This window comes from Aerococcus mictus (assembly GCF_003286595.3).
Taxonomy (GTDB): Bacteria; Bacillota; Bacilli; order Lactobacillales; family Aerococcaceae; genus Aerococcus; species Aerococcus mictus.
In genome coordinates this window covers 747,994-805,664 of sequence record NZ_CP132985.1, presented here as the reverse complement: position 1 = coordinate 805,664, position 57,671 = coordinate 747,994, and the positions used below count along the sequence as shown (strand labels likewise).

General features: G+C 35.0%; 60 protein-coding genes and 1 pseudogene (2 of these 61 only partly in view). 8 read left to right on the top strand and 53 right to left on the bottom strand.

Annotated elements, in window-relative coordinates; genetic code table 11:
• From DBT49_RS03805 to DBT49_RS09755, 3 genes are all read right to left on the bottom strand, one after another.
• On the bottom strand, window positions 1-942 hold the 5' portion of the coding sequence (locus tag DBT49_RS03805) for a G5 domain-containing protein (protein ID WP_070559126.1). It extends 435 nt beyond the left edge of the window; only the first 942 of its 1,377 coding nucleotides appear in the window; its start codon is at window positions 940-942; its stop codon lies off the left edge, out of view.
• A 9-nt stretch (window positions 943-951) separates the two neighbouring features.
• A complete protein-coding gene (locus tag DBT49_RS03800) occupies window positions 952-1,467 on the bottom strand; it encodes a G5 domain-containing protein (RefSeq protein WP_070559128.1) in 516 nt (171 codons plus the stop codon).
• Window positions 1,468-1,751: 284 nt separating this feature from the next.
• Window positions 1,752-2,156, bottom strand: coding sequence for a LysM peptidoglycan-binding domain-containing protein (locus DBT49_RS09755; protein WP_070559130.1), 405 nt, complete (start codon window positions 2,154-2,156; stop codon window positions 1,752-1,754).
• 452 nt (window positions 2,157-2,608) lie between these two features.
• Here DBT49_RS09755 and DBT49_RS03790 point away from each other — a divergent pair, with 452 nt between their 5' ends.
• Window positions 2,609-3,055 carry a helix-turn-helix domain-containing protein gene (locus DBT49_RS03790; RefSeq protein WP_070559132.1) on the top strand — a complete coding sequence of 149 codons (447 nt, stop codon included), beginning with the start codon at window positions 2,609-2,611 and terminating at the stop codon, window positions 3,053-3,055.
• Here DBT49_RS03790 and DBT49_RS03785 read toward each other — a convergent pair.
• The 8 genes from DBT49_RS03785 to DBT49_RS03750 all read right to left on the bottom strand — a co-directional run bounded on the left by DBT49_RS03785 (window position 3,049) and on the right by DBT49_RS03750 (window position 10,800).
• On the bottom strand, window positions 3,049-3,873 hold the full coding sequence (locus DBT49_RS03785; RefSeq protein WP_070559134.1) for a sortase family protein: 825 nt from the start codon (window positions 3,871-3,873) through the stop codon (window positions 3,049-3,051). The two genes, DBT49_RS03790 and DBT49_RS03785, sit on opposite strands and share 7 nt — an antisense overlap.
• A 29-nt stretch (window positions 3,874-3,902) precedes the next feature.
• On the bottom strand, window positions 3,903-4,496 hold the full coding sequence (locus DBT49_RS03780; protein WP_070559136.1) for a JAB domain-containing protein: 594 nt from the start codon (window positions 4,494-4,496) through the stop codon (window positions 3,903-3,905).
• Window positions 4,486-4,656 carry a hypothetical protein gene (locus DBT49_RS03775; protein ID WP_168163190.1) on the bottom strand — a complete coding sequence of 57 codons (171 nt, stop codon included), beginning with the start codon at window positions 4,654-4,656 and terminating at the stop codon, window positions 4,486-4,488. The genes DBT49_RS03780 and DBT49_RS03775 overlap by 11 nt, the downstream gene beginning before the upstream one ends.
• Window positions 4,657-4,670: 14 nt before the next feature.
• On the bottom strand, window positions 4,671-5,861 hold the full coding sequence (locus DBT49_RS03770) for a JAB domain-containing protein (protein ID WP_070559138.1): 1,191 nt from the start codon (window positions 5,859-5,861) through the stop codon (window positions 4,671-4,673).
• A 13-nt stretch (window positions 5,862-5,874) separates the two neighbouring features.
• Window positions 5,875-6,894 carry a DUF3991 domain-containing protein gene (locus DBT49_RS03765; RefSeq protein ID WP_070559140.1) on the bottom strand — a complete coding sequence of 340 codons (1,020 nt, stop codon included), beginning with the start codon at window positions 6,892-6,894 and terminating at the stop codon, window positions 5,875-5,877.
• A 218-nt stretch (window positions 6,895-7,112) separates the two neighbouring features.
• Window positions 7,113-8,642: a MobP2 family relaxase gene (mobP2, locus tag DBT49_RS03760; protein WP_111872452.1), complete on the bottom strand. Its 1,530-nt coding sequence runs from the start codon at window positions 8,640-8,642 to the stop codon at window positions 7,113-7,115.
• A gap of 37 nt (window positions 8,643-8,679) precedes the next feature.
• Window positions 8,680-9,771 carry a hypothetical protein gene (locus DBT49_RS03755; protein ID WP_070559143.1) on the bottom strand — a complete coding sequence of 364 codons (1,092 nt, stop codon included), beginning with the start codon at window positions 9,769-9,771 and terminating at the stop codon, window positions 8,680-8,682.
• 279 nt (window positions 9,772-10,050) lie between these two features.
• Window positions 10,051-10,800, bottom strand: coding sequence for a Fic family protein (locus tag DBT49_RS03750; protein ID WP_070559145.1), 750 nt, complete (start codon window positions 10,798-10,800; stop codon window positions 10,051-10,053).
• Window positions 10,801-10,924: 124 nt separating this feature from the next.
• On the opposite strand from DBT49_RS03750, the gene DBT49_RS03745 reads away from it, so the two are divergent.
• Window positions 10,925-11,026, top strand: a complete 102-nt coding sequence (locus DBT49_RS03745) for a type I toxin-antitoxin system Fst family toxin (protein WP_256374773.1) — start codon at window positions 10,925-10,927, stop codon at window positions 11,024-11,026.
• Window positions 11,027-11,200: 174 nt separating this feature from the next.
• On the opposite strand, the gene DBT49_RS03740 is transcribed toward DBT49_RS03745, so the two are convergent.
• From DBT49_RS03740 to DBT49_RS03680, 13 genes are all read right to left on the bottom strand, one after another.
• On the bottom strand, window positions 11,201-11,749 hold the full coding sequence (locus tag DBT49_RS03740) for a 3'-5' exonuclease (RefSeq protein ID WP_070559147.1): 549 nt from the start codon (window positions 11,747-11,749) through the stop codon (window positions 11,201-11,203).
• Between the two features lie 18 nt (window positions 11,750-11,767).
• On the bottom strand, window positions 11,768-13,198 hold the full coding sequence (locus tag DBT49_RS03735) for an ArdC-like ssDNA-binding domain-containing protein (RefSeq protein WP_070559149.1): 1,431 nt from the start codon (window positions 13,196-13,198) through the stop codon (window positions 11,768-11,770).
• The gene (locus DBT49_RS03730) at window positions 13,188-13,373 is read right to left on the bottom strand and encodes a hypothetical protein (protein ID WP_070559151.1); all 186 of its coding nucleotides are present in this window, start codon (window positions 13,371-13,373) and stop codon (window positions 13,188-13,190) included. The genes DBT49_RS03735 and DBT49_RS03730 overlap by 11 nt, the downstream gene beginning before the upstream one ends.
• 70 nt (window positions 13,374-13,443) lie before the next feature.
• Entirely contained in the window at window positions 13,444-13,812 is a 369-nt protein-coding gene (locus tag DBT49_RS03725) for a hypothetical protein (RefSeq protein ID WP_070559153.1), read from the bottom strand.
• A gap of 684 nt (window positions 13,813-14,496) precedes the next feature.
• Window positions 14,497-14,841 (bottom strand): hypothetical protein, encoded by a 345-nt coding sequence (locus DBT49_RS03720; RefSeq protein WP_070559155.1) that lies wholly within the window; start codon window positions 14,839-14,841, stop codon window positions 14,497-14,499.
• Entirely contained in the window at window positions 14,819-15,091 is a 273-nt protein-coding gene (locus DBT49_RS03715; RefSeq protein WP_070559158.1) for a hypothetical protein, read from the bottom strand. Before DBT49_RS03715 ends, DBT49_RS03720 begins: the two co-directional genes overlap by 23 nt.
• A 23-nt stretch (window positions 15,092-15,114) precedes the next feature.
• Window positions 15,115-15,378: a hypothetical protein gene (locus DBT49_RS03710; RefSeq protein WP_070559159.1), complete on the bottom strand. Its 264-nt coding sequence runs from the start codon at window positions 15,376-15,378 to the stop codon at window positions 15,115-15,117.
• Window positions 15,379-15,392: 14 nt separating this feature from the next.
• On the bottom strand, window positions 15,393-15,602 hold the full coding sequence (locus tag DBT49_RS03705) for a hypothetical protein (RefSeq protein ID WP_070559161.1): 210 nt from the start codon (window positions 15,600-15,602) through the stop codon (window positions 15,393-15,395).
• Window positions 15,603-15,631: 29 nt separating this feature from the next.
• Window positions 15,632-15,931 carry a hypothetical protein gene (locus DBT49_RS03700; protein ID WP_070559163.1) on the bottom strand — a complete coding sequence of 100 codons (300 nt, stop codon included), beginning with the start codon at window positions 15,929-15,931 and terminating at the stop codon, window positions 15,632-15,634.
• 7 nt (window positions 15,932-15,938) lie between these two features.
• Window positions 15,939-16,826 carry a coiled-coil domain-containing protein gene (locus tag DBT49_RS03695; RefSeq protein ID WP_070559165.1) on the bottom strand — a complete coding sequence of 296 codons (888 nt, stop codon included), beginning with the start codon at window positions 16,824-16,826 and terminating at the stop codon, window positions 15,939-15,941.
• 15 nt (window positions 16,827-16,841) lie between these two features.
• On the bottom strand, window positions 16,842-17,528 hold the full coding sequence (locus DBT49_RS03690) for a hypothetical protein (protein WP_070559167.1): 687 nt from the start codon (window positions 17,526-17,528) through the stop codon (window positions 16,842-16,844).
• Between the two features lie 15 nt (window positions 17,529-17,543).
• Window positions 17,544-18,788, bottom strand: a complete 1,245-nt coding sequence (locus DBT49_RS03685) for a lysozyme family protein (RefSeq protein WP_083300453.1) — start codon at window positions 18,786-18,788, stop codon at window positions 17,544-17,546.
• An 18-nt stretch (window positions 18,789-18,806) separates the two neighbouring features.
• Entirely contained in the window at window positions 18,807-20,069 is a 1,263-nt protein-coding gene (locus tag DBT49_RS03680; RefSeq protein WP_146742937.1) for a zonular occludens toxin domain-containing protein, read from the bottom strand.
• A 38-nt stretch (window positions 20,070-20,107) separates the two neighbouring features.
• Here DBT49_RS03680 and DBT49_RS03675 point away from each other — a divergent pair.
• A protein-coding gene (locus tag DBT49_RS03675) for an IS3 family transposase (protein WP_101560582.1) occupies window positions 20,108-21,534 on the top strand; the annotation gives its coding sequence in 2 pieces (ribosomal slippage) (window positions 20,108-20,618 and window positions 20,618-21,534; 1,428 coding nt in all).
• Window positions 21,535-21,537: 3 nt separating this feature from the next.
• Here the strand turns inward: DBT49_RS03675 and DBT49_RS03670 are convergent.
• The 19 genes and pseudogenes from DBT49_RS03670 to DBT49_RS03585 form a co-directional block, all read right to left on the bottom strand.
• A complete protein-coding gene (locus DBT49_RS03670; RefSeq protein ID WP_286048965.1) occupies window positions 21,538-22,386 on the bottom strand; it encodes a hypothetical protein in 849 nt (282 codons plus the stop codon).
• A gap of 14 nt (window positions 22,387-22,400) precedes the next feature.
• Entirely contained in the window at window positions 22,401-23,009 is a 609-nt protein-coding gene (locus tag DBT49_RS03665; RefSeq protein ID WP_070559170.1) for a hypothetical protein, read from the bottom strand.
• Window positions 23,002-23,331 carry a DUF5592 family protein gene (locus DBT49_RS03660; RefSeq protein WP_070559172.1) on the bottom strand — a complete coding sequence of 110 codons (330 nt, stop codon included), beginning with the start codon at window positions 23,329-23,331 and terminating at the stop codon, window positions 23,002-23,004. Before DBT49_RS03660 ends, DBT49_RS03665 begins: the two co-directional genes overlap by 8 nt.
• Window positions 23,332-23,386: 55 nt before the next feature.
• On the bottom strand, window positions 23,387-27,295 hold the full coding sequence (locus DBT49_RS03655) for a pLS20_p028 family conjugation system transmembrane protein (protein WP_146742934.1): 3,909 nt from the start codon (window positions 27,293-27,295) through the stop codon (window positions 23,387-23,389).
• Window positions 27,296-27,360: 65 nt separating this feature from the next.
• Window positions 27,361-30,114, bottom strand: a complete 2,754-nt coding sequence (locus DBT49_RS03650) for a VirD4-like conjugal transfer protein, CD1115 family (RefSeq protein ID WP_210386517.1) — start codon at window positions 30,112-30,114, stop codon at window positions 27,361-27,363.
• A 72-nt stretch (window positions 30,115-30,186) separates the two neighbouring features.
• A complete protein-coding gene (locus DBT49_RS03645) occupies window positions 30,187-30,534 on the bottom strand; it encodes a hypothetical protein (RefSeq protein ID WP_070559178.1) in 348 nt (115 codons plus the stop codon).
• Window positions 30,500-32,329, bottom strand: a complete 1,830-nt coding sequence (locus DBT49_RS03640; protein ID WP_070559179.1) for a hypothetical protein — start codon at window positions 32,327-32,329, stop codon at window positions 30,500-30,502. The genes DBT49_RS03645 and DBT49_RS03640 overlap by 35 nt, the downstream gene beginning before the upstream one ends.
• Before the next feature lie 78 nt (window positions 32,330-32,407).
• On the bottom strand, window positions 32,408-32,665 hold the full coding sequence (locus tag DBT49_RS03635) for a TrbC/VirB2 family protein (RefSeq protein WP_070559181.1): 258 nt from the start codon (window positions 32,663-32,665) through the stop codon (window positions 32,408-32,410).
• 112 nt (window positions 32,666-32,777) lie between these two features.
• On the bottom strand, window positions 32,778-33,098 hold the full coding sequence (locus DBT49_RS03630; RefSeq protein ID WP_070559183.1) for a hypothetical protein: 321 nt from the start codon (window positions 33,096-33,098) through the stop codon (window positions 32,778-32,780).
• A 271-nt stretch (window positions 33,099-33,369) separates the two neighbouring features.
• Window positions 33,370-33,600, bottom strand: coding sequence for a hypothetical protein (locus DBT49_RS03625; RefSeq protein WP_070559185.1), 231 nt, complete (start codon window positions 33,598-33,600; stop codon window positions 33,370-33,372).
• 652 nt (window positions 33,601-34,252) lie between these two features.
• A complete protein-coding gene (locus DBT49_RS03620) occupies window positions 34,253-34,390 on the bottom strand; it encodes a hypothetical protein (protein ID WP_168163191.1) in 138 nt (45 codons plus the stop codon).
• Window positions 34,351-34,770: pseudogene (locus DBT49_RS09750) on the bottom strand (single-stranded DNA-binding protein); the annotation flags it as partial. The pseudogene DBT49_RS09750 and the gene DBT49_RS03620, both read right to left, overlap by 40 nt.
• 81 nt (window positions 34,771-34,851) lie before the next feature.
• Entirely contained in the window at window positions 34,852-35,112 is a 261-nt protein-coding gene (locus DBT49_RS03615) for a hypothetical protein (protein WP_070559188.1), read from the bottom strand.
• 306 nt (window positions 35,113-35,418) lie between these two features.
• Window positions 35,419-36,117 carry a DNA/RNA non-specific endonuclease gene (locus DBT49_RS03610; RefSeq protein WP_070559192.1) on the bottom strand — a complete coding sequence of 233 codons (699 nt, stop codon included), beginning with the start codon at window positions 36,115-36,117 and terminating at the stop codon, window positions 35,419-35,421.
• Window positions 36,118-36,126: 9 nt separating this feature from the next.
• Window positions 36,127-36,735: a hypothetical protein gene (locus DBT49_RS03605; RefSeq protein WP_070559194.1), complete on the bottom strand. Its 609-nt coding sequence runs from the start codon at window positions 36,733-36,735 to the stop codon at window positions 36,127-36,129.
• A 32-nt stretch (window positions 36,736-36,767) separates the two neighbouring features.
• A complete protein-coding gene (locus DBT49_RS03600; RefSeq protein ID WP_070559196.1) occupies window positions 36,768-38,186 on the bottom strand; it encodes a helix-turn-helix domain-containing protein in 1,419 nt (472 codons plus the stop codon).
• 41 nt (window positions 38,187-38,227) lie between these two features.
• Entirely contained in the window at window positions 38,228-38,476 is a 249-nt protein-coding gene (locus tag DBT49_RS03595) for a hypothetical protein (protein WP_070559198.1), read from the bottom strand.
• Window positions 38,477-38,758: 282 nt separating this feature from the next.
• Window positions 38,759-38,992: a MerR family transcriptional regulator gene (locus DBT49_RS03590; protein WP_070559200.1), complete on the bottom strand. Its 234-nt coding sequence runs from the start codon at window positions 38,990-38,992 to the stop codon at window positions 38,759-38,761.
• Window positions 38,993-39,589: 597 nt separating this feature from the next.
• Window positions 39,590-39,811, bottom strand: coding sequence for a DUF739 family protein (locus DBT49_RS03585; protein ID WP_070559202.1), 222 nt, complete (start codon window positions 39,809-39,811; stop codon window positions 39,590-39,592).
• Window positions 39,812-39,992: 181 nt separating this feature from the next.
• On the opposite strand from DBT49_RS03585, the gene DBT49_RS03580 reads away from it, so the two are divergent.
• Window positions 39,993-40,742, top strand: coding sequence for a LexA family protein (locus DBT49_RS03580; RefSeq protein WP_070559204.1), 750 nt, complete (start codon window positions 39,993-39,995; stop codon window positions 40,740-40,742).
• A gap of 312 nt (window positions 40,743-41,054) precedes the next feature.
• A complete protein-coding gene (locus DBT49_RS03575; protein ID WP_070559206.1) occupies window positions 41,055-42,200 on the top strand; it encodes a tyrosine-type recombinase/integrase in 1,146 nt (381 codons plus the stop codon).
• Window positions 42,201-42,797: 597 nt separating this feature from the next.
• Here DBT49_RS03575 and DBT49_RS03570 read toward each other — a convergent pair.
• From DBT49_RS03570 to DBT49_RS03545, 6 genes are all read right to left on the bottom strand, one after another.
• Window positions 42,798-44,432, bottom strand: coding sequence for a G5 domain-containing protein (locus tag DBT49_RS03570; RefSeq protein WP_111872398.1), 1,635 nt, complete (start codon window positions 44,430-44,432; stop codon window positions 42,798-42,800).
• Window positions 44,433-44,716: 284 nt separating this feature from the next.
• The gene (rny, locus tag DBT49_RS03565; protein WP_064292335.1) at window positions 44,717-46,288 is read right to left on the bottom strand and encodes a ribonuclease Y; all 1,572 of its coding nucleotides are present in this window, start codon (window positions 46,286-46,288) and stop codon (window positions 44,717-44,719) included.
• 283 nt (window positions 46,289-46,571) lie between these two features.
• Window positions 46,572-47,687: a recombinase RecA gene (gene recA, locus DBT49_RS03560; protein ID WP_070559210.1), complete on the bottom strand. Its 1,116-nt coding sequence runs from the start codon at window positions 47,685-47,687 to the stop codon at window positions 46,572-46,574.
• A gap of 81 nt (window positions 47,688-47,768) precedes the next feature.
• Entirely contained in the window at window positions 47,769-49,007 is a 1,239-nt protein-coding gene (locus DBT49_RS03555) for a competence/damage-inducible protein A (protein WP_070559212.1), read from the bottom strand.
• 51 nt (window positions 49,008-49,058) lie between these two features.
• Window positions 49,059-49,637, bottom strand: a complete 579-nt coding sequence (gene pgsA / locus DBT49_RS03550; protein WP_070559214.1) for a CDP-diacylglycerol--glycerol-3-phosphate 3-phosphatidyltransferase — start codon at window positions 49,635-49,637, stop codon at window positions 49,059-49,061.
• Window positions 49,638-49,883: 246 nt separating this feature from the next.
• Entirely contained in the window at window positions 49,884-52,238 is a 2,355-nt protein-coding gene (locus tag DBT49_RS03545; RefSeq protein WP_070559216.1) for a DNA translocase FtsK, read from the bottom strand.
• A 153-nt stretch (window positions 52,239-52,391) separates the two neighbouring features.
• On the opposite strand from DBT49_RS03545, the gene DBT49_RS03540 reads away from it, so the two are divergent.
• Complete coding sequence (locus DBT49_RS03540; protein WP_070559218.1) at window positions 52,392-52,670, top strand: acylphosphatase; 279 nt, start codon at window positions 52,392-52,394, stop codon at window positions 52,668-52,670.
• 64 nt (window positions 52,671-52,734) lie between these two features.
• Entirely contained in the window at window positions 52,735-53,661 is a 927-nt protein-coding gene (gene yidC, locus DBT49_RS03535) for a membrane protein insertase YidC (RefSeq protein ID WP_070559220.1), read from the top strand.
• Between the two features lie 89 nt (window positions 53,662-53,750).
• Here yidC and DBT49_RS03530 read toward each other — a convergent pair whose 3' ends face one another.
• Together DBT49_RS03530 and gndA are read right to left on the bottom strand one after the other, a co-directional pair.
• Complete coding sequence (locus tag DBT49_RS03530; protein ID WP_013668854.1) at window positions 53,751-54,458, bottom strand: response regulator transcription factor; 708 nt, start codon at window positions 54,456-54,458, stop codon at window positions 53,751-53,753.
• A 26-nt stretch (window positions 54,459-54,484) separates the two neighbouring features.
• Window positions 54,485-55,918, bottom strand: coding sequence for an NADP-dependent phosphogluconate dehydrogenase (gene gndA / locus DBT49_RS03525; RefSeq protein WP_070559222.1), 1,434 nt, complete (start codon window positions 55,916-55,918; stop codon window positions 54,485-54,487).
• Between the two features lie 230 nt (window positions 55,919-56,148).
• On the opposite strand from gndA, the gene DBT49_RS03520 reads away from it, so the two are divergent.
• Entirely contained in the window at window positions 56,149-56,322 is a 174-nt protein-coding gene (locus DBT49_RS03520; protein ID WP_060778013.1) for a hypothetical protein, read from the top strand.
• A gap of 85 nt (window positions 56,323-56,407) precedes the next feature.
• On the opposite strand, the gene thiI is transcribed toward DBT49_RS03520, so the two are convergent.
• Both thiI and DBT49_RS03510 read right to left on the bottom strand, forming a co-directional pair.
• Window positions 56,408-57,631 carry a tRNA uracil 4-sulfurtransferase ThiI gene (thiI, locus tag DBT49_RS03515; RefSeq protein ID WP_070559224.1) on the bottom strand — a complete coding sequence of 408 codons (1,224 nt, stop codon included), beginning with the start codon at window positions 57,629-57,631 and terminating at the stop codon, window positions 56,408-56,410.
• A gap of 8 nt (window positions 57,632-57,639) precedes the next feature.
• Window positions 57,640-57,671, bottom strand: partial view of a cysteine desulfurase family protein gene (locus tag DBT49_RS03510; protein ID WP_070559418.1) — the 3' portion only. 1,114 nt of this gene lie beyond the right edge of the window; 32 of the gene's 1,146 nt are visible here — the last part of the coding sequence; its start codon lies beyond the right edge, outside the window; it ends in the stop codon at window positions 57,640-57,642.

Below are 57,671 nucleotides of genomic sequence, written 5' to 3'. Positions count from 1 at the left end.
GAGATAATCAGCATAATTTAGTGGTAATAATCCTTTAGATTGACGTTCAGCATTTAAAAGTTTTGCAAATTCTTGGTTGAGTTTTACTGTATTAACTAGTGTATCTGTAGTATTAAAGAGATTAACGACTTCGTTATTATATGGAATAGGTTGATATAAAAATACGTCATTCTGCTTTGTGATAACAGAGTTATAGGTGTGATTGTTTGCTTTTTCGTAATATTCCTGTTCATTACTATTATTCTTTTCCTTGGCAAGATCATTGATGTTTTCTGGAATATTAATGATAAATCCTTCAACTACCCCACCATTAAAGGTATCTCCTACTTGTAAACCTTGAATTGGAGATAAAGGATCAGATAAAGATTCTTCTTTTGTTCCGTACTCTACCACTTCATTAATAGGTTGTTTAGTGACTTCTTCTCGAATGACTTCACGATTGGTTTCTTTACCATCTGTAAGAGTTACTTTTTCAATGATCGTTTTCTCACCATTGATTCCCTCTTGCACAACTTGTTCTACTCCCTTTTGTAAGTCTTTATTTTCTTTTCTAACAGTTTCAAAAAGAATTTTTTCAGTATGACTTTCTTCCTTAGTGATAATAACTGGATCAGCTTTTTCATTTTCAATTGTTACTGCTGGGGTTAATGGAGTCAATGGAACACTTTCTGGTTCTTCTCTAGTTCCTCGAACAATGATTTCCTCAACTGCTTCTTTGATAACTTTATCTGAAATCTGTTTGCGATTGGTTTCTTTCCCATTAGTATAAGTCACTTCTTCGACAATTTCTCGTTGACCTTCTTCTCCTTTTTGAATAAGAGCTTCTTTTCCTTTTTCAAGATTAGGATTCTCTTTAATCACTTGCTTATAAGGAATAGTTTCAGTTGTGGTTACTTTCTTAATTTCGATGGTATCTTCTGGAGCAGATTCTTTCGTTCCCACATGAATGATTTAGGGTGTTGCTTCAACAATATCAGTAGCAATGACAGTTTCAGAAATCAGTTGGTCATTCTCATAGATCCGTTCAATAGTCTCTGTTTTAAGACCATCTTTTCCCTCTTGAACGACTTTTTCTGCGCCTTTTTCAAGATTAGGATCAGCTACTTTTTGAACACCAAAATGAATTGGAGTGGTTCTTACAGAGTGATCGGTACGTTTAACTATAGTAGGTTGCACCTCTTCAACTGGTGCAGCTGGAGTTAATGGAGTCAATGGAACACTTTCTGGTTCTTCTTCACTCACTTCATTGCCTTCTTCTGATTGAGAAGGTGTTTCTGGAACTTGAGGTTCTGGAGTTGGTTTAACTGTTAGTTGAGGCGTTTCAGTAACAGTACTAGAATCTGTTTGATACTCGGTTGAAGCTCCCTCGCTGGCTAGTTGTTCCTCGATAACACCACTTGGAGCCGTTTGACTATTTGTTTGTTCGCTTTCAGTAACCTTAATCGTTTCTTCTGTTTTATCAATCACTTGTGGTTCGGATTGATTTTCTACTATTTCTACTGGATCAGCTTTTTGATTATTTGGTTGACTAACTTCTGTTTAAGTATGAGCTTGACTTGGTTTGGCTGGTTGGCTAACCGTTGTTTGACTCTCATTTACAGAATGAGTTGTTGGAACTTTTGTTTCAGCTACTTCTGTATGTAAAACAGATACTGGTTCTGTAGTTAGAGCTTGTAAAGGGCTTGCACTTTGGTGTGGTGCAACAACTGTTGTTTGAGCTTCTTTTTGTTTAGCATAAGCTTGGATACGATTTAAAACCCTTTTAAGGTATCTCCTGCATAGATTAGATCAGCATTTTGAATGCCGTTAATCGCTACTAATTCATCAATAGGAATACCTGAAGCTTGACTGATTGCCCATAAGGTATCACCCCATTGAATAATATATTCATCAAGATTTTGCCCTTTTTGCTTTTCAATAGTTGCTTGAATTTCCTCAACTGTATTAGCTACCCATTCGTTATAACAATCCTGTCCGTTTACCATAGCGAGTAATTCAGTCATTTTTTCTTGGGTTAAAGATTGATCATTAGAATCTTGAGCAAAAACAACTGGACTTGCTAATGCAACTACCGCTATCGAAGAAGCAATCACCCAATGCTTTTTAACTTTTTTCATTGATACACGATTCTTAACTTCACTTATACATTTCTTCATGAAAGACACCTCTTTTTTATTTTATTTATAAAGTTACTCCTAATAATTCTAATAAAAATAAGATTACTAATGTTATTGAAGATAAAATAAATCCAAATGCTCCAATAATTAACTGAAATAACAAGGGGAATTTAGAAAAGTCCACTTTTATTCTCTCCTCTCATTAACACCAGGTAATTAAAAATATAAAAGCTTGGAGTAAAAATGTTACAGACATAATAAATGCCATCCATACAATTCTAACGATAAAACGAATAATACTAAAAATTCCGTTTATCATGATGATTCACTCCTTTTCTTTCTAGTTATACTATAATACTAACTATAACAATTGTAAAGTGTAATATATACTTTTGTTATACTTTGTTTTAACTTTCACTATTTATAACTTCACCAACGATCAACTATTGTTATATCTATGATATAATAAGAGTGAAAGAAGGTGCGCTAATATGAGCAATAACAATAATGAACAAGTTAAAAGTTTTATAGCTAAAAAAATTAAAGAAAAGCGTGAGGAAAGAGGATTATCTCAAAAAGAATTAGCAGAAACGGTTAATATAGTACCAACCACCATTTCATATTACGAAACAGGTAGACGAACCCCTTCTGCTGATAGTATTTTTTTAATTGCAAATGCTTTAGATAGTGATATATCTGAATTCTATCCCCCATCTACAAACAAGAAATATTATTCAGACTTTACAACAGAGATAAAAAATAATGTATATAAAGAAGCGGTTGCTCCTTATGAGCTATATGATAGGGAGATGACTAATACTAATGAATCATCTGAAGAAAACATCAATGAATTTTTCAATCTACTGAATACAGAAAACAAATTAAACGTTTTCTATTTTATTCAATCCTTATATAAGGATCAAAATAAACATTATTGATAACTATTTTTGATCCAAACTGGTGCAGTATCGAAATCCATCGTATCAATCAATTTACCAATACCTACACATCGTTCTGAAATGTCGTCAAATGAGGCGCACGTTACTAGCGTAAGTGTAGGTGTTTCTTTATGTAAATCAATTAAGTCGGAACGATTAGGTTTATATAAGGCAATGCTTTCCATTTGATAAACATAGATTTTGTTAAAATCAGTTAAATAAGCTTTCATTCCAGGTTGGGTTCTAAAAAGTGGGCCCATCAATAGATCGCCATTATTAACATTATGTGAAGCTAATGGATAATTATTCACTCCCATTTGTTGTTCTGCCCAAAATGTTCCTGCCCCGGAAACAAGATTAGTTTCAGATAAACCATTTAAAATTGTTATTGATAAACCTGAATCTGGTATAGATAAAGCGCCTAAAGCATTTTCTTTTACCACTTCTCGATACCAAGGATTTTGCATTTTCTCATTAACTTCCCGAATTGCTTGTGGCGTAATTTGAGTCACTTGGTGGGGATCATAGGTCACTTCAGGAGCTTCAATATTTTGGTTATCAGAATGATTCTCTTCATTAGCCTCCTGATTTTTGTCTCCATGTTGCCCATCTTCCTTATTTGAATCGCTATCAATCTGTTTAGAGTCTTTTGAATTAGAACGTACGGAACTAGCTATATTCTTTGGGCTAACCGCTTCTGTATTCGCTTGAACGCTATCTTCTGTCGATTTTACCTCATAAAAATAAAATCCCATGCAGCCTAAACCGATAAATAGTAAGAATATGGCTAAATACTTCATAACCTTATCTTTAGACATGGCCTCACCTTTCTTTGTTTCTCAAGTTTTTAATATTTCTGCATTAATTTTTTCCTACTAGTAAACCATGTAATAATTGAAGGGGAAATAAGATTGCTAAAGATCTCATAGATCATGTTATTACTATATTTTTCTTCAAAGTATTCTTGATTCACTTTTAATTTCAAGAAACTTACATGATCTTTATAGGATTCATCAGCAAATGAGTAAACTTCTTGTTGGCTTACAATATAAACATCATAAAGTTCTTTATCATGCAATTTATAAAAATCAACAAATGATAAAGCTTTTACTTCATCTGCTTCTGACGGTATAGAATCTTCTGTTGAGTGATTCATAACTAGGATGCTACCGCCTTCTTCTTTATTAAAAGATTGTTTAACAATTGATTGGTATGAATCCGTTGAATATTTGCTGTTAAAGATTTTTAGATTTTGAATATTATATTCTTTATCGTAATTAATAATAGTTAAAAATTCATTATTGAAATTCTTATAAGCGATTTGCAAGTAGTAGCAAATTTCTTCATGATCATAAATAACATTTTTTTCTATTAGATTTTCATAGGCATAAATTAAATATAAATCTAAATTTTTGAGTGGATGCCCTTTGTTAGATGCCATTGCTTTCAACTACTTTCATATATTTCATCATTTCTCTAAGTTGCACAATTAAAGGATGATTAATATGAGGATTATTAATTAAAAGAAATAATTCTTGATCGGTTTGTACTCCAAGATCTCTTTTTATTTGGTCTAAACCATTATTAAATGCTTCTTCCATAGTAATCTCCTTTCCTAGATTTCGTATTCATCGTCATAATAATATTGCATTTGCTTCTCAAACAACGCCATTTGTTCATAATTTTCTGTTGAATCAGAAAATTCAAATTCATTAGTATTAACAGTAAATTCTTGCATAAATTCTTCATTGAGCTGTTCTTCAACTTCATATTGATTAATCTTCATTTGTTTAAACGCCTTATTTAAAGAATAGCCGTCATTGGCAAAGGAATAGACTTTATCTTTTCCAACAACGTAAACGTCAAACAGTTCTTTATCTAGCATTTTAAAGCCAACATAATTTCTCGCAGAATTCTCTATATCCTCCCCACTGGGTTTGCTATGTCCCGATGGGTGATTATGAAATAAAATAGCCCCACCTTTATCTTTTTGAGGAACATTTTTAACGTTAACAGCGGGACTTGAAAGAGAGATATTGACAAGCCCTATACTTAATACTTCTACTTCTTGAATATTGTAATCTTGGTCATATTTAATAGCACAGTTATGTTCTTTTGGTAAATCACTATACCCTACTTGTAGCAAGTGTTCTACTTCACTCTTATCATAAATAACGTTTTTCCCTTCCAACTCTTTGTTAGCATAGTATTTAGAAAACTCAGGAAGATTTTCGATTTCTTGTTGTAAAGTAACTGGTTGAGTATAAACTTCGCTATTTTCTTTAGCAAAATCACTCGCTTTAGCTCTTTCAGTATTTACAAATTGTTGCTGCCACTTTGAATAAAATTGGCCATCTTTATTAACTTGAATATAATCCAAACTTCTTATACCATAAAATTTTTCAAAAGCTTCTTCAGCTAAAGCAATATTTCGGTCGATTAAACTTTGCTCGCGCGGTCGATTATTTCCACTAAAATATAGAAAACGTGCGGTTGATCCAATATAACTCTTCTCAAAGACCTCTTTAAAATCGGCAGCCATACTATAATTGGTATATTTAATAGGCTGATTTTTTGAATTTACACTTACAACAGTAAAAGTATTTTCGGGAGGAATCAGCTTTTGTTTCAACATATCATTGGCATAATCTGCAGCTCGTCCAAATTTTCCTGTTTGGATCTCAGTTTGGTAATCATTATAAAATTCATATAATTTATTAACTGCTGGATCTTTTGCTTTGATCTTTGAATACAGTTCTTCTTGACTGTCACAATTGAAATAGTCATAGATATTTTTACTTTCCATAGCTACTCCTTTACTATTCTATTTCCAGTTCTTCTTCATGAATATATATGGGTAAGTCAAACTCTTTATCTTCTCCTACAAAAAAAGCCTGATGACTTTCATCAGACCGTTCATATTCTTCTGTTTTAGCAACTAATTCGTCATTCCAGTCCTTCCCAACGGAAGGAGGATCATAATGCATATAAGGGAACATTTCAAAATGTCTATCATAAAATTCTCTACCTGCTTGATCGGTATCAGTACAGATATGAACTTTAGGAGCCTTTATTGGTAGATTGCGTTCTTTTTTATAGGCTTCATAATCAAAGATAGTTTGAGCAACCACATTCTTCAAGCCTTCCATCGATACAAACCATTTATTATCTAGGTTACCCTTATTCATTGTACAATAACTGAGTAAATCGATACTGCTCTCAAAAAAGTAGATCTCTTCTGGGTCGCCATTTAACAAATTAAATCCATAACCTTGGGTTGAATTTCTTTGTATACGTTTAAAACTACGTCCTTTGGTTTGATAGGTACCTTGAATATTAGCGCCACAAAGTTCATTAGTCAGCTGATTACGCCATTTAAAAACAATATTATTCCGTTGATCCTGAGCGATATACCCTTTGTTTTGTAAGGTATCTACAATTTCAGGATCAATCTTTCTTTTATTAACGAGATAATCTTTTGCTTTATCAAAAGCTTTAACTTCATAATTTTTATAGGAAAACGGTTCTTTTTTTATAGGTTTTTTAGTCACTTTGTTTTCATGTTCAAAAGAAGGGTCTAGTAATACTTCCATCGCTTCTGAAAAGCTTTTATCTTCCATATATTGTACAAAAGCAATAGCATCTCCTCCCTCTTGGGTAGAATAGCGGTGCCATTGCCTTTCTGTATTATCAGGAAAAAGAACCAAACTATCCATTTCTATTAAATGAGGATTATTTTCAGATCCTGATATATCGATACCACGATAGTTACAATAATCGATTAATGATATACTTTTTGCTTGATCAATTTGATCTTGGGTGTAGATAGTTTTTGTCATGGTCTTCCTCCTTTTTGTCTTAAAATAAAAAAGATCAGTCAGCGACTGATCTTAGGAGATTATAATTTATAGGTTGGAAAGTGTAGAAATAGTATCCCCCTGCTATTTCCCACAATACCATAATAACAGGTGGCTACTTTTCTCTCTAGTTCTTTCTAGCTTTCACTTCAACTTTCACTTCAACTTTCACTTGAGCTTTCATTTCAACTTTTGAGGAGTTAGGCTCTTTCTACGTCCGCCATCATTTCTTGATAACTTTGCATCGCACGTTGTTTTTCTTGATACATTGTTCTTTTTAAAGCATTAGAAAGTTCTCTTTCCGACTTTTTACCAGCTACCCATAAATTCTTCTCAACTCCAGTATATGATCGATACCTTGATTTCTTATAAGAATAGGAAGTTCCATTTTTATCATCTTTAACTCCTTGATTTTTCTCTTTCTTATTATCATAAGAAGATTTTATCTTTTTAAGCTGTTTTGAAGAGACATTAGGTTCTGAACTTTTATATTTATTAATAATTTCTTCTTGTGGCAATCGATTTTCCTTTATATCTTTCCATATATCTTTCTTGACTTCTTTTTGTTTATTATTACTATTCTGTAAGCGCTCTTCTTTCATTTTTCCAAGCTCTTTAAGCGTTCGGTTGCCCAAACGCTCTTTCAATTCAGCAGTTCTTGTTGACAGATATTCTTCTTTTTTATCATATTTTTGGCCATACATCTTTTTAAAAATATCGTTATTTAGCTGAATCATTTGTTCGTACTCTTCCAAGTCATTTCTAAAAGTTTCGTCTTCATTAGCAACTTTCTTTACAACTTGATCAATACGGTATTTCCCTTCTCCATCTAACTTTTTATAGGATACATGGTTCCGTTTTACTTTTTTATGCCAATCGTTACCTTCGATATGATCTAAATAATCAATCGTTTGAGTATAAATATCTTTTTCATAACGTTTTTCTAGATATTTCCGTATATCATCAACCGCTTTTTGTCTTTGATCTGTCACTTGATAAAATAATTCAGACATTTGTAATAACTCTGTGCCAAATTCAGTTTTCATTTTATCTAAAGAACTCTGTTTTCTTTTACCACGAGGTTGCTTTTTATTGTCAACGACTACCTGCTTTCTAGAAGGTTCTAATTCGACTGTGGCCAAGTGAATATGAATATTATCAGTATTGCGATGAATACTAGCCATCCATCTTGGTTCATGAAGATCTTCTAACTTAGCAAATTTTTTCATCATTTTTCGAGTGGCTTTTTGTAAGCGATCTTCATCTAATTCTCCAGTTGTCGAATTATATAGGCCATTTTCTTCTAAATAGGTATTATCAAAAGAAATAACATCTTCCCACATAACTGACCCTTTTTCTTGAGCTTCGGTTAACACTTTAGAAAATTCACGTTTATCTTTCATGGTCATTTGATCTAACTTATCAGAAAACACTCCAGATAAGATCTTTTCGCCTTTTTCATTCTTTTTATTTTTTTGATCTAAGGCATACTTTCGTGTGGTGTAGTACACATAACGGCCAAAGTCTTTATCTTTTTTATCAATATCAGGATCTCTTAACATACGGTGATAATCGATAATTTGCTTCGCTTCGGATTTTCTACGTTCTTCACTATTTTTATCTCGCTCTAATGCTTCCGTTCTAGTTAGATAATCAGCATAGCCTCCATAACTCTCACCTGAATTGGGCAATGAAAACTTTCCCGAAAGGATAATACCAGGACTACCCATCATAACACCTCTCTAAATAAAAAATGAGCAGGAGCGTTTATAGTTCCAACTCATCGTCATAATTTTGATATTGATCAATTCCTTGTTGCTTAGCAATCTCTCCATTGCAAAATTGAATCGCCTCGTCACTTAAATCATAATAATCAACAGTTATGTTCCCTTTAGGATCTTGATAAAAGGGATACGGAACTTCTAAGAAGCCAATTTTTTCTAAAGCTGCTTTATATTCAGGCTTATCACTACGCAAGGCAAGGTGAGTGACTCCTTCCCCTTCGTTATTACGAAATTGTGCCCCATAAGTCGTTAATTCCGTGTACAATTCACCTGTATCTTTTTCATTAGCGTAAAGCGCTAAGGTTTCGTTTGCAGCATATTGGTGGACTTCAAGTACTACTGGTACTTCCTCACCTTTATAATTTTCAATTGTTGTCTCCATTATATTTTTATCTTCCTTTCTATTTGTAACGTTTTGGTCTGTTTTTCCATAATCTATGGGTTGAATACCGCATTCTTGAAGTGTTTTATTGATTTCATCTAAAGGTGTTTCTTTAGTTAGACCAACATCATCCATGAAATGTTCTAACGTTTCGCCTTGATAGCTAATACCACCTTCGGAAATTGTAGGATCATCATATAGCTCTTGATTAAAATCAATGGTTAAATCTTTTAAATGCTTTTCTTTAATGCGTTCAACACCTTCTGGAAACAAGGGAACGGTAGAGAACAGAAATTCGGTTGATTTTCGATCTAATTCTTCAGTAGATAATACATATTCTTCAAACTTGTCTTGGATATCTTCTTGGTGCTCTAAAATAAATTGATTCTGTTCATAGGGCAAAGTATTCCTAATTTCTACAATTTTATCTTTAGGAACATATAACGCTTTTTGAAAATCTAATCCTGGACGTATAAAATGAGGATTTGTTGTATTAAAAGGCGTTGCATAATGTGAACCTTTCGGACTTTTTATACTTAATTTTGAGCGTAAAGGAATATACCAGTTCTCCTTTTCGTTATATAATCCCACATAGCTTCTCGAATCTTTCTCTAATAATTGTTCGCTACCTGTCCTCATAACTGTCTCAGCTATAAATTCAGGTTTAATAAGAACTGTCTTATAGGTTGACATTTTTTGAGTCCTCCCTTAATATATTATTAGAGGATGTACAGGCAGAACAGGCCTTGACTGTTCCATAAGGTAAGGCATCCTCTTTTTTTATTAATAAGATATACAAGCAGAGTACACTTCGAGTTACTCCACTAGAGAAGGTATCTTATTAATGAGCAAAGGAATTGTACAGGTAGCACATATCTTGAATGTGTCATAAGTGTAGGCAATTCCTTTTTTTAATGCATAAAGAAAAGGCTTTCTTTTAACGGAAAGCCTTTTTATTAATACTTATTTAGTTTATCTTTCAAGGTCATATTGCTGGTCAGGGTCAATGATTCTTAAATCGATACATTTATTTAAATAAATATTTTGCTCTGATTCAACTATATTAAGCAAGCGACCTTTGTCACCATTGCGATAATCATCTAAAGATTCTCTATAGTCAAGTCCAACTTCAACCCTTATTACAAAAGGAATTATATCGTTAGCTAGACATTCTTTAAACATAATCAATCTTCCTACACGCCCATTTCCATCAGCAAAAGGATGAATTGTTTCAAATTGGACATGAAAATCGACAATATCTTCTAAAGATTTATGACTTTTATAGTTATAACCTAACAATAAACTAGTCATATCATCCTCAGTCCGTTCAGCAGGTGATGTTTGAACATAACCAACTTCATTATCAAAGGTTTTATAATTTCCAACAGGCATTAAGTAGCTCTGATCGGATGAGATGCCTGATTTAAGTAGGCTATGTAACTTTTTAATATATTCATGACTTAACTCTTCTTCATAGTTTTCTAAAATAAAATCAAAACATTTAAAATGATTCTGAACCTCTATTAAATCATCAATTTCTATAGCAGTTTCATTAGAAAATTTAATTTTCTTGGTTTCATACATTAACCGTGTTTGATACTCACTTAAAAGTGTTCCTTCAATCTTAGATGAGTTATACGCAAATTTATATTGAGTCCAATCATAAAGTCCACCAGAAAATTTAGTTTTCTTTTCTTCAAGTAGTCTGTTAGTAATTATCATTCTCTCACCTGCATATTATAACTTCAGCAACTTTTATTTTATACTTTATAGCTATAATACATGCTTAATAGTCCTTTATCCACTATGATATAATTTCTATTAGGGCTAACTCCCGAGAAGGGAGGTGTTATTTTTGATTAACACGATCCTAACGTTGATTATTGCACCACTAATTGTGGGAATACTCATTGAGTTATTTTCTTGGTGGTTAAACAAGAAGCAATAATCTTATTAGCCCATTAACCACACACGCTCATACCCACCTCTGAGTGACAAAAACACCCCTTGAAGCAACCTCTTCAAGGGGTGTTGTGTTATAAATGGACACGATCCTAACGTTCCACAACTCAATTATACCATGATCAATTGTATTTTTCATTAAGTTTATAACTTCATATTCCTAATATTCACTTGCTCTAAATTTTTCTAATACTAATGCAGTTGCTCTAGAATCATTTAGACTATCATGCGCTTTATTTTGAATGCCATAATAAGCTTTAATCGTTGTTAATTTATAATTATATAGATAAATTGGACTCATTCTTGCTAGTTCTAATACATCTAATTGTGGATGTTTAGATAAATCGATATCTGTATTCGCCTTTAACATTTGTATATCAAATTTTTTACTATTATATCCAGCAATAGTTAAGTCACCAATAAATGTTACAAAATCATCAATAACATCATCAATTGTTGGTTCATTAATGACATCTGATTCGGTAATTCCTGTTATTTCAGTAATAATATCTGGTATTTTAGTTTTCGGATTTATCAAATGATCAAAATGATCAATTTCTGATCCATTTCTAAAATGAACTGCTGATAATTGAATGATTTTACTACTAAAATCTAATCCAGTTGTTTCTAAATCAAAAACAACATATTCGTTTGGAATTAGATAAGAAATATCGTTATAAGCAATTTTTTGCGATTTATATTTATTCATTGTTTTACCCCATTTTAACTAAATTTCTAATTCGTATTGTGCTAATGCCTGAGCATCTTCCCATGATATGGGAGGATTTTCTTCACGTTCTATTTCTAGTTCATCCCTAATCGATTCGATTTTTTCTTGTGACAAAGGTTGATATTTTTCACCTATTGCCTCATATAAAGAAGTAAACATCCCCTCATTAACAAGGCACCCATCTCCCATATCTACTCTAACTTCTTCAATAGTTTGTCCGTCTTCAATATGTTCTAGCTTAAACTTATGATACCCTTCATATTCTGTTGTCATATTCCTTTCATTAACAGGATCAACAAAACCTAAAATTTTATTGTGTAATTGTAGGCGTGTATCCAATTCAACTAGCTCATCTAATACTTCCTTGTCAACAATTTGTCCTTCATAGTCTTTTGAATAGCGTTGACTCGATTCATTCCATTTAATTTTCCAGTAATCATCAAGTTGATTCTCCATTTGTTGATCTTGAGTTTGCTCTAGACTATTCATTTGTTTTTCAATCTGAGGTACAGCTTCTTCAATGCATTGAATGAGTGGTTCTAGTAATTCTTCTCGATTTGCCATATCAGGTTCGTTTTGTAAATATGCTTCTAAGTATTTTGCATTGGCTTGACTACTTTCAATGCCAAGATACTCACTCACAACACCTGCAAACATTTCTGCTTGATATTCATTTTGGACTTTAGGTTGTTTTTCAGCAAACGATTCAAATTGTGCGTGGCCAAGTTCATGTAGATAAACATTAATTTTTTGAGAAATATTATTATTTTCTTCAAGCCATATCGCATGTTTTTCTTCACCGGATCCTAGTTTATAGTTAAAATAGCATCCCTTAACACCTGCATTGACACCTTGAGGACGTTCCTTTAATTTTTCAATACCTAATGCTTCTCGATACTTATCGATTGCTTCATAAATTTCATCTTCATTCTTTTGATTACCTTCAATGATCCCATCCTGAAGATATTTAGGCAATTGATCCACTTCTGCGTTTGTTTGTTGAATATCAAAAATAGAAACAGATCGAAACCCTACTAATTCATCCTTAGTACGTAACTCACCTTTTTTTAATCTCGCTTTATCTTCTTTAGATAGATCTCGATATCCACCTAGCGATTGCTTACCATCGAATATTTCTTTTCGGATAGCAGGAGCTAAGATTCGAATTCCCTTTTGACCTTTCTGAACTTGATAGCCATCATCTAACCATTTTTTATAAGATTGTACCTTAGACGCGGTTGGATATTGTTGGTGAATCAGCATTTGATTTCGTGTCGAATAATTTTGTGAAAACTCTTTTCTAAACTTGATAAAATCTGCAAGATCCTTGGGATCGCTTGAATAATTCTCAACAGCATCGTGAACTTTGGTAAAAACATCATCTAATTTTTGTTGACGATCTTGTTTTGTTGTTTTTCTATTTTTCATTTAGATCCACCCTTTCTAATTCTTTAACATCAATAGAAAAAGCAAGATCATTGTTATAACAAATTAATGCTTGAGAATATCGAGGGTTACCATGTGTAATTTCAAATTGTTTTCCATCAATGTTGGTAACTTGTAAATTTCCTTTATCATCTTTTGACTGACAATAAACAATCATTTCTATAATCCTTTCTTATAAAAATTAAAATAAAAAAAGAGGAAGTTACTCCTCTTAAATTTAAAACTTACTATCTAATTATTTTTCTATACCGTTCTATTAGGAACGTATTTAAAATTTTTGACCATTCTTTTTTATTGAGATGTATGTCTAAGTCTTTAAATACATTTTCATATTCAGTAAATTGAGAATAGAGAATCGGCTCTTGAATTATTTGTCGATATAATTTATGTCGTTCTTCTTTTCTCAATATTTGATATTGAGCATAACTATTTAAATGACTATCATTATATTTTTCTTTTTGAATACATTTTTCTTTTGTATAAATTCCTATTGAGCTATTCTTATATTTTTTAACTATTGATTCCAGATTTTTGTTTCCAGTTAAAATTCCAACGTAAGTAAAATATTTTTGATAGGTTTCAATTTGATTTTTCAAACACTCTCGCTTTTTTTAGTGGAAATTCTTCCTTAACAATAGGATAATTTTTTAAATAATCTCTTAGTATTTTTTCATTCATATCTTTCTCATTTATTTTTTCAACTCAAAACTTTTTACGAATGAATTAAATTTTTTAAACGTACTTTCAAATTCATTTTCTCTATTTCAAAAAATTATAAATCAATTATTAGAAATTTGCTTTCGCAAATTGTGGGATTTTCTCTCCCACACCCTCGACCAACCGCCCTGCCCTGTTGGATTTCGCACGGGGACACTTTATCCCTCGACCCAAGTCCAAATCCATTTCATGAATTTGCGGTGGCTGTCCGACCCCTGACCCTCTGATTTCAAAAAATTGTCCCAATTATTTGAAAGAGCATAAGGAATCCCTGATAGCAAAAGCTGGTACTAAAGCACCTAGATTTTGCTTACTTTGGCTGAGCCAAAGGAGGGAGCTGGATGCGGGGGGTGGACAGAAAATGTACATAAAAGTGATATCAAATCGATTTTTTTGTACATATAATAAACATACATGAAAACGTTGATATAACAACATCATACATAAATATGGTGTACTTAGAACAGAAAAATTATGTATTCATTATGTACAAATGCTGTACTAAGTACAAACATGTGATTCAGTATACATTTATTAAAGTTTAGTCAGAAATTTTTTCAAAATTAATATGTTCTATAATTTTTTTTAACTAATTTTGCTTTCATATCTTCATCAAATTTATTTTCAACTTCTTTCTTTATGATATCAAAATCATTTTTTCGTGCTTCTGATAAAATTTTCATATATTCATTCATAACCAAATAAGTTAATTGTGTATCTCGACTAATATCTTGAAGTATTTTTTTATTATATTCATTTTCATATTTAGTTTTTGAAAAATAATTTAATGAGTAACGAATGAATTCCGTAAAATTTTCTACAGGCAACTTTTTAATTAATTCATTCAAAGTTTCTACTTCATCTTCAGACATTCGAATATTTTTTCTAATATATTTCTTCTTCGTCATATTTATCCTCACTTTTTATATAGTGCTGATTGATATAATTAAAAAGTCGATCATTAAAATCCTTAATAACCCTTAATTCATTACGAACAACTTTCTCTCTTTTTAATTGTTCATCTAGCTGTTTTTTTAATTTAACGTTTTCTTCAATTAATTCAATGTCTCGAGTTAAAATTTTATATAGTTTAGTTACTTCTTCATTCTCTTTTCTAAATTCTTTTTCGTAATTTTTATTAGTATGTTTTGAATCCATTAGATCACTCCTATATTTTTAAATTAATTCATTTTAATTTTTCGTTCTTTAATAATGGTTTCAATAACTTTTAAAATACCAGGTTCATCACATAACGTTACAAACCATCGACTAAAATTATTTTCCATTGCATACTCAATAAATTTTCCTAAGGTAAGATCTTCACCAAAAAAATTTGAATTGATTAATTCAATCATCTGTTTCGCATTTAAATAAATATTATTAACTTCGTATTTGTCATTATATTCTTGATAATCATTCATTCTTTTCAATGACTGTTCACTCATTGTTATCATTCCTTTTATCTTTCGAGTTCTTCATTGGAATGTTGATAATTATATTGAATACTCTCTTTTTTATTTTCTAATTCTGTTAGGTAATTAATTTTTCTTTCATACTCTTGAATTTCTAACTCAGTTTGAGTTAACTCCACAAAAAGACGTTGGCGAATATTTTTTTTACGAGCAACAATTCTTTTCATATTTAAAATTTGATCTTTTGAAGTTTCCATTTTCTATCTTCCTTTATTAATAAAATATTTTAAATAGACAACAAAACCTCGACCAACATGTCGAGGTTTGCCGTTAATTTTTCAATAGCTAATTTCAAACTTTCAATTTCATCTCTTGTTTTTTCTGAATCTTCATAGAAATAATTAAATTGATTTTTAAACAGATCTTCTTTAAATCCATGATCAATAATCTCTAAAAGAATATCTTGTTGTGAAATTGTTAGTCCTGTTTTTTCTTTATAAATTTTTTGATACTCTTTTATCTTTGATAAGTATTCAATGGGAATATTTCTTACAAGAATATCTTTCGTAGTAATTTTATTGGACAAAATAAAATCACCTCATCTTATTTTCTAATTCTTGAATTTGTTTATTGTAATTCTCTTTTCTTTCTTCTAATTTCTTAATAGCTTCTTCTTTCTTTTCAATGAGACCTTCTTCCTGAAGAATATTTGTTTCAAGCGTTCGGCGACCACGTTCGTATTCTTCAACTTCTTCTTTAGTCATTAAGCTAGTATCTGCTTTATTTTCTTCCATGGTCTTCTTATTATTCTCAATCTTAATTCTTGATAATCGAATATCTTCTTGGTGTTCTTCAATTTCTTGTTGAACTTCATCCACCTTCGCACGAATCCAATCAGCTTCGTATTGATTTGCAGTTGTTATGGAAATGTTTGTATCTTCTGGTACATCTTCTTGCAGGAAGTTAACAAACACCTTACGTTTTTCCATATTAGGGTCATTTGTTATTGCCTCTTCAATATAAGATGGCTTTAAAGTAACTCCTATCGCTTTATAGTTATCAGGAACTTTTTTAAAGAAAGCAACTAAATATTTTGGGTTAACTTGTACGATTTCGCCTGGTATTTCTTCATCTGTATCTTTCAAAATTTTTGCGAAAGCATAATATTCTAAGTTCACTAATGCTGGGTTACTTGCATCTGTTTGAATTTCAAAATCAACACGGAATAATTCTGCTCGAGGATTATAGGCTGCTTTAACCATTTTAATTTGTATTTTATCAGTAATTGGACTTAGTTCCCCAACTGGAGTACTTTCAATTTTATACTCCGTTCCAGTAACAATAGGACTTAGAAATAAAAGCGCACTTCCTAAACCAAAAAAGATAAAAGCTTTTTTATAAAACTTACTCATAGTGTTTTCTTTGGTTTTCTTTTTGACTGGTTCATTTCTTTTATTCTTTTTCTTAAAAAGACTAGCCATTATTTATTCTCCTTTCTAAAGGAAATTGGTTGCAAAAGAATCGACTTTTAATTGGCCGTCAACTTTCTTTAAATGAATTTCCATTATTTTACTCGAGGTATTATTTCGGTCTTCAGCATTCTCGATATGTGTAGTTATTGTTACTTTAGCCATAGCTACTGGCTCTTCCTTTTCTAATTCTTCTTCATTTAGAAAGACTGAAATATTGTCGACTGTTCGATTATAGATATTATGATCATTTATTTCATCCTCGGTCTTTGCCATTTGATCTTGAGGAACTTCAGGGAAGAGTTGTTTTAAAAGATTATCGGTAACCAATGGCTTGAATTTTGGAATTTGATTATCATAGTCAGGACGTTGAGTAGATAATTCCTCATAGTTTTTAATAAAGTCCTCCACTAAAGTTTTTGTCGAGGTAACGTTTGAGGTGGCTTTATTTTTATCATCTGGATTCCGGTTCTGTTGACTATTTTTATCATTTTTTAATTTTGCGTTTTCTTCTTCTAATGATTTTATCAATTTATCCTTATCAGAAGATTCATCTCCATTATTTCTATTAATAGATACTGCTTGGCGTGTTTTTTCTAACTCATTGGTTAGATTGTTATTAATATAAGCAAGGACACCATTAAAACATACAGAGGCCACTAACAAAGCAATGACCCCTGCAATAAAACTTGGCTTTTTTATTAAATTTTTCATACTTTCCCTCCATCTTTACATATAAATATAGGAAGCTTGGCTTGCTTCTGCCGCACCAATCGTTCGATAGTTAACAATCCCTGCACCAACCATATTACTTTCTGAAATTAATATTGATCCGTCACTAAATGTAGCTTCAACAAAGGCTACGTGGCCAACAGAACCAGCACCAGATAGACCCGGTGGAAAACTGACTGCTGTGCCAGCAGCCGGACGACCTTTTTCAACACGATAGCCATATTGTAAGGCAGTATACATCCACTGACCACCGTTTCCTGCATTCCCTGGAAACCATGCAATCGGTTTACCGATTTGATGCATTCGTCCATAGGCATACCAAGTACATTGCCCATAAGGATATGGATTAGGCCCCGGTGTCCTTGCGGGACCGTAAGCTAATTTAACACCAGCAGGTGGCGACATCATACCTCCTGAGTTTCCAACTGCTCCTGGTAAAGCATCAGGATTCCCTGATAAGAAAGTAGGAATACTGCTCTGATAGATTGCTTGTTCGCCCCCAATTGCATAAAATACAGCGTTTGCATAGTGGAAATTACCGCCGTTTCGGTAGTAGTAGGGCTTTCCTACTGCCTGAGAGTAAGGCGTGTTATAAGGCGATTTCACCGCTTGTGAGGGCGATAAACCTGTGACTGCTGGAAATACTTTATCTCTTGAATAGCGTTCTGCGATCTCAATTGTCCATTTGCTTTCTCCAATACCACTTAGGTAACTGATAAAACCAGCGCCTGTGTTATAGGAAAAGATAATTGCTTTAGGATCAGTAATCCCATAGCGCTCAGCATATTCCAAAGAATTTTTAAAAGCCTTGACGCCTACTTCAATACTCTTGTATGGATCAGAGATTGAGTTAGGGGCAAGGCCTAAACTTTCACTAGCTTGCATAATATCTGGAACCCTATCAGAATGGCCACCACTTTCAACTTGCATAATTCCTAACAGAACAAATAACCATTTTTGATCAATTCCTTGTTTGGACATTTCCTTTGACATGGCATCTTGCCATTTTAAAACTTGAGGAGTTAGGTTAGATCCGCTTAAATCCCACAAGGAAATTTCTCTTCGCTGAGATTGAGCGATTGAGTCTGCAATGGTAGAAACGACACTAACTGAAAAAACGCCCACTACAATTATAGAAGCAGCGATTATAGCAAATAAGCCAGCCTGACGTTTGACTCTATTCTTAATAACCTGTATAAACCTTCTGGTTCTTGTGATTTTTTGTGACGATGTATTTTCCATGAAATCACTCCTATTAGATTATTGCCCTCCTGCAAAGCGATCCAATTGATCAGCAGTAGGAATAAAGGACACATTATAATTTTCTGTTGAGGAGAGCTGAACCACGGCTTCTCCTTGTTTTAATCGAGGTAATTTTGCAAAGTCTGTTTCTGTTATCGTATCTCCTAAAACGGATTTCATCCGACTTACCATACTGTTATCGAGATTCAATAGAATTTTATACTGACAAAGCTCGAAAACTTTCTTCACTTCGTCAATAGCTTCGTTAGATGATGATTCTGGTAACACTTCGGCTGGTGTTTGGGTAGCAAAAATTACCCCTGCACCAAATTTACGCATTTCACGCATGAAGTTAGTCACGTATTGTACAGCGCCTAAGTTTTGCGCATTAATGACATTATGGGCTTCATCAATAAACACCATAAAATTACGGTATTCATCGAGAGTAATCTGTTTGGACTCGAGCTTCGCCTTCATCTTACGTCCATTAATCAAACCGTGAGACCAGATAATCGTTAAGGCCTGGAAAAGTTGTGCTTGGAAAACTTCTCTATCCAAGTTAGACAAGTTGTCAATATCAAAGAACAAGACACTTTCTTGCGCTAAGTCAGAAATCGTAGTATGCCCATTAAATAGTGGGCCATATTGCGATACGATTTCTTGAACATAGGTCTTTAATGTTTCGAGCGTTGCTCTTTTTCCACTAGTCACATTACCTGATAAGGAATAGCTGTTTAGAAAGGCTAAGAAATCAGAGAAGATCGGATAGGCTTTTGGATCTAATCCTGTCACCTTAACTTGTGATTGGTTTGAGTTATAGTCAGGTCTTAATAATCCCCATTGAATATAAAATTCTCTTAAATAAGTACGGAATTCAGTAATTTGCATATCAGTTAAAGATGGATACATAAACCGCATAATGTTAGTTACTTTAGCGATATGGTGCATAAACGACCCGAATTCATTGACTTTTTGACCAGTTAAATCAGTAGCCGTCGCAAAGATCTCTAAAGGATTAATAATTTCACCATTATCTCCTGCTAAGTCAATAATCATCCCTTTTTGAGACTTTATGAGCTTATGAAAGTCACGTGCTTTATCAAAACCACGAATAAAGCAGTTTTTAGCAACAAGTCCTTCTTCGATCATCTTTAAAACGGTTGATTTACCATAACCCATCTTTCCTAAGACAAAGCCATTGAATGATTTACGTGTGGCGGTTGATAGGAATGGGTCAAAAATAAAGGCCCCATTAGTCGAGGTGACTGTAGTGACCCCCAAAAGTTGGACTAAGAATTCAACTTTTGGGGGTTATTTTTATGTCTAAATATTCATTAGAATTTAAACTGAATTTAGTAGGAGACTATATTGCGAAAAAAGGAAGTTATCGAACCTTAGCTAATAAAGCAGGAATAGATCCTTCTATTTTACGAAGGTGGGTTAATAACTATTATGAATTTGGTGTAGATGGTTTAAAGAAAAGGCGGACTCAACAGGTTTATACTGTTGAATTCAAATTAAATGCGATAGAATTGTATGAAAGTACGGAAATGAGTTATCGCGAATTGGCCAATTCATTAAACATGAATAATCCAAGTCTAATCGCTAATTGGCGAAGAGCTTATCATGAAAGAGGACTTGATGGCCTTTCCGCGAGGAAAGGAAGGCCACCTAAAGTGTCTAAAAAGAAATCACAAATCAATCAAATAAAGGATAGCAGCGAAACCAATCAGTTAAGTGAAGCAAAAATAAAGGAACTTGAACAACGGATTACGGATTTAGAAATTGAGAACAAATTTTTAAAAGGATTGAGGAGACGTGTGGCTCAAAGAGTCAAGCGAGAAAAGAAGAAATAGTGACCGAAATCACACGTCTCCATGATGAAAAATATGCTTTAAAAGATATTCTTAGCGTTTTAAAGTTTCCTAAATCGACCTACTTTTATTGGAAAAATAAAGATGAGGAAATTGATAAGGATGCCGATTTAAAAGAGGAAATGAAAGACATCAGAGAAACCCATAAGGATTATGGTTATCGAAGAATGCGAGCTGAACTGCTTTCCCGTGGTTATAAGGTCAGTAAAAACAAAGTTCAACGCCTAATGAAAATTATGGGGATACAGGTCACTAGCTATACTAGAAAGACAAGAAAATATAATTCCTACAAAGGAACGATTGGAGAGATAGCGCCAAATCGTATCAACCGGCGGTTTGATTCGACCATTCCTTATCAAAAAATAACAACAGACACAACAGAATTTAAATACTACTATGCCGATGATTCTGGGAATTATCAAACTGGAAAACTCTATTTAGATCCTTACATGGATCTATTTAATCGAGAAATTATTTCTTTTAAGATAACACATCAGCCTAATGGACAAAGCATGTTGGAGGGGCTACAAGCTGCCATTGAAGCAAGTAAATTATGTCCATACAGAAGAACCTTTCATTCTGATCAGGGCTGGGCCTATCAAATGAAAAGTTACACCCGGCTCTTGAAGGATCACCGAATTTTTCAAAGTATGTCTCGTAAAGGAAATTGCTTAGATAATTCGCCAATGGAGAATTTCTTTAGTCTACTAAAACAAGAAGTCTACTATGGTCGGACTTATCATTCCTTTGAAGAATTAGCACAAGCGATTGAAGATTTTATAATCTATTACAATGGTGAAAGAATCAAAGAAAAATTAGATTTTAGGAGTCCTATAGAATTTCGTCTTCATCACGCTTCTTTCGCCGCTTAATGATTACACATAAACTTTAAACTTATCAAGAGCCGCTACGCTCTTCCTCTTGACAAGTTTAAATTTCTGAGTAAATGTGTCGGCAAGAAATAAGCAAGAACTGTAAGCAACAAAAAAGAGCTGGCCAAAGGCCAACTCACTATATATAAAGTCCAACTTATTGGGGTCACCATAGACCCCTAAGTAAATCCCTCTAGGGTCTTTTAGGCTTTGGTGGTGAAATGGTAATCCTGCCCCTAAAGTAACAGAGGGTGAGACTTCTCCAGAACGGAAACTCGACCATTCCATTTGTTGGTCATAGTTTTGAAAGAGGGAATCCCACTCTTGAGAGCTTCTAAATTCAAAGACTGTAAATTTATGCCCCCTATTGGTTAAATCTTTCTTAGCATCCCCCATCCGCTTTTCTAGTTCCTCTTGAGAATGATCATAGAAATAAATTCGTACATGAACTAATTTAGCAATTTCTCCTTGTTGACTTAAAGACTGAGCAAATTGCTGCAATTGAATGTAATTTGAAGCGGCATCAGAAACAGCAGTTTCATGCTTTTCTTCGTTTCCACGCATTCTCAATTCTTTACTAGTTTTGTTAATTCGATCAATCACTTCATATTTATCAGCTGTGGCCACGTCAATGGTAGCAATGGTCCGTTCAATACTCATAATCCCTGCCAACCACAATTGATTGACTTTATCAGCTAAAGCATAGAGATGAAGACATCCAACAAAACCATTTCCCGATTCAATCAAACGATCTTTAAAAGAAATTCCACCTTCTGGTTGAATTTGTTCGATCATTCTAAGGTCATAGCCTGCATCCTCATATTTTTTTATTTCTTTTTTTGATAGCTTCAAAAAGATAACCCCCTTTATAATTCATTCGTCATGTTATGCATCTTTTTCATTAAATTAATCAAAGTTGTTTGATCACTAATATGTTCAATATTAAAAGTCGTAGAATTCAACCGTTTCATTGATCTTAGGTTTTCTTCTAAAGCTTCTTTAGATTCTCCATAAATCGCAATAAAGAAAATCAGATCTTTTAAGTTGTCTTCAACCCACGATTGCGTTCTAAATTGCTCCAAGGCTCGATCACGCTTGTTAGCAATTTCCTCATATCGCCTTTGATTAGGCTTCGTTTCCTTGTAATATTCCATTTCTCGTGTATACCGCTTGATGAGCTTTGCATAATAGTTTTGTTGTTTTTTCGTTTCTGTTGGGTAAGTCATGGAATAGATTTTTAATGGTTCCGTGTAAATTCGTAGTAAATTGGTGAATTGTAAGATGTATCTTTCTAAATCGTTATCATCCATTGAATAGAGATCAGCTGTTCGCACCTTAAAATAGGCTTGATAACGATCATTCTTATCGACAATATAGCCTTCAGGCGTAATGCGCTTATACCAGATTTTATCGATTATCGATAAGGAATCTTTATCGAATAGACTTTTTAACCGTTCTACTGCTCGATTAGCCATCATTTTCCTCCTTTAATTGAGTTGCTGTGATACTTGGGGAATAATCCAATTGAAAATCATAATATTGATTGTTATCCCTTTTAAACATATGTATAATCAGACTAAGATTTCTTTCTACAGGGTGTCTTGGTGTCCTTAAAGCTAGGAAGATACCAAGAATGCCAAAGAAAATATATCCGATAATACTCAATACTGAGTTCACATTAAAACGATTTAAAAGAGCAACTCCCAAAGCTAAAGTAACGAAGAAAATGACACCATCCATGACATAGAAAAAGAACATTTTGACTTCTGTTTTAATTTCTTTTGGGTTCCTATACATTGACTCTTCTTCCTTTCAATAAAACAAAAAAGCGACCGCTAGGATCGCTTTTCTGTTATTCGTCTTCATTATAGAATTGTTCTTCAAGCTTCCCTAATTTTCTTAGGTTGGCTTGAACTTGTGGTTTAGTGGCTTGTAAGCTTTCATCAACCACATTCAAGATACGTTGTTGAGATTCAACAGCTGCACTATTTGCACCATAATCTTTTTGTTGAATTTTATTTCTAATATATTTTTGTGTTTCAGTTTGACTTAGGTTTTGAGAATGCGCTTGTTTAGCGAAGTTCTCAATATCTTTTTGAACCACTTCAGAGACCTTGCCACCTGCGTTTTTAACCGCATTTCGTCTAAATTGACCAGGGTTTGCAATGGATGAACGATGAACTGAATCTGCAAAATGTTCAGTACCTTTAGTATGTCCAACAGAAGCATTGGCCACATGTTGTGACAGGTTCTGTACTTGGCTATTAGACAAACCGCCTGAAGATAACATGGGGTTAACTTCTTGCTGTACTCGTTGTTTGACGACTGCATCTGAAGTGTTATTTGCAGTAGCTTCTTCTCGTATCGTTCTAACTTTCTGAGTAATTTCTTGTTGTAAATCACCTGATAAGTTAGTACCTGATTGCGATAAGATTTTACCCGTATTCTTGGCCACCATATCTGGTGAACTTGCTGAGCGGTAAACGCCTTGAGCCAAGGAAGATGTCTTATCAGCCATAGTATCCCCTTGAACACGATAAAGCTGTCTAGAGGCTTGGCTAACCGATTGACCAATGGAAGAATCGACACTTCTTAAAGGAGCCACGTCTGATTTAATTTGTCCAAGTGATTGTTTCATCGCTTGTTGAGTCATGTTTCCTTGACTAGCTCTTGTTAAGACGTCTTGAGTATAACTTTGGGCTTGTTTGGGATACATCTGACTAGCTTTTTGTAACTCTTGTACAACATTTTGGCGTGCATCCCCTATTTGAGATAGCTCGCCATTTTGAACCTGACGGATCACTTGTTGAGTGGCTTTTTCTGGTTGGCTAAAGTCTGCTTGTTTTAATACTTGTCTAATCTCAGCTTGTCCTTGAGCATTTGTTCTAATGCTTTGTTGAGGTTGAGACTGACTGAGATTTTGCCGTAAGACTTGTTCAACCTCTTGACGTTGTCTTTGAAGATCGCTTTGATTCATACGATTTAAGCGTTGGTCAATCATTTGAACGCCATGAGGGGAAACCCCTTCGTTAACTAACCGTTGACGAATATTTTGATTAATATCACTCATTTGACCAAGATCTGCATGTTCAAATTGTTGACGGACTCGTTCAATCGCTTCTCTATCTTCTTTAGTGATATTTGCCGATTCATTGGCAATTTGATTGATTCTTTGACGAAGATCTTCTGGATTACTAATTTGAGAGCGGTCAACTTCTTGACGAATTCTTTGTACCGTATCGTTCGATAGATTGCTTTGTTCTAATGCACGATCTAGATTTTGTCTGAATTCTCCTGCTGATTGTTGGTTAGTGTCCATAGTCGATAGCATTTGATTGATTGCTTGTCTATCTGGATTATCAGCACTTAGAATTTGATTAATACGTTGACGTAAGTCCTCTGGATCGGTGATATTAGCTCGATCAACTTCTTGACGAATTCTTTGTACCGTATCATTAGACATATTGCTTTGATCTAAAGCGTGGTTTAAAGACTGTCTAAATTCATCAGCGTTAGGACGTTGACTAGTTTGCATAGTTGAAAGCAGTTGATTTAGTTCTTGTCTTTCTGGATTCTCTCCACCTAGAATTTGATTAATGCGTTGGCGTAAGTCTTCTGGATTATTAATATCAGCCTTATCAACCTCTTGGCGAATTCGTTGAATTTTATCATCAGAAAGATTGCTATTTTCAAGCGCTCGATCAAGATTCTGTCTCAATTCCTGAGTGGTATTGGCTGGGGTATCATTCAGATTTGACATAATTTGGTTCAATTCTTGTTGACCATACTGATCAATATCTGTTGGTTTCATAATATCGTCAGAAGCCTTATTCAATGTTTGACGAATATGATCATCTGCTTCTTGTTTAGGCATTTGACGTGCTGGTTGTAAATCCTGCATGAGTGAATCCATTTGTGATTGAGTGAGAGGTCTGCCTTGATATTTATTTAACCCATCTTGAATATTTCTTAAATTATCATCGGTAGATCTTTCTGCTAGATGATCGCCCATTGAACGAATGTCTTGACTAGCTTTTTCTCTTCGTTGATTATCCATGGATTCTCTATTTTGTTCGGCCGTGGTTTTTCCATCGGTATAATTATCTTTTACTCCTTGGGATATATCACTTGCCTTTTCCTTAACATCGCTAACTTTACCTTGAAGTTGTTCCCCAACATCATCAATGAAATCTTTTCCACCTTGAGTAACAAAATTCATGCCGTCAGAAACCATTCCGGATAGGCCACGATTTTTCATATAACCAAAATTCCTAGAAGCAGAATTGAGGTAATCGCCCAGATCTTCACGGTAGTCTTCTTTTGCTTCCTCATTATTACTTTCAGTTAAGCTTTCGCTGTCTTTATTATTTTCTGAGGCACTTTCTGAATCAAATTCATTATTTTTATCACTATTTCTAGAAAATAGTGCTCGTCCTGCACTACTTGCCATTTTAAGACCAAGTAATTTGGACATCGAGAACCCTTCTTGCATTCCAAGATCGACACCATACCAAGAAAGAATAGTTTTTGAACCTTGAGCAAGCAACATGACCGCAGCCACTAAGCCAATCAGTTTAATCATCGGATTTTCAAGGTTTTCTGACATCCATACCATACTTAGATTAAACAGTTGGAAGGACAGACTTGTAAAAGCAATTGTTAAAAAGCCATTGATGATCGTTTGCATCATATGTTTCACTTTTTGACCTGTCTCTAGGTCAGTTGCCATTAAGGGAACACCTGCAATTAACTGCATCCCCATTTCTAGATAAGTCCTTGCTAGGGTTAAGAGACAAGTAAAGAAACCAATAATAAGACCTAGTAATGTTGCAATAATATATATCGAATTAAAGGAATAGCGGTAATAACCTGTCTGAAGCGTGTCTCCTATGAAGAAGTTAGTAAACCAATTTCCTGACTTCTCAATTTTTTGAATAACTGGTTTATTACCAAAACCACCACCATCTTCTACAGGTTCGTTAACGATACTATATTGTAGAACTTCCCAGTTATCACTTTCGCTATCCGTAAAAGCTTCTGGAATATCTCCTTCTTCAACACCATAGTATTCATTGATATTTACTAAATTAATCGCTTCTTTAGAATTTAAGCCACTTGGTGGATCTGCATGTTGTAAGGAATCAAAAGACATTTTGCCACTCAAAGGAATATAAAGATCATAGGTATTCTCCTGAATAACAGAGGTCGATAAACTTTCAACCTTTTGATCTTCTCCCTGCATCATAGCATCCCATATGTATCCTGCCCCTTCATTCATCCATGCCATTAAAGAAGGCATTCCAACAATTAGAACAACAACAATCACCATGTTTTTAACGACACTATCATATTTTATTTCAACGCCTAAAACATTTTTTATCCCAATATAAGAAAGTGTTGCCACTAATAAAGCTACCGATACACCACTAATCAATTGAGTATAAATATTACTTTGCGCTACATATTCAACAAAGCCAAAGAAGGTCTGCATTTGCTTCAATAAACCTTCTAAGGCATTGGACATCCAATACGCCATCTCAATAATCCACCATAGTGTAGACCTTAAAGCATCTTGAATTATCGTTCTTAATTGAAATAGCTCTGCGTTCTGAACTAAAGGAGTACTATTAACGGCCCCTTGGTCTGCATCTGCTCCCTGTTCCGCTAAGTCTTGTAAAGCAGTACCTAATCCTCCTTCTTCAGCAAAAACTGTTGCCGAGGTCAAACTAACAATCGCAATGATTGCTACTATTATTAACATGATAATATATGGATTTTTTAATCGTTGTAACCATCGATCTTTAAAACCAATCGTTTTTTCTTTCATTAAATGACTTTCTCCTTTCTCTCATCCTTTAAATATGGACGTAATATATTCAGGTGTCCTTCTATACCATTGATAGGCTCATATAAATTCTCTAAATTTAAATCTAAAATTTTAGAATAATTTTTTTCCTTGATAATTTCATCGATCTTTTCACTTAGACCACGTACTAACCAATCATTCGTTTCATCATCATATGCTTTAATCAAATTTTTTATATTATTTATATTTCTAATAATCGTTTTCTCTTTTTCTTTTTCTGGATCATGATGTGGATTGATCGGTTTCTTATCTGCATTTTGATATTTCTTCCTAATTTTTTCTTCTACAATAAAGTCAGTTGCATCAATGGTAATCTCCTCTAAAGTTAAATGAGTATGGTCCGAATGAATGTCCATATCATTTAGAGATTTAGAAGTATCAATCCATTCATACAAAAATTGATAACGATAAGGCATCGTGGTTTCTTTCGTATTAAAAATTGGGAAAGGTCTCACTTTCTGTCGTTTGAGATCTTGGCGGTGTAACGATCGTATAACAAGCGTTTCACCTTCGATCAATTGAGTTAAACGACTTAAAGTAATTAAGTCATCTTCATCGTTATTTTTCCCTAGATTTTTATCTAAACTCATTGGTGATTCACCATTGGTATTAATTGAAATACTAGTTTTCTTTCCAGCAGCATCCACAAACTCCTGAATGGTATCTTTGTTTTTGGACATAATGTAGATCCAGTTTTGACAGTTATCTTTAATGGTGTTTGTTATATTATCACCATACTTATTAGACAATTGAGAAAAAGACTGAACAAAGAGGTTAAATAAAATATTACGTCCTAATGACACAGTCATGACTTGATCCATATCATCAATAGGTGGCATATTACCAAATTCATCTAAAATGAATTGGACTCGTTTAAAAGTCTTATTCCCCTCCGTTTCTACACATGTTTGTGCTAATGTGGTATATAATTGTTTAACAAAAATAGAAGATAAAGCGTGGTTTGATGAATCATAATCAGGAATGATCATAAAGACGGCTGTTGGCTTATTCGAATAATAAAGTTCTGGTAATTGCCTTAAACCATTGATTGGGTTTTGTACCTCTATATTTCTTAATTGAACTTTTCTTTTATAGACAATTTCTTCTTTGCCATTAATCCTTTCAGTTATTGTTCTACCATCCTGATCTCTTTCTTCAACAAAATGGATTTTATAAAGTAATTCACCATCTTTATCACCATTCGCATGAGGTAAGCGAATATGAAGAAAATCTCCATCCTGAATCCCTTTTTCTTTATTTACAGGACCTCGAACAAACTCGTCAAAGTTAAGATTAAAATGCCCACCAGCTTTAATTTTTTGTCGATATTGTTTAATGACAGTCAAAGGCTTGGTGGGCTTAATAAATGTTATGATCAGACGTTGATTTACATATTTATCAGATAATTGACCTCTTAAATATTTAGGAAAACCAATTTGCTTCAATTCAATCGATGAACGACTGGTCATTTTCACAAATTGGGGATCGACAAAGGGCTGTAGCCCATTATTGGCCGTTGCTAGAATAGAACCTCTTGTTTTTGAACCCGCAAAACTTGTTGCACCATAGCGTTTTTTAGCAACATGTCCCTGGGGTAAAGCTTTAAACCATTCGTCAAGCGCATTTTTCTCAGGTTGACCAGGGCCAGCACTCCAGTTAATTGTTCCTAACTCATTAAGTAAGTGACTGACATTTCCCATAGTAATCTTCTCCGGACAACCATTATCTACACAATATTCAACTAATGATAAGATAATCGCTGTAACTGCTGATTGAGCTGTTTCATTAAAGAAAGCATTATCCCCTGCTTGCGGATCATTATATAGAGTAAATGCGATAGAATTGGCTCGCTTAGAAGCTTCTTCAGGATTACCTTCTAACCAAGCTTCTTTAACGAGTTGTAAAGGATTATATGACATTGACTGCATAGGATCTTGAATATTTAATACCTGTACATCATATCCCCTAGCCTCTAGGGTATCTTTGGAAGAAGCATACAATTCACCTTTCGGGTCATTATTTACCATAGAACATTGAATCTCTGCTCGAGAAAGAATATCGATAAAAGGAGTAACCAAAAGTTCCCCTTTACCTGATCTTGATGCTCCATTAATTAATGTATTTGTTGTATCTGTATCGATAAAGTAGGATCTCTTATAGTGAGAAATTGGAATCCCACCAATTCCTTTAAAGGAATTACCACCTGGATAATCTTTTGCCGTATCTGGAATCTCTTTATATTGCTCTTTAATTTCTTTTATCGTAGTAAAACGTGAATCCCCTTTTTGACCATAGGCAATCTGATCCTTGGATCCAAAGTTTAGTTTTGATTTTCCTACCATTGAAACCAAAGCCACTAAAAACCCATAGGGGATTAATAATTTCCAACTATAGAGCCTCAATATATTGAGTGGTGAAAAAACTCTAGAAAAATCAACCTGGCTAATCTGTAAAAAGTTAAAAGCTAATTGACCTTCTTTTATTCGATTGACTTCTTGGAAAAATGTAAAGAACGAAGAAATAAAATAATTAATGACTAAAACTAATAAAATTCCTAAGACAAATCCGACTAGATATTTATTTCTAGAGGTTTTCTCTTTCATTTCTTCAGGTAAATCTTCACCAGCAATCGAATAGTTCTTTTTACATGGATTAGCCATATGCTGAGTTAAATTATCCCTAAGCATATGGCTTATCTCTTTAAATTTATTCAAATAAGATACCCCCTTATAAAAATAAAAGAGAACCAAGTCCTAAGCCAAAAAGCCAAAACTTGATTCTCATCGTTATTCATTATCTTTGATTAAAGTGTCGTCATTAACCTTATAAAAGTAATTTCTATAAAGACACATTGACAGAGCAAAACGTCTTTCTTTACCTAGATACTTAATATAATCCGCTGGAGCTTCTTTCAAGATATTATAAATAGCCCAAATATCATTTTCTAAGATTTTTTGATCAAGTTCCCCATAATTACTTTCATGGTTTTCATTAAACTTTTTTAGATCACTTAGATTTCCTTCGTTTCTTAAATCATTAGCAATTTTGTCATAATCTTCAACACCATCAGCTTCTTTGATTCTTTCTTCTAATGGTTTATCAACTTTTTTGACTTTCAGTAGGCTCTTTAACATCTTGTTCCTTTTGAAGTTCCATAAAGAGCTTTTTTATTTCTTCATCATCTATTTTTTCGTTAGGCTGGGGATTACTAACTTCTTGATTATTATCATGGGATGATGAATCTACTGGTGTGTTTGCTGGTTGTACTGTTTCAACTGCTGCTTGTGCATTTTCAGCTTTACTATCCCCTTTAACAATATAAGTTGTCGCAAAAGCTGTAATAATAGAAAGAATCGCTAAGACAGCTAAAATGGCTGGCAACCAGTAATTATTTGTTTGCTTTGGCTGACTCTCTTCTTTTTGTTTTTCTGATAAATGATCGACTTTTCGATCTAATTTATCCATAAAATTTGCTAAATAAGGATCATATCCCATTGTAGCTTGAGGATAAACACCATTTGATACTTGCTGACTATTTTGATTTTGTAAGTTTCTCTGTTCTTCTTTAAAAGCCTTAATTTCTTCTCTTAATTTTTCAAGCTCCTTAGCATCATCGGATTGACTAGCCGTCAATTCAGCTTCCCTCAATTTGAGTTTATCTCTAATTAACTGAATTTCTTCTTGTTTATAGTCATTTTGACGTTTTTGTTCATCAGCTTGCTTTTTAGTTGTGACCTCATGTAGCCATTTTGATTGATTATTCTCAAGAAGCTTGTTGAAGTTTTCTTGGTATTTGGCCAAAGCTTCTAAGAATTTAGATTTTTCGTTATTTAGTCTTGTCTTCAAACTATCTAATGTTTGTTGTTTGTCATAATCTAAACTCTTAACTTCTTCTCGTTTTTGTTTTTGAATTTCTTCAACTAAAGCACTTTCTTTTTGTGACTCGTATTTATTATTTTCACTCTCAGTAAAGGATTGAATATTGCTATCCTTTAAACTCTCTTGTTCTGTTTGATAGTTATTATATTCTGCTTCTTGATTAGCCTGAAATTGTTTCAATTCTAAGTCTTGTTGTTTTTTCTTATCATCAAGCTTTTTATGATAACGCTCAGTTTCTTTATTTTGATAATCATCAATTTGTTGATCACGTTTTTCTTCAATTTCAGTTAAGTAGTCGACGATACTCTCTTTAGCATCTTCTTCGAAATCAATCGCTAAGGAATTTTCATAGCGACTTTTGAGTTGATCCACTGCTTCTGCTTCAATATTACTAATCGAATCCTTATATTTATTAATAAACTGTTGGAATTCAGGGGAGTTTAAGTAGAAATCAACCCCTTGTTGTTCTTTTACTTTTAATGCATCAGCAGTTTCTTGGTCTAGTTCTGGATGATTGTTTACTTTAAAGTAGGTTTTAATTTTTTCAATATCACTTTCTGCTTTAGAAAGATCAACAATCGTTTGATAATCAGTTAGCTGAACGTATTCATCAGAAGACGGCAGTTCATAGTCTTTCCGTTGCAGGCTTCTGCTAAAAACCGGCTCATCCTCCTCAAAATTTTCTTCAATCGATTCCAGAGAGGTAGTAAAATCGTAGCCATAATCGTCCATAGTAGGTTGATCATAACTATCATAATCCTTCTGTATATCATCAAGTTCAATATTTTCTAACTGATCGATTTGATGATTATCAACTTCTTCCATTTCTGGATCAGAAGCATATATATCTTGATATTCTTCTTCATTCATAGAAGAATCATCTATGTTTTCATCTAGGTTATTTAAACCGTATTCATCATTATCCTCATCAGAAGCGGCTGCTTCAATTTGTTCAGATAACTCATCATCGATTCCATATAAGGGATCTTTTTCTTCTTCCTCCGTATCTTTGCTTTGTTTCTTTTTCTTAAATATACTCAATAGACTCACATGGACACCTCTTTCCAAATTAATAAATTAAAAGCTAGCGGATAACCCACTAGCCTTTAATAATAGCTAATCGATTGATTAACCTAAAGGTGATACGCCTGCTCCGAAAAGGTCGATCAATGTGTTAATAATTAAAGATGCAAACCATACACAGAAAAGACCGATAACCACTTTCTTACCATAGCGCTTAGCAGCTTCACTCGCTTCTTGGTCACCAAAGGTATAAATTAACCCAGCAACAGCAACAACAATCAGACCTACCCAAGGGGAGATATTTTGGATTTGTTGCACAAAGTTTTGAATGAAATTCGTGATATTATTAAAAATCCCTGACATAGTGCTTTCCCTCCTTCCTATCCAGTCGGCTACTCTCACTCACCAGTTATTTCTCTGTAAATAAAAAAAGCCACAACTTTCGTTGTGACTTCTGTTTCGACTATCAGTAAATTTAATAATTAAAACTTGGTAAATCTGTAGCGCTATCTAAATCTTCTTCGGTTTCATCATTAATTTCTTCCTCTGCAGAAATACTATCTTCCGAAGATTGATCAATCGCACCCAAGATTTCATCAAAATCTTCTAAACCAGTTTCTTCAGATAGCTTTTCCATAAGTGCTTCATATTTAAAATCTTTTAACTCGGTTTCTAATTCCACTAGCTTATCTTGAGCTTTGTCATAGCTATCTTTTCGTTTATCAACCAGTTCTTTTTGTTTATTAACCTTTTTAATTAAATCTTCATATTTCTTCATAACATTATCATTCGCCATAAATACTTTCCTTTCTGATACTAATTCGCTGTGCTTAATTTATTGTAAAAGTTGTCCCAATATGCAATTTTTTTGTCATAATCTTTCAATTCTAAAAAAACTCTATCTCTTTTACACCTCGGACAATACAAATTCTTGCGATGGCCTCGCACTTTTTGACGATTCATCTTCCGAAAAATTGGAAAGAGAAACTGACATTTAAGGCAGATTAAACTCGTTGCTACAATTTTTTCTTTACGCAATATAAACACCCTCTTTTTAGATTTTTATTTTAAAAAGGAATCTTTTCTGAACTAACCTTAATACTAGAAATATCTTTTAATGATATGAGCTTAGTCCCCATGAGTTCCCCAATGGGTTCATATTCATTAATAGACCCTTTGAGATTAGCTTTTATTTGTTTTAAGTTTTGATCCAATTCCTCTTCTTCGTAAAAATATAAAGAATATCGGCAAGTTCCTAAGTCATCATAAAGGTATATACCCCATATCTGAGCCTCCATCGTTCAGTCTCCTTTCAAAGAAAATAAAAAAGACAGAAGAAGTTAAAAACTTCTTCTGTCTTAGGAAAAGCTAGGATAAAGTAGGTAAGCTGTAATGGATGAAATTTAACTATGAGAAAACATTTTAAAAAGGACAATCATTTTTGGAATTAGAAGCACGTCTTTATTTTTAATAGTAAATATTTTAGGTATTATTCATTTTATAGGGAAGAAAATAAAGTTAAGTAAAGCATGCTTCTCTCCCCCACCTACTAAATCTCACAATATCATAATAGCAGGTATCAACTTTTCTCTCTAGTTCTTTCTAGCTTTCACTTCAACTCTCACCTGTACTTTCACTTCAACTTTCACTTCAGCTTTCACCTGTACTTTCACTTCAACTTCTTTCTGTAATAATGTACACAATACATATTTGGCTCTGTTGAAATGAATATTCTTGTTTACAGAATAATTGTTATTAGAAACAGAATATTTTATCTTGGTTTGCCACGTTAAAAGTAGAAAGCTTTTTTCACTAACTGTCACCAAAAGGGAATTTAATAATTTCCTTTTTTCAAGTTTTTCGGTTGCTGAGAGCGATTCTGGTGCAGTTTCAGATTTCTAGATAGATAATTTATCTATTAATAGCACTTATTTCGCTTAATTCTTTTTACTAAAATGGCAAATCATCTAATTGATTAAAGTCTGAAATATCTGCAGAATCCCTTTCTTTAGGTTCTTTGTAAGGAAATTCTAATTCTCTCTGACCGATTAGTTGATCATCTTCGTCATGATTTTGTTGACTTTGCAATGGTTCTTCCTTAAAACTAGGTGTCCAATTTGTACTAGTATCAACATCATTCTGTGTACTGTTAAAAGGTGTTGAATTTGAATAGCTTTTTTCTCGTGGGCGATCATATCATTAGTTGAAGCATCACTTTCAGATCTTTCTTCAGATTTATTTTTAGATTCTAACATATAGAAGCTGGTAACATTTACCCATAAAGAATAGGTTTTTTCATCATGTTTATTTAAATAAACCTTTGACTGTAAACGACCTTCAATACCAATTAGTGATCCTTTATGACAATATTTTGCTAAATTTTCAGCAGTTTTCCCCCATACTGTACAAGCAATAAATGAAGCGGTACGATTACCCTCTTTATCTTTATAAGGAGAATTAACAGCTAAGTTAAAATTAGCGCCTTTTTATCATTATCTAAATATTTAATATTGATATTCCGTGTTAAACGGCTAACTAAAGAGACAGTATTATTCATTTCTATTTCCTTCTTTCTTAGCTTTTTCATCTTCTAAAAAGTCCGCTATAAACGTGTTATATATCACTACAATAGTAGCCAGAAACATAATAAAAGCAACAGTACCTTTTATTAATAAACTTGGGTAATATTCGATTAACGAACGTCCACAATGAGAAATAATAAACATTTTTAAAGAAAATACTATCATATCAATTATTGTTTTGATAATGGTATGGTTAATGCTATTTTTTCTCGAATTTTCACTATCCATTTTATAATCTCCTATGTGTCTTTTTCTTTCTTTATTTGCTTTTTTACCAATTTATCAATAGATTTTACATATTTGATCAGCAGGAAAACTAGTATCGCATAAAATAATACGGTCAATATTAAACGTATATGGATAACAATTAGAGCAAAACCTATATCATTACTATCTGTAAAACTTTGATCTAATTTTGTAAATACAAAATATGAAAGGAGGTTTAGTATTACTAGTGAATCCGCACATTTAATTACTATAATTTCAAAAAGTTCCATAAAACCATTTAATTTTTTTCATATTGTAATCCCCATATTATTCCTGTGTACTTTTTCCAGTTAGATAATCGATAGTAATCCCCTCTTTGTGGTTAGGTATGAAAATATTATAGCAAATCCCTTTACTATTATCCTCTATAGAAACCCCTTCCATAATAACACCACTAGCAAGAGCATTGATTCCTTTAAAATAAGGTATTATTCGATAACGAACGTGATTATTTGTACACTCAATATAATTTGCAACATAGTTTTCAAACGGTAACATCCCATCGACATTAAATTGCCTAGTGCCAGTCATTAAATTATTGGGGTTATCATTCTCTCCTGTTAATTGGTAACCAATTAAGTGACACCGATTATATAACCAACCCCCTTCAATTAAGTCGTATTTCATTTGTTTCCAACCACTTGGTTTTACAGAGGATATATCTTTTCTAACCTTATCAGGCATCAATTCATTACCTAAAACAGCATTAGCTTCAGTAACACGTCCCAGTAAATCTTTATTACCATAGTCCTCATACGGGTCAATAGATATAAGATATTCATTTTCAAATTTGGGGATATTATTGTTTAACACTATATAGTTATCGCTAGGAGTGACTTGAGCTATTGCTTGTTCAATCTCAGAGTCTTTGCTAAAGAGTTTTCCTAGTTGAAAATAATCAGAAGCAAAATAGATGACAGCAAATAACTCCACTAAACAAAGAAGGAATCTTAATAGCTTTTTCATAATATAGCCCTAGTGGTTCTCATAGTGATCATAATAGTGGTTATAAATCACCAATCGCCCATTATCATAAGCTACCGCAAAAGCATCTATAGCGATAGAAAGATCCCTATAAAATCTTGTCTGCGAAATGATTTTTTCACCAATTTCTAGAACATGATCAGGATATTTATCCGCTAATTGCTTACGAACATAAATATCATTTACCGCCACGTCAGTCATATATTTTAGGTATAAAAGATCCTTGTAGTATTGAATATCATGATATGCGCCAATATCTTCTGCTTGTAAGATAGGTATATAGTCCTTGTTTACAAAAGTTAGCTTTTTAACTCCTTCATCAATTTTTTCAACCTGCAATTCTGCTAATATCTTACGATCCACTTGATTGTCAAATGCATAATTTACATTGGTTGTGGAATGAGGGGAATGAGATAATTTCGAGGTTAATTTCCATGAAACAGTATGATTAGCAAAACGGTCAAGTTTACGATATTGATCCAGAACTTTTTTAGTAAGATTTCTCGATTTTTTTAAATTGATTGAGGCGAAATCGTTCAAATCATCAATATTATCTAAAAGAGAAAAAGTATTGTTATCCTTTGAGTTATTGTTAGACATAATTGCCCCTTTCTAAGCTATATCAAGCCTTGCTAGCCAAATAATGCAGAGATTCTCGATTCTAATCGCCTAATAGTCTCATCTGATAGTCTTTCATCTTCAGCGATTTCTTCTTTAGGATCTTTTCCAACTTTAAACCATGCAGGTTCAATTTCTTGATAGCGAGGTTTAGTGACAACATATTGACTTCGTTGACTATCCATTGCTCTAACAGCTTCTAAAGTATCTATATTAGCCTTTTCCCAATTAGTGATCATCGTTTTTAAATATTTGAAAGCTGCATGACTAGACACACCGTATTCAAGAGTACGGTTAAAAGCATAGATCATTAGATCCATTCCATACTTTTCTTTCCAGCTAATCACTTGGTTAATGATAAATCTTGTAGGTGTCTTCCAGTTTTGCTTATAAAATAGCAAGAGTTGTTTGCTACCATCATCGATTTTATTGTATTCTACTTTTCTTGTGTGTAGCTTATTATTTATATATAACTTATAAGATGATATGTTATCTATATTATTTTCTATATTATTATTTATATTATTATGGTAGACACGGTTGACACATCCCCTAGACAGATTTGACACACCCCCTAGACAGATTTGAACATCTTCCTGGTCAGATTTGACATCGTCTGCGTTGATATTCACCGTGTTTTCTTCTTTAACAAATTCCACAATAGCGGATTGACGGTTAATAAAGAAATTTCTTAAATCAATAATTTGATTGGGAAATTCACATTTAGACTGGTTATCACTTTGTTTGTCGTCAGACACTTCAACAGTTTCCATAGAAGGTTCGGAGAATTTCTCAACAAATAGTCCTACTTCATTATTTTTTTGATCTTTATCAACCTCATCCTCGTTTAACAATAAAGGATCAACTAATGACAACGTACGCTTGTCATTAAACATAGAATCCTTATCCTTCGGACGAAAAATATGGTTTTTCTCAATTAATTTATTAATACGGCGAACAATCGTTGAGCGTGACCAAGCAAATAACTTTGTAAAATATTGATTGTTAACCCAGCATGTTTCCCATTCGTTGTTAGAAAGTACAGCAATTTCTCCAAACATCAATCTATCTCCAGCAGACAATGAGTCGTTAAAACGAACAGAAGAGGGAATAACTGAATATTGCGGGTAATCTACAATATTAGAATGTCCCTCGAAGTCCTTTTGTTTTGCATGAGATACTCTCAAATAGCGTTTATTACTTTCTAATTTAGTAATAAAACCCTCCTCGAGTAAATGTTGAATACGTCTTGAAATCGTACGTTCTGAGACATGATAAAGCTTTGCAAAATAAGCATTACTTGCGTAACATGCCTTATATCCATTGTTGGATAAAGCTTCAATTTCACCAAATAAGATTTTTTCATCATCAGTTAATTCTTGATTGGCTCTGACAAACAGTGGAATTCGAATGTAATTCTCGGGTGAGTGCATCTTTACTCCCCTTTCTTAAAAATAATTAATAACCAGATTAACTAAACTGTAGTAGATACTTGAAATATCGTGATATGGTGACGGAACAATTGAATATATTTTAATAATTGATTAGCTTGTTCCCAACTCGAAAATTGAATTGCTTTATCTTTATTAGCACACCAGAAGAATTCTGTTTCGCTATTATTGTATACCGTAGCTTTATAAAGCCATGATTCATGTTTTACGTCATAAATAGCATATTTGTTTCCTGATAATACGTTCATTGATTGAGAGAGCGGTTGTTGCATTATTATCTCCTTTACATATCTTTCAAACTAATTCGTATATACTTATAAGAGTTTATAAATAATTTTATTTTAAAATGATATTTTTGCTTTGTAAAAACGATATTAAACTTTATTTAATACTGTTCAAAAATGCTTATTAGCTTAACTGAACTTTATAACCAAATTTTTCTTTTTATAATTGATTTTTGTTTAATATTATTAATAAATATTAACGTTTGTATGTTACTGATATTTTAGAATTTCATTGACATCCCTCTAAATTAACATGCTGGCTGGCTTATCTTAGTATTTGTTATTATTCATAAATTCTTCTATATCTTTTTTGTCATAAAAAAACCTTCTGGACGATTCCGTAGGAACCTCAATCTTAATAAGGCCATTTGCCTCCCACGCTTCTAAAGTTTTGTAACCGATATTAAATTCGTCCATTACTTCTTCTTTTTTTAAGTATCTTTTTTGATACTGCTGAAGTAACTTTCTAATATAGATTATTTCGTTTAAAATTTTTGTCTGCATCTACTTGCCTCCTGGATATTTTCGTTATAGTAGTCCCATAAAAAGAAGTAATACTGTGAATAAAATAAGTTATTTGTAAAATGATTGATATAGTTACTAACTCTAAACTTATCCGCTTATAGTAGCGAATTCTTTTCTAACGATTGAATAACTGAACGATTAGTTATTTATATTGATAATAATTTAACTATTATAGACAGTGTAGAATTCATTAAAAAAACAAAATTGAATGCTTATTGTGTACGTTTAGTAACGTACTTGTTACCCTTTTAAGAAAAGTTATCTGGATTACTGATTTTTGTATTACTCCTCCAGGACTTGTTTATTACTCCCGTATTAAGTATCAAAGTTACTCCTTTTTTGTTCGATCCATTGAAATTAATAGAAAAACTAATTAAATAATGATAAAAATCTAGCATATTCGTTAGTTTACGTAATATTTTTGTTTACTACTACTTATAAGCGAGATAACTATTTGCATATTTAATAAAATACATATTAGAATTTACTAACTTAATTACCTATTGATTTATTGTGTAAGATTATTAATAAGTACAATATAACTAAGAGTAAACAATAATTATTAAAATCTAAAGTTCAAATGTTTTGAACTTTAGATTTAAAAAAATAGACTGGTATATCTTTAGAAGGAATTCTTAATAATTTACAAGCTCTGATAATTTCAGAATCTTTCCAACTCACCCTATTATTTAATTTTAATGATATAGACCTTTCTGACATCTTCATAGCTTTAGCAAACTTAGCTTGTGTGCCGAAAATTTCCACAATCTTACCGCTTAATTTTGAATAATTAAACATATAGCTGCTCTCTCCTCTCTTTATATTAAACGTTAAAAAGTTTTGAACTTTAATAGTATGTTAGCAAGTTAATAGAAAGAAGTCAACAACTAAAGTTAAGCATTTTGAACTTTATGATTGAGAATTTTTAGTTTTCTTTATATAATAGAGTTAAACAATTAAGGAAAGCTGGGGGAACGAAATGAGAGTTACAACGGGATCAAGATTAAAAGAATTGATGAGTGAAAGGGGTCTTAGGCAAGTTGACATATTAAACATGTCGAAACCCTACCAAAAAGAACTCAATATCTCATTAAATAAAAGTCACCTCTCGCAGTATGTTAATGATAAAAGTAGTCCTGATCAGAATAAACTTTATCTATTAGCAAAAACGTTAAATGTCAACGAAGCCTGGCTAATGGGTTTTACAAACGTCCCTAAAGAACGTCAAAAGGAAAAGAAAATTGATGAGGGAAATAAAAAAATTATAGCAATATATGACCAACTTACACCGATACAGCAACAAAAGGTTTTACATTATGCTAAGCAGCAGTTAGATGAAAAAAATTTAATTACTAAGGAAGAAAATGAAACTTATACTTTAAGAAAACGTTCCTCTGCAGCTGGATCAGCTATCTACGTGGATGACGATGAATATAATTATGAAGTGGTCTCTAACTCAGTTGTTCCCAAAGGTGCAGACGAGTTAGTAGAGATAACTGGAGATAGTATGAAGCCACTCATTCAAAAAGGTGATGAAGTATACATTCGACATCAACCCACAGTTGAGAATGGCGAAGTAGCTATTGTGAGAATATATGATGAAGGTGTTACTTGTAAAAGAGTTTATTATGACAATGGAAGAATTACTTTAAAAAGTGAAAATCCTAAATTTAATGATATGCATTTTAATACTAATCAGGTCACTATACTTGGTAAAGTTATTCTATAATATTCATATATAGAGTAATTTGTTATATAACTTTAATTTTTTATGTTAGAAAAAGCAGTTATTTAATATTAAATAACTGCTTAATCTAATAGTAGCAACGTCATCTAGTATAATTCATTCTTTAGAGAATTTAGTATCGAAAACTTTCTACTTAAGTTACAAATAAAATAAAAAGACCTATTCTGTATCTTTAAAAATAGGAATAGGCCTAGCTAACATGAAGAATTTAGTGAGTTAAATACTCAATATTATTTTATCATATCATTGGCATTTCCTCAACATGCTGGCTGCTTTTGTTTGGAGGAAATAAAAATGACAATATATAATTATAGCACGCAAGAAGGAGAAAAATTTTGGGGAGTATCAAGTTATTTAGGTATTAATCCGCAAACTGGTCAACAAGTGAACTGCTACAAGCAAGGTTTCAAAACTAAATCACAAGCTGTGAAGTATCTAAATCAAGAAAAAATTCTTTTTGATTCTGGAGTATATAAGTTTAAGAATAAAGATTATACTTTTCAAGAACTATATGATACTTGGATTGACCGGTATAAACTAACAGTTAAAAATAGTACTCTTAAAAAGACTAAAGGACTTTTTAAAAATCATATCTTACCATTTTTCCATGATGTGAAAATTAAAAACATAACCCCTGATGATATTGAAGTAATTGTTGATAAATGGTATAGGCAATTTAAAGATTATCGAAAAGTCTATGTGTATCTAAAAAAGATTCTTGATTGGGCAGTGTTTAAGAAACGATGGCTGAAAGAGAATCCCTGTCAATATGCCGAGTTACCTGCCGTTAAGTATATTACAGACAATAATATTGTATACTATACTAAAGAGGAACTTAAAACAGTCTTAGAAGCTTTAGAAAAGTATGCTCCATATAAATGGTACGTATTTTTTAGAATTCTTGCTTATACTGGCTTAAGGCGGGGTGAAGCCCTTGCGCTAACTTGGGAAGACATTATCTTCCATAATAGCCAGCTAGTGATTAATAAGAATCTTACAGAAGGCACTGACGGCCTCTATGTTTCAAATCCTAAGACACTTTCAAGCGTACGAACAATCTCTATTGATTCAGAAACTATAAAAGTCCTCAGACGCTGGAAACTTAAGCAAGCACAAGAGTTTTTACAACTTGGTATTCGAGTTCGCAATCATAATCAATTAATTTTTACCCAAACTGAAAAAAATGAGGTTATAAATTTAACTACACCTCGTAACTTTTTTCATAAGTTTTGTAAAAAATATAAACTAAAATTTTTAAAAATTCATGGTTTTAGACATACACATTGCTCACTTCTTTTTGAAGCTGGAGTTCCAATGAATGATGTTAAAGAAAGACTAGGCCATTCTGATATAAAAACTACCATGAATATTTATGCCCATGTAACACCTGATAGTCGAAAAAAATCTGCTGATAAATTTGCTAACTTCATGAACAATTAAAGCCCATCTATGACCAATCTATGATTTAAAAAAAGAAATGCCGATGTAAAGCGATTTGTAGGCATTAAGTTGGAACCCCACCTTCTCCGTAGTCAAATTTTCAAAATGCCCAATAACCCTCAATTGTTGTTAAATCAGCCTTTCTAAGGTTTTCGATTTCCTAACAATTTCCAATAATCGCCAACTTTTACCCAAAAATATATAACTTTTCTATAACTTTTTATTTCACAAATTCGCACCACATCAGCATTTTAGCACCTTTTGAGGTGCTTTTTTCTATAACTTTTTTGCCTTTCTTGTCCTATATTGAAAAACACTTTTAAAATAAGTTGTGACTACTTAAAAACAGTTAATTCCAAAATAAATCGTACAAATCTCGAACAAGTTTTTTCTCCCCCACTATCGGGTTTATAGAAAAGAATGAATGAGCGGTCATTAGAACCGCTTTTTTATTGCGCTTCTTTAGGACTTTGGTCTACTCTCCTTCAATAGGAGTACAAAATCTTAGTTTTTCATTATAATCTCCTAAGTAACAGGCATAATAAAAAGCCCAAGCTCTACTTGAACTTGGACTATAGCTGTATCAATGCATGCTAATTATTTGCGACGTTTCAAGACAGTTGCTCCAGCTGCAACTAAGGCAAGGCCAAAGCCTGTGAAGGAGGCAGCAACTACACCAGTTTTCGGTAAAACAGAATGAGTAGCCGGTGCAGAGGTCGCTTTAGCAGACGAAGATTGTTCTTCCTTAGGTGCTAAGGCTAGGACTTTATCTGTCTTGGTATCTTTATTTTGATTTTCAGTCACTGGATCATGTGTCCAAGAAGCAGTCACTAAAGTTGAAACTTGTGAACCTTCTTCTGCAGTCACTGACTTATCACTATCGCTAGTTGGAGCAACAGCTGTAGGAGTTGCTAGTGTAGGTGCTACAGCAGTGCTAGCTTGGCTAGTTGGAGTAACAAGCGGAGTGCTTGGTACGGTTAGAGTTGGTTTATCTAACGGTTTTGTTGGTTGAATTTCCGGTTTTGCTGTCGGAGCAGGTTTAGGATTCGGTACTGGTACTGGAACTGGATCTAGTTCTGGTTTTGTTGGATTTGGATTCGTTGGTTCTGGTTGTGGTTTTGGGGTTGGCTTTTCTTCCGGTTTTGGTTGAACCGGTTCTGGTTCTGGATCCGGCGTTGGTTCTGGTTGCGGGTCCGGTGTAACTGGTGTCGTTGGTTTTTCATCCAATGTTGGATCTGGGTTTGGCTTGGTTGGTTCCGGATTTGTAGGATTTGGTTTTTCAGCTTCCTTTGTACCGACTAAAATAATTTTATTTTTCGGTTGACGGATAACAACACCCTTCGAATCTCTTAAACCATCCTCACCTTCTTGTTTAACGATGGTTTTACCCTTTTCAAGTGTTGAATCTTCAATTCTTTCCACTTCAAAGGGAATAGGCTCAGTTTTTTGATCTTCTGGTGTCGGTATCGTTTCAGTAATCTTCCCAGCTGGATAATCAGTATCACCAACTTGACGAGATATGGTCAAGGTGCCAATAGGATCTATGGCATTTTTATACTTAGAAGAATCTACGCCAGGGGCAAATTTTGAAAATCTTCCGTAACCAAAGGAAATATTATTAGGATTTAAAATCTGATAAAGGTGGCCGTTATTAGCAGTAAATTTCCCATTGGCTCCTTTCAAGGCAGGTAATTCACTACTCGTCCAAGCCTTCATATCAACTTCGACATTGGGGCGACCCCAGCTCAAGTTTTCCAGTGTGGCATCACTATTTTGATATTGTGGTTTACTTACCCCATCGGGTCCCTTATGGTCAATTTTTCCATGGATAGCTGTTTCTTCCGCCCGGATGTAGGCATCCTTTTCATTCATGCGGTCATAGCGGATGTCATTGACATACTGCTCCTTGGTCAAGCCTTTTTGGGTCACATAGTTTTTAAGTGGAATTCCTTCAAAAGGCACAGTTTCATCATCATAATAAGTATTACGGGTATTGCGAATTATTTCCAAAGCTTTTTCAGCTTGCTGTGGATCTTGGATTTCATAGCTATCATTTGCAAAATCATTGGTTGGAATGGCTGAAGCATATGTTGTCGTCAAAGATACATTAGTAGTTCCATTTTCTTGGGCATGGACCTCTTGAGGATTGGCTGCTAAGAAAGCGGCGACAGCAACAGCGGCAAGGCCAATGTTTAATTTACGAAATGAAAGTGTCTTTTCTTTATTCTGCATGGATTCTCCTCCTTATTCATCTCATGTCCTAAGTATACTATATTTTTACAAAGTATTTATAAAAATAAAATAATTACTTGAAATATTATTAACTTTAATAAGATGAATACGTGCAGAAAAGATATAGGATCATAAAAACTGGCATGTCATACCAAGTCACATAAAAAATAAGCGAACCGACCTTTCCAATAGGGATTTATCGATTCGCTTATTATTTCATTCTGGAATTTACTACTCCAGATTTCTTTATTTTTAATCAAAGCTTATTGTATAGCTTAGGTAATTTATCTTGCATAATCCACAGAACGGGATTCACGTATTACCGTCACCTTAATTTGGCCTGGGTAATCCAGTTCGTCTTCAATACGTTTAGAAATATCATGTGACATCTTAACGACACTTAAGTCATCCACCTTTTCGGGGTTAACAATCACACGAATTTCGCGACCTGCTTGAATAGCGTATGTCTTCTTCACACCACTAAATTCATTAGCTAGGGCTTCTAAACTTCTTAAACGTTGAATATAATTCTCTAATGATTCACTTCGAGCACCGGGACGAGCAGCTGACAAGGCATCAGCGACTTGAACAATAATGGCAATCGCAGAAGCAGATTCGATATCTCCATGGTGGGCCGCAATGGCATTAATAACGATATCATTTTCATTATATTTACGCGCGAGTTCAGTACCAATTTCAACGTGGGTACCTTCCACCTCGTGGTCCACGGCTTTGCCGATATCATGTAATAATCCACTTCGTTTAGCCAGTTGTTCATCTTCGCCAAGTTCACTAGCAATAATACCAGCCAGTTTAGCTACTTCGACACTATGGTTTAAGACATTTTGCCCATAGCTGGTGCGATAGTTTAAACGTCCGACTAACTTGACTAAGTCTGGATGCATATCATGAATACCTAGGTCAAAGGTTGTCTCTTCCCCAGTATCACGAATTTTTGTATCCATTGATTTTCTAGCACGTTCAACCGCTTCTTCAATTTTTGCTGGATGAATACGTCCATCCTTAATTAGATTTTCTAAAGCAATACGAGCAATTTCCCGACGAATCGGGTCAAAACCACTAAGTACCACCGTTTCTGGGGTGTCATCGATAATTAAATCAATCCCAGTCAAGGCTTCAATGGTTTTAATGTTCCGTCCATCTTTACCGATGATACGACCTTTCATATCATCGTTTGGCAAATCGATACGGGTTACCGAAGTATCGGCGACTGTATCGGCAGCAGATGTTTCGATTGCTTGTAAGATAATTGAAGTAGCGAGCTTATGTGCTTGCTCTTTATAGTTTTCTTCTGCATTTCGAATTCGTAAAGCAATTTCATTAGATAAGTTTGCTTCTGTCTCTTTCAAAATCAAAGCCTTGGCATCTTCAGTTGTCATCATAGAAATCCGCTCGATTTCATCTTGGCGTTCCTGAACCATTGCTTGGGCTTCTTCTTCTTTTTGAGAAACATTTTTTAAGCGATCTTGAATCGATTGCTCTTTAGAAAGCTGATCATTTTCCTTATTGGTAAGAACATTTTCACGCCGGTCAAGATTTTCTTCTCTTTGGAAGAGCCTTTGCTCTTTTTGAGTGATTTCTTGACGACGGTCACTTAATTCGCTTTCTACTTGATTGCGATAATCCTGAGCTTTCTCTTTTGCATCTAAAAGAATTTCTTTTCTTTTAGCTTCAGCATCTTTATTTGCTTGAGCTAAAATTCCTTTTGCAGTATTTTGCGCCTCATTACGTTCTTCTTCTTCAACATTTTGACGTCTTTTGTAACCAATTACTAATCCGACTAAAAGGCCAACAATTAAAGTAACGATAACGAAGGCAATAGTTAAACCATCCATAGTTTCACCTCCGTGTCTATTTAATTGTTTGCTTTTTTAAATAAAAAAATCATAAAATTTCAAATGCAAAGCATTTATTTAAATTTTATATTTTTTTCACATTATTGTCAATTATTCTAGAAGCGCTACCAAAAAATTCTCCTTCTGCTCTGAAAGCAAACATAAAGAAGTATTGATAGGATGAGACGCTTATAGATAATAGATACAGGTCATAATCTCATTATTTATAAGACTTTTCTAAAGAAAAACTTGGCTAAGAACACCAAGTTTTTGGAAAAATATTTTATTCTTCATCATCGTTAAATAAATCTAGGGTTTCATTTTCTTCATCGCTTGATGAATCGTTTTTGGCTTCTTCATTGGTTGTTTCATCCTCTGAATCGTCATCTTCAACAGCTGGACCAAAACCATACTCTGCTCGAACCTTACTATCAATTTCCTTAAATATCTCAGGATTTTCGGTAAGATATAGTTTAGCATTCTCGCGTCCTTGGCCAATCCGGTCATCCCCGTAAGAATACCAAGAGCCACTCTTCTTAATGATATCCATGTCAGCAGCTAAATCAACTAATTCACCCGCTTGAGAAATTCCTTGACCATACATAATATCCACTTCAGCAACCTTAAATGGCGGAGCAACCTTATTTTTTACTACTTTAATCTTGGTGCGGTTACCAATAATATCCTGACCGGATTTGATCCGTTCCCCGCGTCTAACTTCTAGGCGGATAGTAGAATAAAATTTTAGGGCCCGTCCCCCTGGGGTGGTTTCTGGGTTACCAAACATGACACCTACTTTTTCACGGATCTGGTTAATAAACATGGCAATGGTTTTCGTCTTATTAATGGAGCCCGATAATTTCCGTAGGGCTTGAGACATCAACCGGGCTTGGAGTCCCACATGGGAGTCCCCCATCTCACCTTCAATTTCAGCCCGTGGAACTAAGGCAGCAACAGAATCGACAACGACAATATCAATCGCACCAGAGGACACTAAGGCATCAGCAATTTCTAGCCCTTGTTCACCAGTATCCGGTTGGGAGAGTAATAGCTCATCAATATCAACCCCCAAAGCTCTAGCGTATTCAGGGTCTAAGGCGTTCTCAGCATCAATAAAGGCAGCAATACCACCTTGTTTTTGAACCTCGGCAACAGCATGTAGGGCAACAGTGGTTTTCCCGGAAGATTCTGGACCGTAGACTTCAATAATTCGTCCACGCGGATAACCTCCGACTCCTAGGGCAATATCTAAGGATAAGGAGCCTGACGGAACAGTCGATACCTGAGTATCCGTTGATTCTCCCATCTTCATTATAGCTCCCTTACCGAAGTTTTTTTCAATTTGTTTAAGGGCCTGGTCTAAAGCTTTTTGGCGATTTGCATCATGTGATGTACTCATTCAATATCCTCCTCGTTTATCTTTCTATCTTAGTCTAACGGCATTAAGTCAAAAAAGCAAGCAAAAATAGAACAAACGTTCTCAGCTTTCTTCTTGGATAAAATCCAACACAGCTTGGTAGATAACCTTTAAACGAATGGCTGAACGGTTGCCATTAATGTGATAGCGTTTGACCTGGGTAGACTGCCCTCGGCTAGCAAAACCACAATAGACGGTTCCAACTTCTTGACCTTCCATCTTCTCAGGACCAGCAACTCCGGTGAAGCTAATGGCATAATCAGCCCCATAGTCCGAGCAGGTTAATTCAGCCATTTGCCGGGCACAAGCCTCGCTAACCATGCCCTCTTGGTCGAGAGTTGCTTGACTTACGCCAATGACGTGAGCCTTGGCATATTCACTATAGGAAACTGTTGACCCTTTAAAAATTTTTGAAGAGCCTTCATGGTTGACCAATAAATGCGCCGCTAGGCCTCCCGTCAGGCTTTCAGCAAAGGCAATCGTTTTTCCTTCTTGGTTCAAATAATCGAACAAGGCATCCATAGGGAGGTAATTATAACCGCTTCCGTAATAATATTCGCCAACGAGTTCAAGTATTTCTTCCTGGGTTTGGTCGAGCAGTTTATCTGTAACTGCGTGATTTTCCCCTTGGGCCGTGAGTCTTAAGGTGACTACTGATTTAGAGGCATAAGGAGCGATCGTTGGATTACTTTGTTTAGCGATCAGGTCTTCTAGACGACTAGTTAAGGCCGCTTCCCCAATACCAAAGAAATTTAAAAAGCGAGAAGCCAATACCTGTTTATTGGACAAATGTTCAAAGAGATAAGGCTTAACCTCATTAATAAACATAGGTTCCAATTCATCTGGAAAACCAGGCAGGAAGACATAGAGACAACCCTTTTTATGAATGAGACTACCACAGGCTTGCCCCGTTGTATTCTTTAGCGATTGGCCATTCTTATAAGTCAAAGCCATTTGTAGGTTGTTGGAGGACATGCTTTGATGGCGGTCCTGGTAGTACTGTTTTATCTGCTCTAAACACTCTTGGTCGTAGATAAGCTCTTCATTGAGATAATCAGCAATCGCTTGCTTGGTCAAATCGTCCTGGGTGGGCCCAATCCCCCCAGAGTAAATGATCATATCGCTTCGTGACTCGGCAATCCGGGTTAATTCAACTAAGCGCTCAGGATTGTCCCCCACCACCGTCTCGTAGTAGTGTTCAATCCCTAGTTCATTCAGTTGTCTAGCGATAAAGGGAGCATTGGTATTAACAATTTGTCCCATCAGCATTTCTGTTCCTACCGCAATTATTTCTGCCTTCATAATTTCCTCCACTCTATTATTCCGTACTTTCAGCAATTTTTATTGTTTTCTTTAAAAACTATCACTAAAGACTTGCCAATTCTTTTTAAAATAATCATAACCTGAATAGATGGTTGCTAGTAAAGCCAGGTAGAGGCAGAACTGTCCGAGTGAAAATGGCAAGGCTTGGAAAGGAAAATCGTTCACTAATAATAAAATGATCGCCAACATCTGGGTACAGGTCTTGATTTTCCCTGGCCACTTAGCTGCCAAAACCTCCCCTTCAGTCACGATTAATAGCCTTAAGCCCGTAACAGCCAACTCCCGCATGACAATAATGGCAACAAGCCAAGCTGGCGCCTTACCTAGAGCAATGAGCTCGATTAGGGCGGTAATGACCAACATTTTATCTGCTAAGGGGTCGGCAAATTTACCAAAGTTGGTCACCAGGTTATCACGACGAGCAATATAGCCATCCAGCCAATCGGTCAAACTCGCTATGGCAAAAATAAGGGCTGCTACAGCGAATTGAATACTCACACTTTGACTGCCAATGGTCCATGTTCCCCAATTAAAAGGAATTTCGATTAATAAAATAAATAAAGGAATCATCAAAATCCTTAGCATGGTCAGTCGATTAGGTAAATTCATTATGACAATGTCCTCCTTTAGGAAAATATCTCTTACATTATATCACGTTTTAGACAGTCAAAAAGCAATCCAGCCCATTAAAAAAGTCAAAGAGCGAGTCACTACTAAAGATTCCCTTCTCTTTGACTATTCGTATAAATGAGAGTGCGACAAGTGCGTTTAAATAAAAAGCGATCTGCACCCGGAATACATTTTGAATGAGATAGTTGGATTTTGAAAAGAGATTAGAGCCTTTAGCCAGGCCACCTAATCTTCTTGATCTTCTTGTTTTTCAGAAATATTAACCGTCCGCGGTTTACTTCCGTTTTGTTCTGAGACAATGCCGCGTGCCTCCATGTCATCAACTAAGCGGGCGGCACGGTTGTAACCAATGCGAAATTGACGTTGCAACATGGAAATCGAAACCGTTTCGCGGCCCTTAACAAAATCAATAACCTCATCCCACATCTCATCAAGGTCGTCAGCCGCGCTATTCTCATTTACTTCACTTGGCATCATCGCTTCACTATAATTAGCCTCTTGCTGGTCTTTAACAAAGTCAACCACGCTTTCAACTTCTTCATCAGTAATGAAGGCCCCCTGTACTCTTAAAGGCTTACCCTCTCCCATGGGCATAAAGAGCATATCACCGCGACCGAGGAGTTTTTCCGCTCCATTTTGATCGATAATTGTCCGTGAATCCGTCCCACTAGACACCGCAAAGGCAATTCGGGACGGCACATTAGCCTTAATGATCCCCGTAATAACATCAACGGACGGCCGTTGGGTAGCTAAAATCATGTGAATACCAGCTGCCCGGGCCATTTGTGCTAAACGGGTGATGGCAGCCTCAACTTCTTTAGAAGCCACCATCATCAAGTCAGCTAATTCATCGACAATAACCACAATATAAGGCAGCAAGGCCTGTTTATCATCACTGGTCTCATTATATTCACTCACATGATGGTTATAACCATCGATATTTCGCTGACCCGTTGCGGCAAACAATTCATAACGCCGCTCCATTTCCTCAACTACCTTATTCAAGGCTTGGGCTGCTTTGCGTGGATTAGTTACTACTGGAGTTAGCAGATGAGGAATACCGTTATAGACGTTTAACTCAACCTTTTTGGGGTCAATCATCATTAATTTCACTTCATTAGGCTTAGCCTTTAATAAAATGGAAACAATCATGCCATTGATGCAGACGGATTTACCAGAACCAGTAGATCCCGCAATTAAGAGATGGGGCATTTTCGTTAAGTCCGCCACCCGGGTGTCCCCATAAATTGACCGTCCCAAGGGAACTTCTAGCAACTTCGTATTGGCTGGCTGGTTCTCAAAACTGTCTCTAAAGGAAACCACAGACACCTTTTGGTTAGGAACTTCAATACCAATCACTGATTTCCCTGGAATCGGCGCTTCAATCCGGATATCCTTAGCCGCTAGGGCCAAGGCGATGTCGTCAGCTAAGTTGGTAATTTTAGATACCTTGGTGCCAACTGCTGGTTCAATTTCATACTTGGTAACTGCCGGACCTAAATTCGCCTTAGTCACCTTGGCATCCACATTAAAGCTGGCTAAGGTCTTTTCCAAGGTTTTGATGTTTTCTTTAATAATGTGGTACTCACTACTTTGATCCGTGTGATGAATCGGATTTAAGAGACTGACTGGAGGGAGTTTATAATCGGGATTTTCTTCTTCGGCCTCGATAGTTAAATCAGATAAATCTTCTCCATCATCCTCTTCGTCGATATCCAGACTTAATTGGCTGGCTTGGTCTTGGCTTTGACTTGCCTTTTCCTGGTCAAGGGCTGATTCTTCATTTGATCCCACTAAGTTTTGGTAGTTGGGGCCCACAATTTCCACAGCGGATTCTTGATTTTGTTCCTCATCAAGCCTTACTTCATTGCCCTTATCTTCCACTTCAGGGAGTTTAGGGGAGTGATCTTCCACAAGAGGGGCTGACTGACTTTCCTTAACCTTATTCGCCTTGGCTTCTTTACGTTTAGCAGATTTCTCCTTAGTAGCATTTATAAAGCCTTGTAGCCACTGCACCGCCATTTGAAACAGATTTTGGACACTGGAAATCATTTCTTGACCGGATATATTTAGGCAGTAAGCTAGCCAAGCTAAAGCAGCTAGCAAAATAAGTAGGTAAGTCCCCCATTGGCTGAGAATAAAGTAACTCACTTGATAGAGGCCAGCACCCATGATACCGCCACCAACATCGGGCTGAAAATTTCCTTTAAAACCTGCCAAAAAGTGATTTAAACTAACGGCAAATAGAGATTCTCCCTTGGCCATGACTTCTTTAAACTGGATTGCATGGCAGAGTAAAGCCAAAATGGGGACGGCTAATAGCAGAGAACTGTAAGGGCGTTTGCGCCAATTTGGTCCTTGATTGGTTAACAAATAGGCAAGGGCGGTAATGGCCACCAGGAAAAAGCCCAATAGATAGAGCTCGCCCACCAAAAAGCGCATGCTGGCTTTGACAATTCGACCTAAAAAGCCCAGTTGAAAGCTCCCTAGCCCGGTTAAAATTAAAATAAAAAAAGCGATAATCGCTTGTTGGTAAGTATTATTTGTTTTTTTCTTTGAACGTGTTTTTCTTTTTGCCATAGTTCCTCCCGACTCATCTCTTCTTAAGTCAATCAGTCTTCATTATATAATATCCCTCCCATTTTTTAAAGCTGGGTCTTGGTGGGCCTCTCCATAGAATCAATCAATTTATTAGAGGGATTATGTTAAAATAAAGCAATGGGAGATGATCATATGCTAACCAGTAAAATACAAGTTCAAGGCCGAGTACAAGGTGTCGGCTTTCGTTTTCACGTTACCCGCCTAGCCAATAAACTGCAACTGACCGGTACGGTAAAAAATGAGTCCGATGGCAGTGTGACTATCCAATTACAGGCAGATGAAAGCCAAAGAGAACATTTTATCACAGAGCTCCAAGATCCTAAGAATATCCCTTACGCTAGAATCGACCAGCTGAGTGTCACGGAAGAAAAAGATCTTCCAGCCATGCACGATTTTCACCCCATATATTGAAAAAAACAATATTTTTCGCTAAAATTAGGGGCGTTCGACAAATCTATAATTAAGGAGTGCTATTTTGAAAACAAGTACCAAATCAAAACACCTCCAGCTGCTCAGTCTATTGGCTGCCTCTTCCCTATTCTTAGGAGGCTGTGTGAGCCGTAACCAAGACAGCTGGACTTTTCGTTTAATTGCCAGTCCAATTAACCAGTTAATTGAGTGGTTGGCCCAATTTTTCAATGGTAACTATGGCTTTGCTATTATTGGCCTAGTGATCATTATCCGCCTACTACTTATTCCACTCACCTACAAGCAACAAACCAGTTCCATTCTAGGGACAGAGAAACGCCGTTATTACCAACCTTACTTGATGAAATTCCAAGAGTTAATCCAAGGCGCCGAAACTCCAGAAGAACAAATGGAATATACCCGTCAACAACAGGCCTTTATGAAGGATAATAACATTTCTTTATTTGGAAATATGGGCTGTTTACCCCTATTAATTCAGTTACCTATCCTTTCCGGGATGTATGTGGCGATCTATAATAACCAAAATATTGCCAACTACAATTTCTTTGGCTTCTCTTTAGGAGAACCCAACCTGGTTTTAACAATTATCTTTATTCTTTTATCTTTCTTACAAACCCGGATCAGCATGCAAACCATGCCTGAAGAAGTCCGCGAGCAACAAGGTAAATCCATGCTATTTATGCCTCTCATGCTCGGTTTTGTTGTCTTCAACGTCCCTGCTGCCATTGGTTTATACTTAGTAACAACCACCATTTGGGGAATGCTCCAACAATTGGCTATTAATACCTTTGTTCATCCTCGTATTAAAGCCAAAGTGGAAGATGAAATGAAGGATAATCCCATCCGCTTTGACCAACATTATAAACCCAATAATACGGTAAAAGACGTCACCCATACAGCAAATTCCTCAACTTCATCAACTAAGCCCCATAAATCTAACCGGAATGCGGGAAAACAAAACAGAAAGAAATAAAGTTTTAAGTAAGCATTCAAACTAAAACACCCCCTAGCTGCTAGCGCATTAAGCTCACAGTTAGGGGGTGTTTTAATGTCTTTTTTATGCTAAGAGTTATCCTCATCGCGCATGACATAACCAGCACCGCGGATGGTTTGGATATACTTTTGATTCCTATTGGGATCAATTTTATTACGTAGGTAACGTATATAAACGTCCACGACATTGGTTTCAACCACACTTTGAAAGCCCCAGACATCTTTAAGTAATTTTTCCCGGCTCAATACCTTATTGATATTCTCCATAAAAATGACTAATAGATCATACTCGCGCTTGGTTAAGTCTAGGACTTCTTCGCCGCGATAAGCAAGATGATTTTCTTTTTCTACTAGTAAATCGCGAAAGACCAAGCGGGTCTGTCTAATGTGGTTTTCATTGGCTTCAATGGTCATACGCCTTAAAATTGAGCGTATGTGTGCTAAAAAAACTTCAATTGGAAGCGGCTTAATTAAATAACCATCAGCTCCTTGGTCCAAGGCGGACACTTGGTCAATGACCGATGAGCGCTGGGTCATCACTAGAATTGGGACCGTCATCTCTTGCCGCAAGCGGCGCATGACCTCTAAGCCGTTTAACAAAGGCAAATCTAAATCAAGTAAAATCAAATCCCATTGGTGTTGATGAGCCAGTTCTAAGCCCATTGGACCATCATGAGCGATTGTGGCAAAATAATTTTCACTATTTAACTCATCACCGAGGTAATGCACCCATTCTTCTTCAGCATCGATTAAAAGAATTTGCTTTTTTGCTTCCAAACCCTAACACAACTCCTTAATGCGGATTACTGCTTAACTTCCTTTTCTTCATCCCATAAGAAATGATAAGTTCCTTCTTGGTCCACTCTTTGATAAGTATGGGCCCCAAAATAATCTCTTTGTGCTTGGATCATATTAGCAGGTAGTGTGGCTGAACGATAGCTGTCATAATATGAAATCGCACTAGTAAATCCAGACACCGGAATACCCGCTTGAACTGCTGCACTCACCACATCCCGGGTAGCTTGTTGGTATTTAGCGGCTATTTCCTTAAAGTAATCATCTAAAAGAATATTTTCTAATTCTGGATTATTCTCATAAGCAGCCATAATTGTTTCAAGGAATTGTGCCCGAATAATACATCCCCCTCTAAATATACTTGCAATGGCCTTATAATCTAAGTCCCAATTGTAAGTCTTGCTTGCTTCACGGTATTCCACAAAACCTTGGGCGTAGCTCATTAGTTTAGAGAAATAGAGGGCTTGACGGATTTTTTCAATAAAGGCTTCCTTATCCTCAACACCTTGCACTTGGCTTGGTCCTTCTAAGACTTGGCTAGCACGGACACGTTCATCCTTTAAAGCAGAAATATAACGTGCATAGACTGAATCCGTAATAGTTGGTAGTGGCACCCCTAAGTCTAAGGCCTCTTGAGATGTCCATTTCCCAGTTCCCTTATTACCCGCAGCATCAAGAATAACGTCAATCATTGGCGCTTGGGTTTGGGGGTCCTTCTTGGTCAAAATATCAGCAGTAATTTCAATCAAATAGCTGTCTAATTCGCCTTGGTTCCATTGCTTGAAGTATTGGGCGCATTCTTCCACGCTTAAATCTAAATAATGACGCAATAAATCATAGGATTCACTAATTAATTCCATGTCCCCATATTCGATACCGTTGTGGACCATTTTAACAAAGTGACCGGCCCCATTTTCACCAATATAGGTCACGCAGGGTTTACCATCACTTGGTGCCTTAGCCGCCATGGCTTCAAGAATATCTTTCATTTCTAGATAAGCTTCTTTTTGACCACCTGGCATTAAAGCAGGTCCCTTCAAGGCACCCTCTTCACCACCAGAAACACCCATACCGATAAAGTGGATACCGGATTGGGCTAATTTTTCTGAACGACGTATAGTATCTTTGAAGTAGGTGTTTCCCCCATCAATGAGGATATCGCCTTCTTCTAAAAGAGGTAAAATTTGGTCAATAAAATGATCAGTAGCTGCCCCGGCCTTTACCATGAGTAAAATACGACGAGGACGTTCAAGATGTTCAACAAATTCTTCTAGGGAACGGGTAGGGACTAAGTTCTTGTCCTTATTTTCTTCATAAACGGCCTCCATCCGTGAGGTAGTCCGATTATAAATAGCGACCGTATAGCCGCGGCTTTCAATATTTAGGGCTAAGTTTTTCCCCATTACCGCCATTCCGATTACACCAATTTGTGCTTGAGTCATAGTAGTTCCTCCTACATTCTAATAACATTCGATGAGATTGCGTCATTAGGCTTCTCATTTCAATGATAATATTATCAAAGTCTTTAGCAAAAATAAAGACGTAGCCAGGCACTTGTTTTCTTCCTTTACTTAAGTGAAGGCTTAAAGAAATCTTTCTAAGTCCACGTTAAATGTCATTAGCCTTTATGCTATAATAGCAAGGAGATTATTGTAAGGAGCGTTATAAGGATATGTCAAATTCAACGAATTGGAAAGAGCAACGAGAAAAAGCCTATGAAAAATCAGAACGAAAAAAAAGACGTAAGAAAAGATGGGGCAAATTATTCACCTGGGCCATGTTACTTGCCCTCGTTTCGGGTGTAGTGATTAGTCTAGGTGTCGCCGTTTACGGGTATTTTTTCTAAATAAGCGCTAAAAAGCTTGCCAATCGAGAGAGGCAAGCTTTTTATATTATTCTGTTTTATAAACTGGATGAAGTCATTGCTGTGTTTAAAGCAAGTCATCCATGGCTTCTTCTTGGGCACTGCTTTCCTCTAAGGAATGGTGGTCAATTCGCTCAAAGTTAAGCTTAGCTAGGCAATTGTCCACTAGACTGTCAATATCAAGACGAGATTCATAATATTCACAGCGGTCCACTCTTGGCTTAGTACTTGGTGAAGCCGGTGCAAAAACAGTACAGCAGTCCTCAAAAGGTTGAATCGACAAATCAAAAGTATCAATCGCCTGGGCAATATCAATAATTTCTAATTTATCCATGGTAACAACAGGACGAATAATCGGTGTTGTCGTCACGGCATTGATGGCATACATGGATTCAGCAGTCTGTGAAGCCACTTGTCCCAGGGACTCTCCATTAATAATGGATAGGGCATGGTACTGGTCACGAATGCGGTCAGCCACCCTTAGCATCATCCGCCGGGTAATGGTCATTAAATATTCACTGGGGATATGCTCCTTAATGGCTTCTTGAATTTCTGTAAAAGGCACTTCAATAAAATCGATCCAAGAGCCGAATTTAGTTAACTTACCCGCTAATTGTTTCGCCTTTTCTAGGGCTTGGGGACTGGTATAGGGTGGTGAAGCAAAGTGGATGGCAATGGGTCTCACTCCACGTTTCATGGCTAAATATCCTGCTACCGGAGAATCAATCCCCCCAGATAACATGAGAATCCCACGGGAACTGGTTCCCACCGGTAAACCGCCGATCCCTTTAATCCAGTCAGAAGACACGACAAAGTCCTTGAAGCGGACCTTAACCCGGATAGTGAGGTCGGGCTTTTTCATTTTAACTTCTAAATCGGGGAATTCTTCCATCAGATAAGCCCCTAATTCCCGGTTAATAGCATTGGTATCCATATGATAATTGTGGTCGGAGCGGGAAGTAGCAACCTTGAAGCTATGAATTTCCCTTTCATCTAATTTTTCTTTCACCACTTGTTTGGCCACTTCTTTTAACAGGTCAAAGTCGCGGCCAATTTCGTAGACAGGACTATAACTTTGGATACCAAAAATATATTGTAAGCGATCAATAACGATTCCCTTATCGACGCCATTAAGCTCAATAAACATGAAATCGAACTGTTCACTCACCTTAAGCTGTGGATAGTCGGAAAAGATTTGGCGGATATTTTCAGCTAAACGGTTAATAAAACGGCGTTTATTTTTTCCCTTAACTGATAATTCACCATAGCGAATCATGATTTTAGTTTCCATAAGACCTCCTATTGGATAACAGTAAATTTTTGACGTAATT

What these genes read in the sequence shown, in the direction of transcription:
- DBT49_RS03570 (WP_111872398.1), bottom strand. Translation starts at nt 44,432, where the DNA reads ATGCAGAATAAAGAAAAGACACTTTCATTTCGTAAATTAAACATTGGC.
- DBT49_RS03790 (WP_070559132.1), top strand. Translation starts at nt 2,609, where the DNA reads ATGAGCAATAACAATAATGAACAAGTTAAAAGTTTTATAGCTAAAAAA.
- DBT49_RS03780 (WP_070559136.1), bottom strand. Translation starts at nt 4,496, where the DNA reads ATGGCATCTAACAAAGGGCATCCACTCAAAAATTTAGATTTATATTTA.
- DBT49_RS03545 (WP_070559216.1), bottom strand. Translation starts at nt 52,238, where the DNA reads ATGGCAAAAAGAAAAACACGTTCAAAGAAAAAAACAAATAATACTTAC.
- DBT49_RS03660 (WP_070559172.1), bottom strand. Translation starts at nt 23,331, where the DNA reads ATGTATAGGAACCCAAAAGAAATTAAAACAGAAGTCAAAATGTTCTTT.
- DBT49_RS09755 (WP_070559130.1), bottom strand. Translation starts at nt 2,156, where the DNA reads ATGAAGAAATGTATAAGTGAAGTTAAGAATCGTGTATCAATGAAAAAA.
- recA (WP_070559210.1), bottom strand. Translation starts at nt 47,687, where the DNA reads ATGAGTACATCACATGATGCAAATCGCCAAAAAGCTTTAGACCAGGCC.
- DBT49_RS03605 (WP_070559194.1), bottom strand. Translation starts at nt 36,735, where the DNA reads ATGTCTAACAATAACTCAAAGGATAACAATACTTTTTCTCTTTTAGAT.
- DBT49_RS03755 (WP_070559143.1), bottom strand. Translation starts at nt 9,771, where the DNA reads ATGTCAACCTATAAGACAGTTCTTATTAAACCTGAATTTATAGCTGAG.
- DBT49_RS03610 (WP_070559192.1), bottom strand. Translation starts at nt 36,117, where the DNA reads ATGAAAAAGCTATTAAGATTCCTTCTTTGTTTAGTGGAGTTATTTGCT.
- DBT49_RS03590 (WP_070559200.1), bottom strand. Translation starts at nt 38,992, where the DNA reads ATGCAGACAAAAATTTTAAACGAAATAATCTATATTAGAAAGTTACTT.
- DBT49_RS03785 (WP_070559134.1), bottom strand. Translation starts at nt 3,873, where the DNA reads ATGTCTAAAGATAAGGTTATGAAGTATTTAGCCATATTCTTACTATTT.
- pgsA (WP_070559214.1), bottom strand. Translation starts at nt 49,637, where the DNA reads ATGAATTTACCTAATCGACTGACCATGCTAAGGATTTTGATGATTCCT.
- DBT49_RS03625 (WP_070559185.1), bottom strand. Translation starts at nt 33,600, where the DNA reads ATGGAGGCTCAGATATGGGGTATATACCTTTATGATGACTTAGGAACT.
- rny (WP_064292335.1), bottom strand. Translation starts at nt 46,288, where the DNA reads ATGGATGGTTTAACTATTGCCTTCGTTATCGTTACTTTAATTGTTGGC.
- DBT49_RS03595 (WP_070559198.1), bottom strand. Translation starts at nt 38,476, where the DNA reads ATGCAACAACCGCTCTCTCAATCAATGAACGTATTATCAGGAAACAAA.
- DBT49_RS03715 (WP_070559158.1), bottom strand. Translation starts at nt 15,091, where the DNA reads ATGGATTCAAAACATACTAATAAAAATTACGAAAAAGAATTTAGAAAA.
- DBT49_RS03600 (WP_070559196.1), bottom strand. Translation starts at nt 38,186, where the DNA reads ATGCACTCACCCGAGAATTACATTCGAATTCCACTGTTTGTCAGAGCC.
- DBT49_RS03690 (WP_070559167.1), bottom strand. Translation starts at nt 17,528, where the DNA reads ATGAAAAATTTAATAAAAAAGCCAAGTTTTATTGCAGGGGTCATTGCT.
- DBT49_RS03765 (WP_070559140.1), bottom strand. Translation starts at nt 6,894, where the DNA reads ATGACAAAAACTATCTACACCCAAGATCAAATTGATCAAGCAAAAAGT.
- DBT49_RS03645 (WP_070559178.1), bottom strand. Translation starts at nt 30,534, where the DNA reads ATGTTAAAGAGCCTACTGAAAGTCAAAAAAGTTGATAAACCATTAGAA.
- DBT49_RS03665 (WP_070559170.1), bottom strand. Translation starts at nt 23,009, where the DNA reads ATGGCTAATCGAGCAGTAGAACGGTTAAAAAGTCTATTCGATAAAGAT.
- thiI (WP_070559224.1), bottom strand. Translation starts at nt 57,631, where the DNA reads ATGGAAACTAAAATCATGATTCGCTATGGTGAATTATCAGTTAAGGGA.
- DBT49_RS03720 (WP_070559155.1), bottom strand. Translation starts at nt 14,841, where the DNA reads ATGACGAAGAAGAAATATATTAGAAAAAATATTCGAATGTCTGAAGAT.
- DBT49_RS03635 (WP_070559181.1), bottom strand. Translation starts at nt 32,665, where the DNA reads ATGTCAGGGATTTTTAATAATATCACGAATTTCATTCAAAACTTTGTG.
- DBT49_RS03750 (WP_070559145.1), bottom strand. Translation starts at nt 10,800, where the DNA reads ATGATAATTACTAACAGACTACTTGAAGAAAAGAAAACTAAATTTTCT.
- DBT49_RS03585 (WP_070559202.1), bottom strand. Translation starts at nt 39,811, where the DNA reads ATGTTTAATTATTCAAAATTAAGCGGTAAGATTGTGGAAATTTTCGGC.
- DBT49_RS03575 (WP_070559206.1), top strand. Translation starts at nt 41,055, where the DNA reads ATGACAATATATAATTATAGCACGCAAGAAGGAGAAAAATTTTGGGGA.
- mobP2 (WP_111872452.1), bottom strand. Translation starts at nt 8,642, where the DNA reads ATGGGTAGTCCTGGTATTATCCTTTCGGGAAAGTTTTCATTGCCCAAT.
- DBT49_RS03520 (WP_060778013.1), top strand. Translation starts at nt 56,149, where the DNA reads ATGTCAAATTCAACGAATTGGAAAGAGCAACGAGAAAAAGCCTATGAA.
- DBT49_RS03735 (WP_070559149.1), bottom strand. Translation starts at nt 13,198, where the DNA reads ATGAAAAATAGAAAAACAACAAAACAAGATCGTCAACAAAAATTAGAT.
- DBT49_RS03775 (WP_168163190.1), bottom strand. Translation starts at nt 4,656, where the DNA reads ATGGAAGAAGCATTTAATAATGGTTTAGACCAAATAAAAAGAGATCTT.
- DBT49_RS03730 (WP_070559151.1), bottom strand. Translation starts at nt 13,373, where the DNA reads ATGATTGTTTATTGTCAGTCAAAAGATGATAAAGGAAATTTACAAGTT.
- gndA (WP_070559222.1), bottom strand. Translation starts at nt 55,918, where the DNA reads ATGACTCAAGCACAAATTGGTGTAATCGGAATGGCGGTAATGGGGAAA.
- DBT49_RS03615 (WP_070559188.1), bottom strand. Translation starts at nt 35,112, where the DNA reads ATGGATAGTGAAAATTCGAGAAAAAATAGCATTAACCATACCATTATC.
- DBT49_RS03655 (WP_146742934.1), bottom strand. Translation starts at nt 27,295, where the DNA reads ATGTTAATAATAGTAGCAATCATTGCGATTGTTAGTTTGACCTCGGCA.
- DBT49_RS03540 (WP_070559218.1), top strand. Translation starts at nt 52,392, where the DNA reads ATGCTAACCAGTAAAATACAAGTTCAAGGCCGAGTACAAGGTGTCGGC.
- DBT49_RS03710 (WP_070559159.1), bottom strand. Translation starts at nt 15,378, where the DNA reads ATGAGTGAACAGTCATTGAAAAGAATGAATGATTATCAAGAATATAAT.
- DBT49_RS03695 (WP_070559165.1), bottom strand. Translation starts at nt 16,826, where the DNA reads ATGGCTAGTCTTTTTAAGAAAAAGAATAAAAGAAATGAACCAGTCAAA.
- DBT49_RS03685 (WP_083300453.1), bottom strand. Translation starts at nt 18,788, where the DNA reads ATGGAAAATACATCGTCACAAAAAATCACAAGAACCAGAAGGTTTATA.
- DBT49_RS03555 (WP_070559212.1), bottom strand. Translation starts at nt 49,007, where the DNA reads ATGAAGGCAGAAATAATTGCGGTAGGAACAGAAATGCTGATGGGACAA.
- DBT49_RS03580 (WP_070559204.1), top strand. Translation starts at nt 39,993, where the DNA reads ATGAGAGTTACAACGGGATCAAGATTAAAAGAATTGATGAGTGAAAGG.
- DBT49_RS03705 (WP_070559161.1), bottom strand. Translation starts at nt 15,602, where the DNA reads ATGGAAACTTCAAAAGATCAAATTTTAAATATGAAAAGAATTGTTGCT.
- DBT49_RS03770 (WP_070559138.1), bottom strand. Translation starts at nt 5,861, where the DNA reads ATGGAAAGTAAAAATATCTATGACTATTTCAATTGTGACAGTCAAGAA.
- DBT49_RS03630 (WP_070559183.1), bottom strand. Translation starts at nt 33,098, where the DNA reads ATGGCGAATGATAATGTTATGAAGAAATATGAAGATTTAATTAAAAAG.
- DBT49_RS03740 (WP_070559147.1), bottom strand. Translation starts at nt 11,749, where the DNA reads ATGAATAAATATAAATCGCAAAAAATTGCTTATAACGATATTTCTTAT.